Raw genomic sequence first — 57671 nt, 5'->3', positions numbered from 1 at the left:
CATTGTAGTAGCAGTACCGCTTTGTTACAATGAAAGGACAAGGACGCTACTTACAGTAAGGGGAAACCGCAGATTGAGTACGGGACTGTTTATTACAATAGAAGGCGGCGAAGGCGCCGGCAAAAGCTCACTCATTGGGCAGCTTGCGAATACAATGCAGAATAAGGGCTATCGCGTAGTCGTCACGCGGGAGCCAGGGGGCATCCCGATCGCGGAGAAGATTCGCACCGTGATTCTGGACCCCGAGCATACGACGATGGATGCAAGAACGGAGGCGCTGCTCTACGCAGCATCCCGCAGACAACATCTGGTGGAGAAGGTCATTCCGGCATTGGAAGCTGGAGAGATTGTCATCTGTGACCGCTTCGTTGACAGCAGCCTTGCTTATCAAGGCCATGCAAGGGGGCTTGGTATCGAGGAAGTATGGCAAATCAATCAATTTGCCATCAGTGGTACGATGCCTGATCTAACCATCTATATGGATGTCTCCCCGGAGGTAGGCCTGTCGCGAATCGCGAGCAATCCCCAGCGGGAGATAAATCGTCTGGATCTGGAGAGACAATCGTTCCATGAACGCGTACGCGAAGGTTATCACTTGGTGATGGAGCGATTCCCGGATCGCATACACCAGGTAGATGCGGAGGAAACACCGGATCGGGTGCTGCAGGCGGTTGTGGCTATTGTCGAACAACGCTTGAGTGGGATATAGCTTGCTTCGTTGCAGCGTCAATTGTAAGGGGTACCACAGCACGAGCACAGAGGAAGACTAAGTCATTTATTGTTTACCTACTCTAATGAAGCCAAGGGGGAATGAAGATGAAATTAGTCATTGCGGTTATTCAGGATAAGGATAGCAACAAACTGTCTAATGCGCTTGTTCGGGAAGGGTTCAGAGCAACCAAGTTGGCAAGTACGGGCGGTTTCCTTCGCGCAGGTAATACCACGTTTATGATCGGGATTGAGGATGAGCGGGTGCATGAAGTGCTCCAAGTCATCAGTTCGAATTGCAAGGTGCGCGATCAATTGGTCACGCCGGTATCGCCGATGGGCGGATCGACCGATTCCTACATTCCGTTCCCTGTAGAAGTACAGGTCGGAGGGGCTGCGGTATTCGTTATGCCGGTAGAACGTTTTGAACACTTCTGATTGGGTGTGACATAGATGAGAGTTGACCAAGGTTGGCGCCCGGTTGGGCAGAACCGGGCGAGCGCCGATGCATCCATGAAGCCGGTGCAGCCTTCAAACTTCGCTGATGTGATGGTCCAGCAGGATGCGCAGCGAACACAGGAGCAGCTGAATCAGAAGCTGCAAGATATTCATCGGCAAGGCGATCGTCTCGCCAAGAATATGACGGTAAGGGAGCTAATGCTTTACCGCCAAATGGTGAAGCTGTTCCTGGAGGATACAATCAGGCGCGGCGTCGGATTGAAGGAAGTCAGAGGCTTCGACCGCCGCGGGCGGGTGAAGCGCTACAAGCTTCTCGATGAGATCGACGCCACGCTTGTAACGATGGCGGAGGACTTGCTCGACAGCGAGGAAGGCAGAATCGAGCTGTTGAACAAGATAGGCGAGATACGGGGGATTCTGATCAATCTCATGTTCTAGCCTTGCGACGCCAGGAAAGGTAAGGAACGAGAATGATGAGTTTAGAGCATGCCGATATACAATGGAAGGCGCAGCGCATACTGAAACACGCCCTCCAAAGCGATAGAATTTCACATGCCTATCTATTCAGCGGTCCAACCGGTACGGGAAGAATGCAGATGGCGCGGCAATTTGCTAAAGCGCTGTTCTGCAGCACGGATGGCTGGGATGCTTGCGGCGAATGCCTGGAATGCCGGAAGTTCGACCATGGCAATCAGAGTGATCTCATTATGATGGCTCCGGACGGGCAAAGCATCAAGATTGACCAGATCCGTGAATTGCAACGTTCGCTGTCCTATCGCAGCACGCAGACGGGACGCGTCGTGTATATTATTGAAGCGGCGGAGAAGATGACGATTCAAGCGGCGAATAGCTTGCTTAAATTTCTGGAGGAGCCGGTATCTCCGATCGTTGCGATTTTAATTACGGATAATGGACAAGCGGTGCTGCCGACGATTCGGTCGCGCACGCAGTGGGTGCCTTTTCTTCCAATGCCGCCTGAGGCGATGCTGGAGCGCTTGACGGCCGAAGGAGCCTCGCCGCTGCTGGCCCGAGCCGCTGTCCAGCTGTCCTCCGGACTGGACGGCGCTAGACAAATTCTCCAGCAGAATGGGTTTGCAGAAATCAGAAACCTAGTGATACAATTAGGCAAGGAGAGTACGTCCCGATTCACCGCGGCGATGATCACTGCCCAGCAGCAGTTATTTAAGACAGATTTAGCGAATCATATGGATCTGCTGCTTTCATTATTGACACTATGGTTTAAAGATTTGACACAGTTCCAGGCCGGAAGGCAGGACAAGCTTGTTTTTATAGATCAGTTGGAATGGATAAGCAGCAATGCTTATAATCGCTCCTTCGCAGGTTGGGTAAGCTGTATGGAGCATGTCCTGGAAGCAGGCAAGCGCATGCGGGCGAATGTATCGCCACAACTCGCGTTTGAGCAACTATTGGTAAACTTACAGGAGGGCTAATCCTTGTATAATGTCATCGGTGTCCGCTTCAAGAAGGCGGGCAAGATCTATTACTTTGACCCGGTCGAGCACCCCGTGGATAAGGAACAGCATGTGATTGTTGAGACCGCCCGCGGAATCGAATACGGTAAAGTGGTGGTGGGACAGAAGCAAGTCGGTGAATCGGATGTTGTTCTCCCTCTCAAGAAGGTGATACGAATCGCAAGCGATGTTGATGCGCAGGTTGTGGAAGAAAACCGTGCAGCGGCTAAGAATGCATTCACAACCTGCCTTGACAAGATCAAGAGTCATCAGCTTCGTATGAAGTTGGTTGATGTCGAATTTACCTTCGACCGCAATAAAATCATTTTCTACTTTACGGCTGAAGGCCGTGTCGACTTCCGGGAGCTCGTCAAGGACCTGGCCAGTGTATTCCGGACCAGAATCGAGCTTCGCCAGATCGGCGTACGGGATGAAGCGAAGATGCTTGGTGGCATCGGGCCTTGCGGACGCGTCCTCTGCTGTTCCTCATGGCTTGGTGACTTCGAGCCGGTCTCCATCAAGATGGCCAAAGACCAGAATCTATCGCTGAATCCTACGAAAATATCGGGCCTGTGCGGACGTCTGATGTGCTGTTTGAAGTATGAGCATGACAATTATGAGAGCGTGCGCGAAGAATTGCCTGCCGTGGGCAAGATCGTCGTTACTTCGTATGGTGAGGGCAAAGTGACAGGAATCAATGCCGGATCGAAGAGCGTGTACGTACAGCTGTTCGATTTACCAGGCAAGCCAAAAGAGTTGCCGTTAGACGACGTCGTTGTGAAGTAAGCAAGCGGCAGAAGTCATTCTGATAGGTGAGGTAACGCTCACGCTTGAAGTTCTGGGGTGGGAACTTGGAGAAGAGAGATATTTTTGTTCAAATGGATGAATTGGATAATCGAATGGGAGTGTTCCATGCCGAGCTCAGCGCTCTGAAGCTTAAGGTGAAAGAGCTGCTGGAGGAGAACAAGCGTCTTAGCATCGAGAATCATCAGCTGCGGCAGGTATTCAAGCGAGAGACGATATCCGAGCGCGAAGCAGTGGGAGTCGCCGTACAGAGCGAAGTCAGTACGGCGGATGCGGAGCTGTCGCCAAATCATGAGGCTGGCCTCGAAGAGGGCAACGTTGCGGTAGGCGAGGGCCATGACAATCTCACGCGGCTATATCATGAAGGATTCCATATTTGCAACGTATATTACGGACATCTACGAACGGAGGGCGACTGTCTGTTCTGCCTCTCCTTCTTGAACAAATAAGTGGAATCCGTATCGACAGGCCGTCCTTACCGCTGAGGACGGTCTTTTTTCTAAATAAATTTAGGGTAAGAAACAGTACTTTTTGAACAACCTCTAAAAATGAAAAAAATGAACGAAGGATATAAAGGAGAGACCATGAACGTGTCTGAACAACCATCTATTCCGCTTACCGCGGGTGAAAGAATCGACGATTTGTTAACGGATACGGGGCTGATGATCATTCAAAGCCGTGAAGTGTTCAGCTTCTCGCTCGATGCGGTACTCTTGTCGCGATTTGCGAATATTCCGAAGCACGGCCGGATTGCCGATCTATGCTCAGGCAACGGTGTCATTCCGATTTTGCTCTCATCAAGGACAAAAGCTTCCATCGATGCGATCGAAATCCAGCCGAGGCTGGCCGATATGGCGCGAAGAAGTGTCGCATTGAACGGATTACAAGAACAAATTACGGTGCTGGAACAGGATTTGCGTACTTATCCTAAGATTGTGGCCAATGGCGCCTATGATGCCATTACAGTGAATCCTCCTTATATGCCGGTTACGGCTGGCGATAAGAACGAGAACGAACATTATGCCATCGCGCGGCACGAAATACATTGCACGCTTGAAGATTTGGCGCAAGCCTGCTGCAGGCTGCTGCGTCCTGGCGGCAAGCTGTCGATCGTCCATAGGCCATCCCGGCTGCTCGATATTATAGAATCGCTTAGACGCTGGAAGCTGGAGCCGAAGCGAATCCAGTTCGTCCATCCCCATGCGGGCGCAGAAGCGAATATGGTATTAATTGAAGCCATGCGTGACGGGAAGCCGGATATTAAGCTGCTGCCGCCGATTATGGTATACAACGACGAAGGAGTTCAGATCGTATGAAGAGACAGCGAAGCTATTCGGTCCAAGCTAGCGATGGCATGAATGGGGAAGCGGGAACGCTTTATCTGGTAGGGACGCCCATCGGCAACCTGGAGGATATGACGATGCGCGCCATTCGTATTCTGAAGGAAGTGGACCTGATTGCAGCGGAGGATACGAGACAATCCCGCAAGCTGCTCACCCACTTCGATATTCATACGCGTCTGGTCAGCTATCATGAGCATAATAAAGCGGCAAGCGGCCCTGAGTTAATACGGCTTCTGGCTGAGGGGCAATCCATTGCTCTCGTAAGCGATGCCGGATTGCCAGCCATATCTGACCCGGGAGCTGATCTCGTTGCGGAAGCGACAGAACAAGGGATTACGGTGGTTCCGGTGCCTGGAGCGAATGCGGCCTTGTCCGCTCTCATTATGTCAGGATTGCCGACGGATCGATTCTTGTTTGCCGGATTTCCTCCTAGAGAGAAAAAGTCGCTTGGGAAGTGGCTGAAGGATCTGTCGGGACAAGCTGCCACGCTTATAATGTACGAATCGCCCCATCGGCTAACGAAGACGCTCGATGCGATGCTTGAGCATCTTGGCGATCGAAGGGCGGCGGTGGTTCGGGAATTGACGAAGCGGCATGAAGAAGCGGTCAGAGGAACGTTGTCCGAATGCCTGGACTGGTTCCGGGACAATGGTCCGCTAGGCGAGTTCTGTATCGTCGTGGAAGGCGCGGACGCGGAAGCGGCCCAGTCGTCCAATGAAGAGATGTGGTGGTCCCAGTTGGATGTAGCTGCCCATGTCGCACACTATGAGACGACAATGGATCGGAAGGAAGCCATTAAGCAGGCGGCCATCGACCGGGGAGTCCCCAAGAGAGACGTATATAATGAAGTAAATCGATAGGCTGCGGGGGAAGGTCCGATAGAATGGTCGGAGAAAAAAAAGGACCTTCCTGGCCGGGTTCTAGCGCAGGAAGGCAACAAGGAGTATAAAAAGGTTAGAATTAACAAGTAGGTATAAATTGATTATAACCGATTTTTTTTATTTTGTCACAGGAGTAGGCATTTCTGATAAACAAATATGACAAACAATTTTTCCTTTGAAGTAGGAAACGTTCTCTGCATTGCCGCAGAAGATACAAGCAGGCTCATATTTCTTCAGCATGATGCGCTCTCCGTCTACATAAATCTCAAGCGCGTCCTTCTCGCCAATACCCAGTGTACGGCGCAATTCAATTGGAATTACCACGCGGCCAAGCTCATCGACTTTACGTACGATACCTGTTGATTTCATCATTATCTATCAAATCCTCTCACAAAATGTATTTTCGTCACCATTCGACAATGTTTGTAGATTCCATGTTACTATAATACCAACTCTTCCCAAAACAGTCAACCTAGAATCTTCTGCCAGATCGCTGTAACCACAAGCGATCTCGGGGGATCATCGGACAATTGCTATGTAATAGAATACAACAGCTTCGACATTTTGGAAACTATTTTACGACACTATTCGACAAAGGAACTGCGTTTTGTGTCGAAACTATGAACAAAGGAGATGAGAAGATGAGAGAGCCGTTAACGGAAGAAAAGGTATTCAAGGATCCGGTTCACGATTATGTATATGTCAGAGACCAGACGATATGGGAGCTTATTAATACGAAGGAATTTCAGCGGCTTCGTCGGATCAGGCAGCTTGGCACAACCTACCTGACGTTCCACGGGGCAGAGCATAGCCGATTCTCCCATTCGCTTGGTGTCTACGAAATTACGCGGCGCATCATATCGCAATTCGAGCGCAGCGGCTACCCGGATTGGCCGTCCGAAGAACGGCTGGTCTCGCTGTGTGCCGCACTGCTCCACGATGTAGGCCACGGACCCTTCTCGCATTCTTTGGAAGAAATATTTGATACAGACCATGAAGTATGGACCTGCAACATTCTGCTCGGCGACACGGACATTAATAAGGTGCTCCGGCAAGTGTCGGATGACTTCCCGGACAAGGTTGCTGCCGTAATTCAGAAGACGTATCCGAAGCCGATTGTCGTCAGCTTAATCTCAAGCCAGATGGATGCGGACCGGATGGATTATTTGCTTCGCGATGCTTATTTCACCGGAGTTAATTACGGCACATTCGATTTGGAGAGAATTCTAAGGGTGCTCAGGCCGTACCAGGGCAAAATAGTTGTGAAGGAAAGCGGTATGCATGCCGTTGAGCATTACCTCATGTCCCGATACCAAATGTACTGGCAAATTTACTTCCATCCCGTCACGCGCAGCTCGGAGATTATATTGAGGCAAATTTTCCGGCGGGCGCAGGAATTGAATGAGCAAGGCTATACGTTCCGCTGGATGGCGGGACCGCTTCAGCAGCTCTTGAACAATACGCTTTCTCTGAGCGATTACTTAAAGCTGGACGAACCTCTTGCCCAGACGGCATTCGCCGAATGGGCCGAGGAATCGGATGAACTGCTTAGCGATCTGTGCCGTCGTTTCCTGAACAGACAGTTATATAAGTATGTAACCATCGATAATCCTGATGAATCACTTCTATTAGAAGTAACGGATGCGCTGCAGTCGGTCGGTCTCCATCCGGATTATCATATGGAGATTGATTACCCGTTTGACCTTCCGTATGACGTATACAGGCCGGATCAGAACAATGGAGAAAAACGTGAAAAAGCGCCGATTTTGTTGCTGGACAGTGAGGATCGAATTAGCGAGATTTCCATGAAATCCGACATTGTTCGTTCTATTACAGGATTGCATCAAGGACAGTACCATTTATATTTTCCGGAGGAGCCGCTGCGGAAGAACAAGGAGCTTCTGTCCGAGCGGATGTTGAGATTGTTTAAGCTCGACTTATAATGAAATGAATGATTATAGGAGTGAAACGACACGATGACTTTACCGGTACTTTTTGACACGCATACCCATCTTGATTCGTACAAATTCGACGAGGACCGCGAGGCAGTGATCGAACGCGCTCGCGCGGCTGGTGTCGAGCTAATGGTCAATATTGGCTTTGACCGGGAGACCATCCCGACGACGATTGCGCTCGCAGAGAAATATGACTTCATCTACGCGGCTGTCGGCTGGCATCCGGTCGAGAGCATCCATATGAAGCCGGAGGATCTGGATTGGATCGAGGAGCTGTGTAAGCACGAGAAAGTCGTCGCCATCGGCGAAATTGGACTGGACTATCACTGGGATACGTCACCGAAGGACGTGCAGCATCGTGTATTTCGGGAGCAAATCAGGCTCGCGCGCAAGCTCGGAAAGCCGATTGTCATCCATAACCGCGATGCGCATGAGGACATTATTCGCATATTGAAGGAAGAGCAGGCAGAGGAGATTGGAGGCGTCATGCATTGCTTCTCCGGAAGCTGGGAAACCGCCAAAATTTGTCTCGATATGAACTTCTATATCTCCTTCGGAGGACCTGTCACCTACAAAAATGCAAGGGTGCCAAAAGAGGTTTTGGAAAGGGTTCCAATGGACCGTCTTTTGATCGAAACGGACTCCCCTTATCTAACTCCTCATCCAAATCGTGGGAAGAGAAATGAGACCTCTTATGTGGCACTTGTGGCGGAGGCGGCAGCCGAAATTAAGGGGAAAACGGTGGAGGAAATTGCTCAAATCACAACCGAAAACGGTAAAAAATGTTTTGGAATCGTATGAAAGTCGGTTTAAAACCGAGAAATAAAGACCTTTCGCGCAATAAAACTGATTTTTGTCGCTGAAATCACGTATATTTTTGAAGTTTTCCCGCTTTTTTCGTGAAAATCGCATTTTATCGCATCTTTACAACTGGGCTCTGATGAAGGTATCATTCAAATCAGAGCTTTTCGTTTTGTATTGGATTTCCAGTCTAGCAACCCAACATAAGCCTCATCTACACTCCTCACTCCCATCCCATCGTGAACGCTTAGGCGCCTACCACACATACCCTTCACAAGGACGACATCCATCCCAAGTTTGAATAAACGGTAAAACGTCGTCATAGGGATAAACAGGGAGGTGAGAGGGACTGCTTTACTGGAGCGCGTGCTTGCACGCCAATATATTATAGTCGCGTCAGTTGTAACATGCGTAACACTTGGCGGCGGGGCTATGAAGGAGGACCGAAGAAGTGGGATTAATCCAGTCATCTAAGGACACCCATGGGAAACGATCATCCAGCATGACTTTCGCGATGCGATGGAAGCATGGAAACTTGCGTTTGATTATGTTGAGCGCTGTAATCTCAATCGCTATGACTTTCATGTTTTTGGTGTTGTTGTACGGAACGGCTGTCAAAAGCGTCTCCGTAGTAGTGAATGGACAAGAAACCGTTGTGGAAACAAAGCAATGGGTCCTGCAACGCCTACTGGATGAACAAGCTATTACAATTGGACCTCATGATGAGGTGTCTGTCCCGCTTAATTCACCGATTAAGAATGGGGACCGGGTCGAAGTGAATCATGCGATTCCGGTCGTTGTAAAAGCTGATGGCAAGACATCAACGGTGTACACGACAGAGAAGACGGTACAGGCGGCGATAGAGGAACTCAATCTAACGCTACGCAATGAAGATACAATTAGTCCTCCTCTCCACCAACCGGTAGAGGCGGAAGAGATGATAACTATAGTTCGAGTGAATACGAAAGTGTCCGAGCTCGAGAAAACTGTGCCATTCTCTATCGTGAAGAAAGAAGACCCGACACTGGAACAAGGCAAGGAGAAGGTCGTTCAGACCGGCAAGGAAGGCGTCGTGGTTGAGCAGAAGAAAGAAAAGTACGAGGATGGCGTACTGGTATCGAATCAAGTTGTGAGCAAGGTTGTTCAGACAGCAGCGGTGAATCAGGTGGTCGCGGTAGGCACCAAGAAGCCTGAGCCGAAGGTAACCATTCTGTCGAACAACAGTCCGAGTGTGATGACCGTAACCAAAGGCGACGTGACGTTCAAGGCGAAGAAGTTGCTGAAGAATGTAACACTGACAGCCTATTCCGCTGGCGTGGCGTCTACCGGCAAGGATAAGGATCATCCGGACTATGGCATTACCGCCTCCGGTACTCGCGTGAAGGAAGGCCGCACCATTGCGGTTGACCCGAAGGTTATACCGATCGGCTGGTGGGTTTATATCGAGGGCATCGGCTTCCGCCGTGCTGAGGATAAGGGCAGCGCCATAAAGGGCAATAAGATCGATGTTTATTTTGACAGCAATAGCCATGCTACGAAGTTCGGCAAGAAGACGGGATATACCGTCTATATTCTTGGACCGAACAAACCGACAGCTAGCTAACCTGTGTCAAAGAGAAGCGGGGCTGTTCCGAGGGTCACATGACCACCGGAACAGCCCCGTTTGCCTTGCGGAATGGATGAAGTGTCTTTGCATGATTAAGGAAGGTAGGATATGCTGAAGCTAAGGGAACGAACAGGAAGGAATGGGAACGTTGATTAAGGAAGTAATCGTGGTGGAAGGCAAAAGCGATACAGCGGCGATTAAGCGGGCTGTCGATGCCGATACGATCGAAACCAACGGATCGGCCATCGGCGAAGATGTGCTGCGCCGCATTGAGCTTGCCAGCGAGAGAAGAGGCGTGATCATCTTCACCGATCCCGACCATGCCGGCGAGAGAATTCGCAAGATTGTGGCACGTCGTGCCCCTGGCTGCAAGCATGCCTTTCTCCCGCAGGAGATGGCTTATTATAAAGGCGATATCGGCATTGAGAACGCAAGTCCTGAGGCGATTGTGAAGGCCTTGTCGGAGCTCCGTACCGAGTCATCGGCGCAAGAGGGCGAGATCAAGTGGGAGGATCTGATGGAAGCGGGATTGATCATCCATGACGATGCGGCCAATCGGAGACTGATTATGGGCAAGCTGCTGGGCATCGGCTATGCCAACGGCAAGCAGTTCTATAAGCGCTGTACGAGCTTCTGCATATCGAAGGCGGAGTTCGAAGAGGCCGTGCGAGAGATGGAGAAGAAACTGGAGGAATAACGAATGAGTATAGAGAGCGGGAGCGGGCAAGCCAAGGCGCCGAAGAAATCGGGCGCTTCGGATATCGGTACGCCGAGACGAACGAAGGAAATTATCGCAAAGCACGGCTTCTCCTTCAAGAAGAGCCTTGGACAAAATTTCTTAATCGACGGCAACGTCTTGAATAATATAGTAGCTGCAGCTGAGCTGGACGAACATAAGGGCGCTCTCGAGATTGGTCCGGGTATCGGCTCTCTGACACAGAAGCTGGCGGAGACAGCGGGCAAAGTAACGGCCGTCGAGATCGACCAGCGGCTGATTCCGATACTAGCTGATGTGCTCGCTGACAACCCGGAAGTAACGGTCGTTCATGGTGATGTGCTCAAGCTGGACCTCAAGCAGCTGTTCCAGGAGCAATTCTCCGAATGCGCGGGCGTAAGCGTGGTGGCGAACTTGCCTTATTACGTCACAACCCCGATTCTGATGAAGCTGCTGGAGGAGCGTCTGCCGCTCCAGCATATTGTCGTGATGATTCAGAAGGAGGTTGCCCAGCGGATGGCAGCAAAGCCGGGCGGCAAGGAATATGGCAGCCTTAGCGTGGCTGTGCAGTATTATTGTGTGCCCCAGCTAGTCTGCACCGTCCCTCATACCGTCTTCATTCCGCAGCCGAACGTCGACTCTGCGGTTATTAAGCTGACGGTAAGGGACACGCCGGCCGTAGACGTACCGGACGAGGCCTATTTCTTCCGTGTCGTCCAGGCCAGCTTCGCACAGCGCCGCAAGACGCTGGCGAACAATCTGACGGCGTTCGTAGGCAAGGAGCGCCGTGAGGAGCTGACGGCCATGCTGAACCGTATCGGCATCGATCCAGGACGACGGGGCGAGACGCTGTCGCTTGACGAATTCGCCTTGCTGTCGACTAGCCTGCATGAAGCGGGCTGGAATCGATAGCCTACATTTTTGATCACCATTCGGAGGGTCCGCCCATAGGATAGACGAAGAGGTGATTAACCTATGAAGCATGGGGACCTGGTCGTCCGCAAATCGTATGGCGGTGACGTGTTGTTCCGTGTCGAGGATGTACGTACCCATAATGCCGTCCTGAAGGGCACGGATTACCGGCTGCTGGCGGATGCGCCAATTCCTGATCTGTCGGTCGTGCGCGATCCCGAGTCTACGCGCGCAGTACAACAGGTACGGATTAAAGTGAATGAATCGTTAAAGAAAATGCACACCGATAGAGAGCGGCAGGCGCTAGGCACAGAGGAAGCCATCAGGCTTGCTCAGCAGCAGCAGCAAAATGCCCATTACTTTGAGGTGCCCGGCAAGGTGCTTCATCTAGACGGTGACGGCAACTACTTGAAGAAGAGCATGCAGCTCTACAATACGATGCATGTGCCTGCTCACGGCCTGCATATCCACGAATCGCAGATGGCGGATGTGCTGTATCGGCTGCTGCCCCAGATCAAGCCGGATATCGTCGTCATAACCGGACATGACGGCGTGCTGAAGAACCGGGCACCGAACGAGATCTATAGCCTTACGAGCTACAAGAATTCGCAGAACTTTGTGAATGCGGTACGAGTGGCTAGAGAATATGAGAAGAATCGGGACGGCCTCGTAGTCGTGGCCGGCGCTTGCCAATCACATTTTGAGGCGCTGCTGCAGGCGGGCTCTAATTTTGCCAGCTCTCCGGGTCGCATCTTGATTCATGCGCTTGACCCGGTCTATATCGCGATCAAGGCCAGCTATACGTCCATAAGAGATGCCATCAATTTGCCTGATGTGATTCATGGTACGATCAGCGGAATAGATGGCGTAGGCGGCATCGAGACGATGGGGCGGTACAGGGTTGGCTTGCCCAAACCGAAGGTAACGTCGGCACCGTAGGACTATCGGAATGTATAATCAAGGGAATTATGCACAAACTATTGTTTAGATTTTCTCATTTTTAAAAAAATGGGTGAAATCACCGTTGACAAGAGAAATATTGGACTGATATAATATTTTGCCTCATTTGACAAACCCTCTTTTTTTGGTTATAATGGACAAGGAAAGAGGTGGTAGCTGACAATGGCAAAAAATGCGCTGTTGGATATAAAACGCAGCTTGGAAGCCCATGTGGGATCCAAGATCCGTCTTCGGGCAAACGGTGGTCGCCGAAAGACCATTGAACGGACCGGCACGTTGGAAGAAATCTACCCTTCTGTGTTCATTGTTAAGCTGGATGAGGAACAGCACGCTTTCAAACGCGTTTCCTACAGCTATGCGGACATCCTGACAGAATCTGTGGAAGTGACCGTGTGCAATGATGAGGGTCAAGTACGCATCGCTTTTCAACAATAGATCGACATAAGTTTCATAAGGCCGATAAGGCATCTGGCGCAGAGCAATCTGTGCTTTTTTTTGCGCATAATCGTCTGTAGGGGACACATACTACCTTCGTCAAGCCGTGTTTGCAGCATGAATGAGCAAATTCCAGACAGCGGAGGGATATGGATATGGGACGCAGAAGGCGCAGCGTAATGTCAGAACAGCTGAAGTACGAGCTGGCCAAAGACTTGGGATTTTACGATACCGTCCAGCAGGAAGGCTGGGGCAGCATTAAAGCGAAGGATGCCGGCAATATGGTCAAGCGCGCGATTCAGTTGGCGGAGCAAGCAGCGTCGAAGTCACAGCAGCCATAGTGAAGGTGCGTAGAAGCTAAACCTGTGCGGACTGCAAAGAAGCAGTTGCCATGGTTTAGCTTTTCTTGTATTCCTTTGTTATAATGGGGCTTAAGCTAAGCTTAGAGACGAACGGGTGAACATATCGGATGAAAATTTATGAAAAAGCACCAGCCAAAATTAATTTGCTGCTGGACGTGCTTCGCAAACGGGATGACGGTTATCACGAAGTCGAGATGATCATGACCATGGTCGATCTGGCCGACCGCCTGGAGATGGAAGAGCTTCCGCGCGACACGATTATCATATCAAGCCAAGTCGGCTATATTCCGCTGGATGAGAAGAATCTGGCTTTTCAAGCGGCAAGGCTGATCAAGGAACGCTACGACGTCAGGAAAGGCGTCTATATTCATCTGGATAAGAAAATACCTGTGGCTGCCGGTCTTGCAGGCGGAAGCAGCGATGCAGCTGCTGCGCTTCGCGGCTTGAACCGGCTGTGGGATCTGAACATATCGGAGGACGAGCTGTGCGTGCTTGGGGCGGAGCTTGGTTCTGACGTGCCGTTCTGCGTTACGGGAGGGACAGCCATCGCACGGGGCAGGGGAGAGAAGCTGGAGCATATTGATCCGCCGCCGCAATGCTGGGTCGTGCTGGCGAAACCGCCGATCAATGTGTCCACCGCCGATGTATACGGACGGCTGCGTGCGAACGAGCTGAAGCACCATCCTTCCGTTCCCGCGATGCGGGATGCTCTCGCGAAAGGTTCCTTCCAGGACATGTGCGCGGGACTTGGCAATGTACTGGAGACGGTTACGCTGGATCTCTATCCGGAAGTTCTTCAATTGAAGGAGAGCATGCTTCGTCTGGGTGCCGACGGGGTGCTCATGTCTGGCAGCGGACCTACCGTATTCGGACTTGTATCGAAGGAAGCGAAACTTCCTCGTATCTATAATGGACTTCGCGGATTTTGCAAGGAAGTATACGTGGTAAGAATGCTTACATAATCATGACGTTCTTCTTGCTTAAATCCGTATAAAAATGTTATATTGTGTTTATATTATTCGGATTTAGTGGGGGGACATGGAAATGAAGAAGTTGAAACGAAGCTCGAGATTAGTAGAAATGACGCAATACCTGTTATCTCGTCCCCACACGTTAATTTCGCTGACAGCATTTGCTGACCGCTATCAATCCGCGAAGTCTTCCATTAGTGAGGATTTGGCTATTATAAAAGAAGTGTTCGAGGAAGAGGGCATCGGCGAATTGCAGACGCTCGCAGGCGCTGCTGGCGGAGTGCGGTATATGCCGCAGATGCGGCAGACTGTTGCGCTCGATATTATGAAAGACATCTGTCTTAAGCTGGAGCAGCCGGATCGCGTGCTTCCTGGCGGCTATCTGTATATGACAGATATGCTTGGACAGCCGGAGCTTCTGGCTGATGTTGGCCGCATGTTCGCGACGGCATTCTCAGGCCGCAAGATTGACGTCATTATGACGGTGGAGACAAAGGGCATTCCGCTTGCTTATGCGACAGCAGCTTGCCTGAATATTCCGGTTGTCATTGTTCGTAGAGACAATAAGGTGACGGAAGGCTCCGCGGTAAGTATTAATTACGTGTCGGGCTCGACCAAGCGCATTCAGACGATGTCGCTTGCGCGCAGAGCCTTGAAGGAGCAGTCACACGTTCTGATTATAGACGACTTTATGAAAGCCGGCGGCACGATTCAGGGCATGATGGACTTGCTCTATGAATTCAAGGCGACGGTAGCTGGCGTCGGCGTATTTGTGGAGTCTGGCGAGGTAGAGCTGGAGGAGCGGCTGCTGGAGGACTATGTGTCGCTTGCCAAGCTGACAGCGGTAGATATGAAGACGAAGCATACCACGGTTGTTCCGGGCAATTATTTCAAAAGCTGAGAGGCGGGAATAGTCATGACAACAAATACGAAGCTGGAAGTCATCTCGACGAGTGAAGCGCCGGCCGCGATTGGTCCTTATTCGCAAGCGATTAAGCTGGGCGGATTGCTCTTTACATCCGGCCAGATTCCTCTGGATGCATCAGGCGCTCTAGTAGAGGGCGGTATCGAGGAACAGACGCATCAAGTATTCCGTAATTTGAAAGCGGTATTAGAAGAAGCGGGAGCGTCATTCCAGGACGTGGTGAAAGCGACGGTATTCATGAAAGATATGAACCAATTCGCAACGGTCAACGGCATCTATGCTTCCTATTTTGGCGACCATAAACCGGCTCGTTCCGCTGTAGAGGTGGCAAGGCTTCCGAAGGATGTCTTTGTCGAAATAGAAGTGATTGCATCGACATATGTCGAATGAAAACGAAAAAAATGCATACTAAAAAAAATATTTTAAATTGAGTATCATTTTACCAAAAAAGCAGAAGGAATTGGCACAAAAACGTGGAAGTATACACCAAGTCTCAGATAGGCAAAGGTGGTGAACACAAGTGCAAATTACTGATGTCAGACTCCGCCGTGTGAACTCGGAAGGTCGCATGAAGGCTATTGCTTCCATAACCATTGACAACGAATTCGTGGTTCACGACATTCGCGTTATCGATGGTAATAATGGTATGTTTGTAGCTATGCCTAGCAAGCGGACTCCGGATGGTGAATTCCGTGATATCGCTCATCCGATTTCTTCCACGACTCGTGAGAAGATTCAAGCTGCCGTCCTGGCAGAATATGAGCGCGCGGCTGATGAAGTTGCGATTGAAGAAGGGGCATAATAGCGGAGCTATTCAGCTTCTGCAAAAATGGTATCGTATGGAAAAGAGAGCCCAGGCTCTCTTTTCTTTTGTTTCAATATGAGCTATATTCGAGTGAGGATTGCTAGGTGATAGGGAGGGTATTCAAAAAATGAGAGTGATGGCGATTGTACTGGCTGCCGGTCAAGGCAAACGGATGAAATCGAAACTATATAAAGTGCTGCATCCCGTCAGTGGGAAGCCGATGGTAGGCCATGTACTGGATACAGTCAAGGAAGCGTCCAGCGAACGGACGGTAGTTGTGGTCGGGCATGGAGCAGATATGGTGAAGTCGTATTTGGGCGATGCTGCGGAATACGTGCTGCAAGAGCAGCAGCTTGGAACGGGCCATGCGGTTCTGCAGGCTGCGCCCCTGCTCGGCAAGGAACAAGGAACGACGATCGTGATCTGCGGCGATACGCCGCTTGTTCAATCCACTACGCTGCACGCGATGCTGAAGCTGCATGCGGATAGCGGAGCAGCTGCTACGATTCTGTCGGCTTCCTTCGAGAATCCGGCTGGATACGGCCGCATTATTCGCGGAGAGGGCGGCACGGTACAACGGATCGTTGAGCATAAGGACTGCTCGGCGGAAGAATCGGCGGTACAAGAAATTAACACAGGTACGTATTGCTTCGACAACCGCAAGCTGTTCGACGCTTTGGGCAAAGTGACCAACGAGAATACGCAGGGCGAATACTACCTGACTGATGTGATCGGCTTGCTGAAGGAAGCGGGAGAGGTCGTACAGGGCTATTGCACCGATGATACAGCGGAAGCTATCGGCGTCAATGACCGTGTCGCGCTGGCGGAAGCGGAGCGCTATATGCGCGAGCGTATCAACCGCAAGCATCTGCTGAACGGCGTGACGATTATCGATCCGGCCAATACATATATTGAGGCCAGCGTGCAGATCGGCTCAGACACGGTCGTCTACCCGGGTACCGTTCTCCGCGGATCTACCGTAATTGGCGAAGATTGTGTCATCGGTCCGGCTGCGGAAGTGGTGGATACCGTGATTCATAATGGCGCTTCGATTAAATACTCAACGTCTTGCGAATCGGTCATTGGCGAAGAAAGCGCAGTCGGCCCGTACGCTAATCTGCGCCCGGACTCGAAGCTTGGCCGGGGGTGCAAGGTAGGCGATTTTGTCGAGCTGAAAAACGCATCACTGGATGACGGCAGCAAAGTGTCGCATCTGAGCTATATTGGCGACGCTGTTGTAGGCAAGGACGTCAATATTGGCTGCGGCGCCATCACGGTCAATTACGATGGCTTCAACAAAGCGGTAACCGAAATTGGTGACGGCGCCTTTATCGGCAGCAACGTGAATCTGATCGCCCCGGTAAAGGTGGGTAACGGGTCATATGTCGTTGCGGGAACGACCATTACGCAGGATGTGCCGGACGGGGATCTGGCGATTGCCCGTGAACGTCAGGTCAACAAGCCGGGGTATGCGGACAAGATTCGCGCCCGGGCGAAGGCGAAGAAAGAACGCACAGATTAGCTATTGTCGGCTCGACACGGCCTTATATGTGATTAATTTCTGATAGATGTGGGTAAAGTGATATGGACATCCAATTCTTCGAGGAGGGTTCCATATGGCAATTGCAATACAAGCGGAACAACGGACCGGGGCTACCAAAGGCGATTTGCGCCAGCTGCGCATTAGCGGCCAGGTACCTGGCGTCGTATATGGCAGGCAACTGCAGTCTTCGGCTGTAATCAGCGTAAGCGAGAAGGAATTGTCTACCTTGCTGCGTTCTCATCCCAACGCGGTGCTGGAGCTGAATGTACCCGAATCTGGTGTGCATTCCGTCATGGTGGCGGATGTTCAGCGCGACGCGCTGAATCATAAGCTGCTTCACGTAGATTTCCGCCAGATCAATATGAACGAGAATGTACGGGCGAGCGTCCGTATTGACGCGACAGGAGACTCTACCGGCGTACGTGAAGGCGGCATTCTATCAGTAATCCTTCATGAGCTGGAGGTTCAGTGTCTGCCAGGTGATATTCCAGAAGCCATCGAGGTCGATGTATCCGAGCTTGGCATCGGCGACAGCATTCTCGTCTCCGATCTTAAGCTGCCTGGGGGCGTAGAGGCCAAATCCGATTCCCAGCTTGTGATCGTCACGGTGCTGGCGCCGCAGAAAGAGCTGAGTGAGGAAGAGAAGGAAGCGCAGGATGTGGAAGCGCAAGAAGCGGAATCGCGTTCCGACAATGCGGTTCACGAGGAAATCTCAACAAGCACTTAGAAGGCCATATCAATATGCCTGGCAAGCTGTCCTCCCTGGAGGGCAGCTTGCTTGCGTTCGGGGACAACTCTTCGCAAATTAACGCTAATTGTGCTACATTTAAGGAGGGAATGTGGTTGCCGAAAGATGCTAGTTGCACCATAGCTACGATGGGTGCGCACAAGCTTTTTTGCTCAAGAATCAGGTTTTCCAAACCTGAGCTTACGCTTAGGTTAAAGCTGAAGACCAAGCTTATGCTTACGAAGTAGGTTTTCCTCAATCTAAGCTTACACTTAGGTGAAAGCAGAAAACCAAGCTTATGCTTACGAAGTAGGTTTTCTCCAACCTAAGCTTTCGCTTAGGTTAAGCAGAAAACCTTAGTAGATGCTTACGAAGTAGGTTTTCCCTAACCTAAGCTTTCGCTTAGGTTAGGGTCGAAAACCTTAGTAGATGCTTACGAAGTAGGTTTTCCTAACCTAAGCTTTCGCTTAGGTTAAGCAGAAAACCTTTTAGGAGGATATCATATGAAATGGATTGTTGGGCTCGGTAATCCGGGTGCTCAATATAAGGATACACGGCATAATGTCGGATTTATGGTCGTGGATGAGCTGGCGAAGCGATGGGGCTTCACGCTGACTCCTCAAGGCAAGCATAGAGCGGTGATCGGCGAGGGCAATGTCGGCGGTCAGAAGGTGGCGCTGATTAAGCCCATGACGTATATGAACCTGTCGGGAGAAGCTGTACGCTCGTTCCTTGACTACTACAAGGCTGATCTGGCCGATGGCATTATCGTCTACGATGATCTGGATACCGAAATCGGAAGGCTAAGGCTTCGCTATCAAGGCAGCGCAGGCGGGCATAACGGCATCAAGTCGCTTATCCAGCACCTGAATACACAGAGCTTCAACCGAATTCGAATGGGGATTTCGCGTCCACAGCCAGGCATCGTCATCTCCGATTACGTTCTGGCGAACTTTCCGAAGGCGGAGCGCGACAAGCTGGCGCACATGATTGAGCAGGCCTGTGATGCCGCTGAATTCGGATTAAAGGCGCCATTTGAAGAAACGATGGCAAAGTTTAATCGGTAACCGTTAATTTGTGGCGTTACGGGGCATACTGAAGGGTATAACTACTCTTCAGGAGGCATACATATGGCTGTAAACTATATATGCAGACATTGCAAGACAGCGATGGGCTCCATCGACAGATCGTCAGTGACAGAGCAGCAGCTCGGTTTCCATTTCTTGACCCCCGAAGAGCGCAGCGATATAATAGCGTATGACTCAAACGGTGATGTTACGGTCAAGGTTGTTTGCGATTATTGCAACGAAGCGCTGACTACGAATCCTGACCTATTGTTGGTCAGCAATCCTCTTCAATAAACCGATAGAAACTTGCGAGAACAAGCTATGCCGCCTTGTGGCCGGATGTAGCTGTTTTTGCGTGGGCAGATCAATCCGGGCTGAAGCTTCCAAGCTGACCGACTGGTATGAGCCGATCGGCGGGGGAATGCTGCAAGTCCCTAATCTATGACAAACAAAAATTTTCACCCGAACATGGTTGTGTATAGAAAAGAGGTGCCGCAAACGTTGAAAGCGCTAATTCAAGCTTTTGCCGCAGATTCGGACGTCCAGTCAATCTTGTCCGGTATCCGCAAAGGGATGCGTGAGCAGATGGTATCCGGGCTCGCCGGCTCTTCCCGCCAAGTGTTGATCGCAGCGCTGGAAGAAGCGGTAGAGCGTCCGATGCTGGTTGTGACGCATAATATGTTCTCCGCTCAGAAGATTGCGGAGGATCTGCAAGAATGTCTATCACCTGATAAAGTGATGTTATATCCTGCCAATGAGCTTATGGCTGCGGAAGCGGCGATCTCGAGTCCCGAGACGCTGGCGCAGCGCATGGACGTGCTGATCAAGCTGTCCAAGGGCTATCGCGGGATTATTGTCGTGCCGTTCTCTGGCGTGAGGCGCTACCTTCCGATTAGCAGCGTTATGGCTGACGCTCAGATCAAGATCGCAGTCGGCGATTCGCTGCCGATGGACGGCTTTCTGCTCCAAATGACGGCGCTCGGCTATGTGAGGGCAGACCGCGTGGAATCGCGCGGAGAGATGAGCGTACGGGGAGGCATCGTTGACTTCTATCCGCTTACGGCATCGCAAGCGTACCGGATCGAGTGGTTCGGCGACGAGATTGATTCCATTCGTGCCTTTGATCCCGCAGAGCAGCGTTCGTCGGACCGTATGGACTCCTACGTGATTCCGCCTTGCCAAGAGATTATTGCAGACGCTACTCGAATGTCAGTTGCGGCCAGGCATGCTGCGGATCTGTTGGAGAAGCAGCTCGATAAAATGACGGACCGTACGGCGAAGGACCGGCTGCGTTCTGAAATTGGCAGCGAGCTGGAGAAGCTGAGAGAGCAAGTCTACTTTCCTGAAATCTATAAATATATTGCACTGCTTTATCCGGAACGGCAGACGATTCTGGATTATATGCCAAGTGATACGCTTCTTGTGCTGGATGAGCCGACGCGTCTCATCGAGACGGCGAAGCAGCTGGAGCGGGACGAGAGCGAGTGGGCGCTGCATCTGCTGCAGAGCGGCAAGTCACTCCCTGGGCTGGTGCTTGCACGCGATACGGATGAGATTCTTCACCACCGTCCGTTCCCGACGTTGTTCTTATCCCTGTTCTTAAGACAGATTCCGCATAGCCAGCCGCAGAACATCCTCAATATGACCAGCCGTTCCATGCAAAATTTCCACGGCCAGATGAACGTGCTGAAGTCGGAGATGGATCGCTGGAAGAAGATTGGCGCGAACGTTATTATGCTTGCAGGCAATGCGGAGCGTATGGATCGCATGCGCCGCGTGCTGGATGATTACGGCATAGAGCCGCCTAATCTGCTGGAGGGCAATCTTCAGCAGGGCTTTGAGCTGCCTTCTTCGCATCTGGTCGTCATTACGGAAGGCGAGATGTTCTCACAGAAGCAGCGCAAGCAGCGGCGCATCGACAAGAAGATGGACAACGCCGAGCGCATCAAGAGCTATACCGAACTGAAGGTCGGCGATTACGTCGTTCACCACAATCATGGCATCGGCAAATATGTCGGCATCGGCACGCTGGAGATCGGCGGCATTCATCGCGATTACTTGCATATTCTGTATTCCGGCGGCGACAAGCTGTCGGTGCCGATCGACCAGGTCGACATGATTCAGAAGTATGTCGGCTCCGAGGAAAAAGAGCCGAAGGTCAGCAAGCTGGGCGGCGCCGAGTGGACCAAGGCGAAGAGCAAAGCGAGAGCTTCCGTACAGGATATCGCCGACGACTTGATCAAGCTGTACGCGCAGCGTCAGTCAACGCCAGGCTTTGCCTTTGGAGAGGACACGTCCTATCAGCAGGAATTCGAAGCGATGTTCCCTTACGATGAGACGAGGGACCAGCTTCGTGCGATAGAAGAGATTAAGAGAGATATGGAGAAGGGCCAGCCGATGGACCGCCTGCTATGCGGCGACGTTGGCTATGGCAAGACGGAAGTCGCGGTGCGCGCGGCATTCAAGGCGGCGATGGAGAGCAAGCAGGTCGCCGTTCTGGTGCCGACGACGATTCTGGCGCAGCAGCATTATGAGACCTTCCGCGAGCGGTTCTCCGGCTATCCGATCAATGTGCAGGTACTAAGCCGATTCCGCTCCCGCAAGGAGCAGAACGAGACGATTAAGGGACTGAAGAACGGAACAGTGGATGTGGTGATCGGCACTCATAGACTGTTGTCTCAGGATATTATTTTTAAGTCGATTGGCCTGCTGATCGTGGATGAGGAGCAGCGGTTCGGCGTATCGCATAAGGAGAAGCTGAAGAAGCTGAAAAACAACGTGGATGTGCTTACGTTGACGGCAACTCCGATTCCGCGCACGCTGCATATGTCCATGCTGGGTGTACGCGATTTGTCCGTCATTGAGACGCCGCCGGAGAACCGCTTCCCGGTTCAGACGTATGTCGTGGAATACAGCCCGGCCCTTGTGCGTGAAGCGATCGAGCGCGAGCTTGCCAGAGGCGGGCAAGTCTATTACCTGTATAATAGGGTTCAAGGCATCTACCAGATGGCCGAAGCGATCAACGCGCTTGTGCCGGATGCGAAGGTGACCGTCGGGCATGGTCAGATGTCCGAGCAGGAGCTGGAGAAGACGATTCTGGACTTCCTGGACGGCGAGTCCGATGTACTCGTCAGCACGAGCATTATCGAGACGGGCGTCGACATCCCGAATGTGAACACGCTTATCGTGCATGACGCGGACAAAATGGGCTTGTCCCAGCTCTACCAGCTTAGAGGGCGCGTCGGACGATCCAATCGAATCGCTTATGCCTACTTCACATATCAGCGGGATAAGGTGCTGACTGAGGTGGCGGAGAAGCGTCTGCAGTCTATCAAGGAATTTACGGAGCTGGGCTCCGGGTTCAAGATTGCTATGCGTGACTTGTCTATACGCGGTGCCGGGAATCTGCTTGGAGCGGAGCAGCATGGTTTCATTGCGTCTGTCGGCTTCGATATGTATTCGCAGATGCTGGCTGAGGAGATTGCGAAGCGCAAAGCGGAGATGACTGGCGAAGAAGTGGTGGAAGAGAAGACGGTCAGCACGGTCATCGACATCAGCGTGGATGCGTACCTGCCTTCTGACTACATCTATGACAGCATTCAGAAAATCGAAATTTATAAAAAAGTGGCGACTGTCCGTACCTTCGAGGAGTGCGACGATTTGATCGACGAGCTGATTGACAGATTCGGCGACCTGCCTCAGGCGGTCAGCAATTTGATGTCAGTGGCCCGGCTTAAAATCTATGGCAGCCTATACGGAATCGAGATGATCACCCAGAAGGGAGACGATCTCATATTCCGCATGTCCGAGACCCAGAGGGGCCGCGTTGCCCGGAAAAAAGTGGACCAGCTCTGCCTGAAGCTGGAGAACCGCTTCAAGCAAAGTGCGGAGCAAGAGTCGCCGCCGACCGTTCTCCTTCGCGGGAAAGGACTGAATATGGAGCAGAAGCTTCATTTGTCAGAGAAGTTCATGGAGGGCTACAGCGAAGCCCTGCCTAAAAAGGAAGAGCTGCAGAACGCGACGTCGTAGGACAGATTCGCTTTTCGGGTTCCTTTTCTGATACAATAAAAACAGTTTATGTTCAAAGTCGGTTGGCATCATGTCATGCTTCGTGATCAGGAGTGACTATTGAACAGCCTCTAATATAGTGCGTGTTCTAAAAGTCGGATTTTCAGCACCGAGAAGGTTGCGAGAACCTGAAGAAGGAGGAGCGGAGTGTAGGCAAACCTATATGAGCACCGGACTTCGAAGGTGAACGCAAGATTCGATGTCGAATACGCTTCTTGGCTGACTTCGTGATCAAAAGACGATTTTTTGAACAACCTCTAATAGCTTATAATCTGAAAGGGGATTCTACATGTTTCACAGTACACGCAAATCGACATGGCGCAGAAGCGCACTGCTCGTCCTTGCAGCGGTGCTCGTCATGACGATGCTGGCGGCATGCGGCGGCGGCAAAGGGAAGGGCGAACATTCCTTGCAGTTCAAGAACGTAGACAAGGGCGAGGTTGTCGCGACATTCAAGGATGGCAAAGTTACGCAAGATGAGCTTAAAAAGTATCTGGACGTCTATGTTCTGGCTCAGCCGGCTTACGAGTCGGTCGTGGAGATCCCGCAATTCCAGGAGATGCTGCTAGAGCAATACGTAAGCTTCAAGCTGCTTAGCGCTCAAGCATCCGAAGCGTCTATGAAGGAAGCACGCAAGCAAGTGGACGAGCAACTGACAGGATTCAAGGAGCTGAAAGGATCGGACAAGACCTTTGCAGATGAATTGAAGACGAAAAAAATCTCGGATGCGGACATCGCGACTTTCCTGCTGCTGAATTCCGCAGCTGTCGTGCATATGAATTCCCTGGTAACAGATGAAGATATGGCGAAAGCCTTTGAAACGATGAAAGCTGATTTTGCGGTATCCGACGTGCGCCATATCCTGGTTCAAACGACTGAGACCGATCCGAATACGCAAGAAACGAAAGAGCTCCGTACCGACGAAGAAGCGCTGGCTCGCGCCAAGGAAGTAAAGGCGAAGCTGGATGCAGGCGGCGACTGGAACGAGCTGGCTAAGACGTATTCCGATGATGGCGGCTCCAAAGACAAAGGCGGCTTGTATGAAGCAAGCCCAGGCAGCAAATGGGTAGAGCCTTTCAAAATCGCGACTTACGAGCAGGAAATCGGCGTGATCGGCGAGCCTGTCAAATCCGATTTTGGCTACCATGTCATCAAAGTTGAGAAGCGTGAAGACAAAAAGCTGGATCAACTGACTGAAGAAGAGAAGAACCAAGTAAAAGGTGCAGCGGCTTACACGTACATGGAGAAATTCATGACGGAAGAAATGCCGAAGCAAGAGCTGAAGATTACGCTGCCTAAAGCTGAAGAAGGCGCAGGCGAAGGCGAAGCACCAGCAGATGGCGAAGCTCCAACAGCGACGCCAGCCGATGGTGATGCTGCAAAAGGCGACGAGAAAGCCGCAGAATAAATTCAGCTATATCGCATAGAACGACTAAGACCGTTTGACCGGGCATCATGCCGGACAGACGGTCTTTTTTGTATGGGGACTTTGGATAGATTTTCCCTGAATTGAAAACACTAAAACGGATACGGTACAGGACGGACTGCGACTATCGATGAAGGGCGGTGACAGCATGAGGCTAATCAAGGGATATAGGCGTACGAAGCAACCGAAGAAGCTTCCTACCAACCATACGTTGTCTGAATACAAAGACATGAGACTGAGCGGCTCGCTAAAGCAGCTGGAAGATATTATAGACCATACGCTGGGTACAAGCGCCGATCTAGCCGTGCGGAAGTTTCAAGTATTCGGCCGCTTCCCCGCCGTCATGTTCAGCTTCTCTCATATGGTTCAGCAGGCAGTGGTCAATGAAGATATTATCAGACCGTTCATGCATGTCCCTAGACATCTGCAAGACCGCAACATCGAGCTGGCGCAATTGCCGGACATCCTCTTGTACGAGACGCTGTATCACGGGGAAGCTGAATTGCAAGGGGAAATCGATCTCTTGATTCGGGGGGTGCTGGGCGGGGATACGGTTGTGGCCATTGAAGGCATGTCAGAGGCTTTCCTGATCGGTACGCGCAGTATCGACAAGAGAGGCATCGAGCAACCGGCTACGGAGCAGGTCATCCGCGGACCGCGTGAAGGCTTCATCGAGTCCTTGGGCACGAATTTGGCCCTCATCCGTTATCGGCTGCAATCGACTGAGCTGCGTGTTGAATCTAGAGAGATCGGAACCCGGACAAAGTCCAAGGTAGCCATATGCTATATGGATGGCATTACCGACCCTGAGCTGTTGAAGGAACTGGATCGCAGGCTGTCGGAAGTGAAGATTGACGGTGTGCTGGATTCTGGGTATCTGGAGCAATTTATCGAGGACAATAAGTGGTCGCCTTTCCCTCAGGTACAGTATACGGAGCGGCCGGATAAGGTCGTGGCCAATTTGCTGGAGGGCAGGGTCGCGATTCTTGTTGATGGCTCACCATTGGCTCTGGTTATTCCTACTGTATTCGGGCAGTTCTATCAGACGGTAGAAGATTATACGGAGCGATTCCTGCTCATGAGCGCCATTCGAATGGCGCGTCTGGTTGCCCTGATCTTCTCGCTTGTCTTTCCGTCCTTGTACGTCGCCATCATTTCGTTCAATCCTGAGCTTATCCCGACGGAATTCGCAGTGGCTGTAGCAGGCGGAAGAGCGGGCGTGCCGTTCCCGGCTGTCATTGAGGTGCTGATTATGGAGGTCTCCATGGAAGTGCTCCGGGAAGCGACGATCCGGTTGCCTCAGCAGGTCGGCGGCGCTCTGTCGATTGTCGGCGTGCTTGTCATCGGACAAGCAGCTGTAGCGGCAGGCTTCGCCAGCCCGATTACCGTCGTGATTATCGCGCTGACTACAATCGGTTCATTCGCAACGCCGGCCTACAATGCCGCGCTCGCGCTTCGGCTGCTGCGTTTCCCGCTCATTATTATGGCTGGTATATTCGGCTTGTACGGCATTATGGTCGGTCTTATTGTGATCGCGAATCATGTGCTGTCGCTGAAATCATTCGGCGTGCCTTATCTGAGTCCGCTCGTGCCGGGGGATAAAGAGGGGATAAAGGATCTGCTCATACGGGCACCGATCAAATGGATGAAGACCAGACCGGCATTTCTCCATCCTCAAGATAATATAAAGCTGCAAGTGGAAGATCAGGCTTCACCCCCGAGCACTGATGAAACAAGTCCGGAAAAAAGATAGGCGGAAGGAGCACCATCGACATGGCCAACACGCAGACCAGACAAATTACGGTTCTTCAGACAGCGGCTATACTCGTCAGTACGATTATCGGCGTAGGTGTGCTGTCGCTGCCTCTGTTTGCGGCCAGGGCGGCCGATTCGGCTGCTCCGATTGTGACTCTCTTTGGCATTATCGTCGCTTTCATCGGACTGGCGCTCATTACATGGCTGGGCATACGATTCCCGGACCATACGATCATCGAATACAGCGAGCAAATCCTCGGCAAGTGGATTGGGCGTCTTGGCAGTGTATGCATCATTGTGTTCTTCGCGGTGTTGACGTCGCTGACCGCCAGGGAGTTCGGCGAGGTGGTGGTTACCGCAGTGTTGAAAACAACGCCGGTCGAAGTAACCGTCATCGTGATGCTCATGCTGGCCGCGGTATCGGCGCGGAAGTCGCTGACAACTTTCGCGTATATTCACAATTTCTATTTCCCTTTGCTGCTGGTGCCTTGCTTGTTAATCGCCATTCTGTCGCTCAGTAATGCAGAGATAATCAACTTGCAGCCGATGATATGGTCCAAGCCTAATCATGTTCTTCTAGGAACGATTACGATTGCCGCGCTATTCCAGGGCTCATTCATCCTGACTTTAATTATCCCGTCGATGAGACAGCCCAAGAAGGCCATGAAGGCAAGCGTTTATGGCATTTTGATTGCTGGAGGACTCTATTTGGTTATCGTATCGGCAGCTGTTAGCGTCTTCGGCGCTGAAGAGATTAAGAAGCTGCTATGGCCCACGCTGGAGCTGGCTAAGGGCACTAACTTGCCGGCTAATATATTGGAGCGGCTCGATGCGGCGTTTCTCGCCGTATGGGTGACAGCGGTATTCACGACGCTGCTGTCCAGCTACTTCCTGACAGCCTATGCGATGAAGCAGCTATTCCGTTTGCGCGAGCATCGGGTGTTCTCGTTTATTTTGTTTCCTTTTATATTTTTTATGGCGATGATTCCTCAGAATGTGACTCAGCTATATGGCATCATCGAGCATGTCGGTCGATTCGGCCTGATCATCACGATTGCTTATCCGGCGGTTTTGCTGCTTCTAGCCATGATGCGCAAGAAGAGGGGGCAGGTACAGTGAAAACCAAGGAGACGCGCCGCTCCTTTCGATTCATCTGCGCAGTTCTTCTGCTGACCCCCTTGTTAAGCGGCTGCTGGGACCGGCTGGAGATCGATGACCGGGCTGTTGTACTGGGCGTATCGATCGATGAGGTGGGCAGCGAGGAAGCGGCGAAGCGCGAGGAGAACGAGGTAACCCATGTGAGGGGCTCTCTCCCTCCTCCGAAGGAGGGGATGGTCAGGGTAGGCGTGCAGATTGCGCTTCCTGGTCAGATTCCGCTTGGTCCCGGCGAAGCGGGCGGCGCGGGAGGCGGCAGTCCGAACCGGACTGTGTGGGTGATTCATGTGGTCGGCCACTCTATTAACGATGCCTTTATGAATTTGCAGCAACAGGTATCGAGCCGGCTGTTCTTCGGTCATCTGCGGATTATCGTCATCTCGGAAGCAGTCGCGAAAAAGGATATGAGCAATATTAATGATTACTTCCGCCGCAACCCGGAAATACGCAGAATGGCCTGGATGATGGTGTCCAAAGGAAGGGCATTCGAGCTGATGAATGCGGCCCCCAAGCTGGAGCGGATACCGACGCTATACTTGTTGTCCACACTCGACAATGCGATTAAGATGGGCAAATTTCCGAAGGATTATATTGGACAGTATTGGAGCAATTCCTCGAAGAAAGGTCAGGAAGGTTTCTTGCCCTACGTGGAGATCAAGGAGCAGGATAATGTCGAGATTCAGGGGCTGGCCTATTTCCGCGGAGAGAAGCTGGTCGGCATCACGAAGCCTCTGGAGATATCCGGGTTCCTTGGTCTGCGCGGCATTAATCCGGCTGGTTATCGCGCGGTCGTTCTGCTGGATTCGGAGGATATGTCTACCGCCGTTATGACGAACGTGACGCATAGGCATTCCAAGATTGATCTAAGTGTGAAGGATGGCAAGCCGCATTTTCGGATTAAAGTAGAACTGGAGGCAAACCTGGCAGAGAAGATGAGCAGCAGCATATCACTGGATGATCCTGCAACGATCGCCAAGATCGAGCGAAAGCAAGAGGAAGGCTCGGTCCAGTTCTATAACAATATTATTGAGAAGACACAAAGCAAAGGCTCTGATATATTCGGCTTTGGCGAGATGGTCCGGGCCAAAAAACCGGGGTACTGGCATCAATATATCGGGACGAAGGAAAAGTGGCAGGAGATGTACAAGGAGACGACCTTCGATATTGATGTAGCGGTACGGATTCGCCGTATTGGCATGAAGGCTACGTAACGCATCGATTTTTTGGCCTATGCGATGGAGCAAGAATAGGGCTGCAATAGGAGGAGATGGAAAAAATGATGTTAAGCGTGGTCACGATTGGCCTGTCAGGTTACCTTTTTTTCATCTGTGTCTTATGCGGCTTTTTCCTGCTGTTCATTGATGCCAAAGAAACCCATGTAACCAAAAGAGAATACCGATTGTCTAACATCTTCGGCTGGATTCACCTGATTCTGGGCGTTTCTATTCTGTTGATCCTTTGGCTAGCATAAAATATCAGTTGCTTATATTTGTAAAAAGTGATATCATTAACATATCATAATGATATGGGAGTGAATCTCATGAGAGAGAAAAAAGCATTATATGTCAGCGGATATCTGGCACTTCTGATTGCGATTGTTGCAGCTGTAGGCGGTGCGGCGCTGATCATCCTTCAGCTGTCCTCGACGTCTGTATCGGCATTCAGCATTCTACTGGGAGTTGTGCTTCTCCTTGTGGCCTTTCTGATTACGACGTCATTAGTTATTGTTCAGCCGAATGAAGCGAAGGTTATTACCTTCTTCGGCACGTATATTGGTACGATTATCGAGAGCGGCCTATGGATGGCTCTGCCGCTTACGACAAAGGCGACGATATCGCTTAAGGTGCGCAACTTCAACAGCCAGAAGCTGAAGGTGAATGATGCGGAGGGCAATCCTGTGGAGATTGGCGCGGTTGTGGTCTTCAAGGTCGTGGATACGGCCAAGGCTACCTTCGACGTCGATCATTACGAGCGGTTCGTCGAGATTCAGAGCGAGACGGCGATCCGTCATATTGCAGCACAATATCCGTACGACATCTTCGATGACGAGAATGGTGTATCGCTTCGCGGCAATGCGGATGAAGTGGCAGCCGAGCTGCAGCGCGATCTTCAGAAGAGGCTGGAGGTTGCAGGCGTGCAACTGGTCGAGACGCGGATTACGCACCTCGCTTATGCGCCGGAGATCGCAAGTGCAATGCTGCAGCGTCAGCAAGCAATTGCGATTGTAGCGGCGCGTCAGAAGATCGTCGAAGGGGCAGTCGGCATGGTAGATGCCGCGCTGCGGAAGCTGGAGGAGAACGGAATCGAACTGGATAGCGAGCGGCGGGCCGCGATGATCAACAATTTGATGGTTTCGATCGTATCCGACAGGGCGGCGCAGCCTGTCATCAATACGGGCTCTCTGTACAGCTAAGGAACGCTGAATTATGGGGAAAGAGAAGAAGGCGTTCCCGCTGCGCCTCGATCCCGACATCCATCGTGCGCTTGAGCAATGGGCCGCTGACGAATTCCGCAGCGTGAACGGTCATATCGAATTTCTGCTGCGCGAAGCGCTTAGCAAGGCAGGACGGCTTGGAAAGCCCCGCAAAGAAGAGGAATAATCGGGACGGCATATGCAGACTGGCTGCGTATGCCGTCTTTGTCGTAGATGGACAACTCTGGATACATACGGCTAGAGAGGGCATCATAAGGCTCTGGGCCGTGAGGGGCAGCTCGCATTTGGCGGTTCTTCAAGGGAACAGCGGGTCGTATTGGAGACGTGCATAAGAAATTGGGAGCGGATGAATACTATGGTCAGATTCAAATTCTCCATTGAAGAATCTTAACACTTCAGGTACCGGAGCAGCACCAAGACCCTACGATAACAACGGCCTGCTGCGAATGTTCTGGTATGGGATATGATCTGCCAAGCTGCCGGCTTGGCGCTACCCGGAAGAAATTCGAGGACGCCGAAAGTCCTCGTGGAGCTCTCAGTGATGTTTTTTATAAAAAAGTGATGCATGAATCCAGTCGATTCAAAATCCTCTAGGGAAAGCGGGGCAACAAGAAATGAAAGCAACTGGAATTGTACGTCGTATCGACGATCTCGGGCGTGTGGTGATTCCGAAGGAGATTCGCCGTACGTTGCGTATACGCGAGGGCGACCCACTGGAAATATTCGTTGACCGTGACGGTGAAGTCATCTTGAAGAAATATTCTCCGATCGGCGAGCTGGGCGACTTCGCCAAGGAATATGCGGAATCGCTGTACGAGAGTACCGGGCATATTACGCTGATTGCCGACCGTGATACCATTATTACGGTAGCAGGGGCTTCCAAGAAAGAACTGTTGGACAAGCCTGTCGGCAATACGCTGGAGTCATGCATGGAGAATCGCAAGACGCTTGCGGAAACGAATGGCGGCGCTTATGAAATTGTGAAGGACGTACAGGATCAATACAGCTCGTTCGTCGTGGCCCCTATTATTGCTGGCGGAGACCCCATCGGTGCGGTTGTACTGCTGAGCAAGGATGATTCCGTCAAGATGGCACAGCTTGAGACGAAGATGGCCGAGACGGCTGCAGGCTTCCTCGCGAAGCAGATGGAGCAATAAGCGATACCTTATTGGCGCCTACACATAAGAACATGAAGACACGGCTTCTCCGCACAGCTTTCGTGTTGCGGAGAAGCTTTTATTTTTGTATCTGCTCCCGTTTACGGTATAATCATTAATCATAACCATTCATAGGGAGCAGGGGACTAACATATGGGCCGGACGGCATCGAGACTTCGCGGAGGCGGAATCTGGCGGAACGGCGTAATCCTGATGGCAGGGGCTGCGCTCGTCTCCAAGCTGGTAGGCGCTTTGCAGAAGATCCCGCTGCAGAATTTGGCAGGAGACCGCGTATTCGGCATCTATAATGCCGTCTATCCGTTCTATCAGCTGATTGCGGTCTTGGCTACAGCGGGTCTGCCTACGGCAGTATCTATTATTATTGCGCGCAAGCTTAAGGAAGATGAACCTCTGGAGGGGACAAGGAGTACGGTTATCGCCGCATCGATTCTTCTGGGAGCGACAGGCGTCTTCGCGTTTCTGGGAATGTGGCTTTCCGCCGACCTGGCGGCATCATGGATTGGCGATGATTCGGCGGCACTGGCCATCCGTGTATTGTCGGCTGCGCTGCTATTCGCGCCGTTCGCTGCTGTGCTTCGCGGCTATCAGCAAGGGAAGAGACGGATGGGCTTGTCTGCCGCATCCCAAGTCACCGAGCAATGCGCACGCGTTGCGATTATGATTCTAGCGCTGCAAATTGGCTTGAACGCGGGCTGGAGCGATTCCGCCTTGGCTGCGGGCGTGATGAGCGGAGCGGGCGCGGGTGCGCTCGTCGCGCTTGTGCTTCTGTCGATAGGAGGCTGGCGCGAGCGGACGGCAAGACGGCAAACCGCTCGAACCCCGTTGGGAACCCGCCGTATTCTGCGGGAGATGAAGGAATTGGCTGTCTTGGCCGCTCCGGCTGCGCTGGCCTCTATCGTCGTGCCGGTTGTAGGGGTGGTCGATGCCTTTATGGTGCCGCGGCTGCTGGGAGACAGCGGCATGGCTGAATCGACGGCGATGAGCCTCTTCGGCGTATATAGCCGCGGCGGTCCGCTGGTGCAGCTTGTTACGATGGTCGCGGCTGCCGCAGCAGCGGCCATGGTGCCGGGTCTCGTGACCGCTAAGGCCGGAGGCCAGTTGGACGAGCTGCAGACCCGTCTGTCGTTGCAGCTGAGGATGGCCTGGATGATGGGCGGAGCGGCGGCCATCGGCCTCTTGCTGCTGGCAGAGCCGCTCAACATCATGCTCTACAAGGATGCGAAGGGCACGCTTGCCTTCGCGCTTGTCGGCTGCACCGCGCTGGCCGGCTGTGTGAACGCGATTGTCGCGCCCGCGCTGCAAGCGCTCGGCTCGGCGCGGGTGCCTGTGGCGCTGCTCTTGCTCGCAGCGCTGCTGAAGGGCGCGCTGAACGCCGCGCTGGTGCCCTCCCTCGGTATCGAGGGAGCAGCGCTCTCCGGCGTGATCGCGCTAAGCGCCGCCGCTTTACTGGGCGCGGCGGCGCTGCGCCGTGCGGCTGCGGGGCTCCGCCTGCCGCACGAGCGGGTGAAGCGGCGGGCGAGCATTAGCCCCGCCGCCGCAGGCTTGGTCGCGCTGGCGGCTATGGCCAGCGCGGTACTGCTAGCCCAGCGCGTGCTTGGCGCCGCGCTTGGGTACGGGCTGCCGCAGCGAAGCTTGGCGGCAGCCCTGTCGCTGGCGGGCGCAGCCGTCGGCGTGATCGTCTTCGCCGTCGCCGCTCTGCGCGCAGGCGCGATAGACGCGCGCGAATGGCGCGCGATTCCGGGCGGCGATCGGCTGGCCGCCCGGCTGCGGCGGCTTCGGCTGATCCCGCCGCTGGACGAGCGGTAGCTCGTCCCCTTACATAAGGAGGAGGATTCAAGGTGACATATTCGCCAATTGTGATTGTTGGACTTGGCTCCGGCGACCCCGATCAACTTACGCTGGGCATCTGGCGGCGGCTGCAGGCGGCGAAGCGCGTCTTCGTCCGTACCGAGCACCATCCCGTGATGGCTCTGCTCCAAGAACATAACATTCCGTATACCTCATTCGACAGCTTGTATGAGCAGCATGATTCCTTCCCGGAGGTGTATGAAGCCATCGCTGCAAGACTGCTGCAGGAAGCGCTGCAAGGCGGGAGCGAGCCTGTGGCTTCGGCACCTGCCGATGCTATTCTCTATGCTGTCCCCGGCCATCCGATGGTGGCGGAGCGCACGGTACAGCTGCTTCGCGAGCGTTGTGTGGAAGAGGGCGTAGAGCTGACCGTACTGGGTGGCGAGAGCTTTCTGGACGCAGCCTTCGCCTCTCTGGGCCTTGATCCGATTGAGGGCTTCTCCCTGCTGGATGCGGCGGAGCTGAAGGCTTCTCTTCTGCAACCGGAGTTGCATACAGTCATCGGTCAGGTGTATGATGCTTTTACCGCTTCTGACGTCAAGCTGGCGCTGATGGAGCGATACCCGGAGGATTACGAGGTCGTTATCGGCCATGCACTGGGTGTACAGGGACAGGAGCGGATCATCTCCGTTCCGATCTATGAGCTCGACCGCAATCAGGAATACGGCAATCTCTCGATCATTTATGTGCCGCGCTCCGAGGATCCGGCCTTGCGCAACCGGACGTTCGAACGGCTGCATGAGATCGTGGCCATCCTGCGCAGTCCTGAAGGCTGCCCGTGGGACCGCGAGCAGACGCATCAATCGATTCGTAAGAACTTCATTGAAGAGCTCTATGAGGCTTTGGAAGCCATTGATAACGACGATCCTGACGGCATGCAGGAGGAATTTGGAGATGTCATTCTGCAAGTGATGCTGCATAGCCAGATGGAAGAGGAAGTTGGCGCATTCTCGGTCTATGACGTCATAGAGACGCTGAACGAGAAGCTGATCTTCCGTCATCCTCACGTGTTCGGCGAGACCGGCGCACAGAATGCGGACGAAGCGCTGGCGAACTGGGAAGGCATGAAAGCGGAGGAGAAGCGGAGGAAAGGAACAGACGCGGCAAGGGTGTCGCAGCTGGACGGCATTCCGCCGGATCTGCCTGCGCTTATGAAGGCTTACAAGCTGCAGAAGAAAGCGGCGAAGGTCGGCTTCGACTGGGATGAGCTGGGACCTGTCCTATCGAAGATCGAAGAAGAGCTGCTAGAGCTGCGAGAAGCGATCTCTTCCGGAGACGGAGAGAAGCAAGCGGGTGAGCTGGGCGACCTGCTGTTCGCCGTTGTGAATGCGTCGCGGTTCATCCACGCTGATCCCGAGGAAGCTCTCTCTCGGACGAATCGAAAGTTTAAGAGCCGATTTCAATATATTGAAGAGCAGCTTCGTATAAACGGCAAAACTTTTGACCAAACTGATTTACTAGAGATGGATCGATGGTGGGAAGAGGCTAAGAGACTTTAGCTTTTATGACTTTCGCCACAATTCGCCTAAATTCCGCACTATTCCCAAAAAAAATTGCAGTACGCGGCAGGATTTTGTTCTCTCAAGCAGAATAAGTATTCTTCGTAAGAGCAGATTTTGCTAATGGGTGAGCCGCCTCGACGCGGCAGCCACAAATAACCGTTATTTATTAGGAGGATATTCACATGAACAAAACAGACCTGATCAACAACATTGCAGAGAAGAGCGGACTAACGAAACGCGACGTTGAAGCTGTCCTGAACGGCTTTCTTGGCGAAGTAACTGACGCGCTTGCAAGCGGCGACAAAGTACAATTGATCGGCTTCGGTACTTTCGAAACTCGCAAACGTTCCGGCCGCGTGGGCCGCAACCCGCAAACGGGTAAAGAAATCACGATTCCAGAATCCAAAGTTCCTGCATTCAAAGCAGGCAACAAGCTGAAAGAAGCGATCAAGTAATACATGCGCTTAGATAAATTTCTCAAGGTGTCCCGCCTGATCAAACGCCGTACCGTTGCGAAGGATGTATCCGAGCAAGGGCGCGTGTGGATTAACGGCCGCGAAGCCAAAGCGAGCAGTGCCGTCAAGGTTGGGGACGAGCTCCAGATCCAGTACGGTCAGAAGATCGTGACGGTCCGCGTGGAGCGTCTCACCGAGACGACCCGCAAGGATGAAGCCAGTGAGCTCTATACCTTGGTGAAAGAAGAACAGCGCCCGCGCGAGAATGATCTCGATTGGGAGAAGCAATAATAGAAGGGCTGTCCGGCTTAGGCCGGGCGGCCCTTTTCTGCTGCAATTAGGTATCGTGGATAGTTGGCTGTGCACAAAGCCTTCGCATTCAGGGGACGCTTGTCCTAACGAAGCTTTGTCCCCGTCTATTCCAGATTCGACGCTTTCGCGACCGCAAAACACTTAAGGCATTTCATTTTGGAATTGTCTCTCTGCTTAAGATTCGCAGGTTCTAAACCTTGTCCTTCTCCCATACAGTAATAGAGAAATTAACGAAGCGGGGGACGAGTCTATGGCGGAAGCGGGCAAGGGGCAGAAGAATCAGGATGTAAAGCTGATTAATCGGAAGCTGCTGGAGCTTACCGGGGTCGTGAATGTGGAGAGCTTCGACAGCGAGGAATTTCTGCTGGAGACGGAGCTGGGCTTTCTGACGGTTACCGGACAAAATTTGCATATTAAGCATTTGAGCCTGGAGCAGGGCTTAGTTGCTATTGAAGGATTGGTCCATTCTCTCGCCTATCTGGACGGAGCGGCAGCCAGCAAGTCCAAGGGGCTGTTCGGAAAGCTGTTTAAGTGACGTTAAGCGTACAATGGATGACGGTAGCCGTCATGCTGCTATCCGGGCTTAGCATGGGTGTCGTCTTTGACGGATACCGCGTTGTGTCGAATGAGCTGCGATTTCCGCGATGGTGGCTGCCGGTGCTTGATATCATCTATTGGATGGCGGCTGCGGTCGTCGTGTTCCGAATGCTGTATGCCAGCAACAATGGCGAGGTGCGGGCATACGTGTTTCTAGGACTGGCTATCGGGGTAATCCTCTATTATTGGCTGTTAAGCAAGCCAGTGATCGGCCTGGTGAAATGGATAATCGGCGCTATACGAGCTCTTATCTCATTCATTTTTAAGGTATTCGACATTATGATCATCAAGCCGATTCTGTTGCTTTACAAAACCGTGATGGTCATTTTAGGATTTGGGTCTGCGCTCACTATTTTCCTTCTAAAAATTGTGGTACAATTGGTTCGTCCAATTTGGCTATTGCTGTTATGGATGATAAAGCCTGTGACTCGCCCGCTGGGGCGCTGGCTGAAGCCGCATTGGGAGCGATGGAGGGTAGAGGAGCGTCTCGCGAAGGGACTAGCTGCCATTACCAGGCGTTGGAATCAATGGTTTAGGAGGGGTCAGCGTTAATGTCGAAAGCAGCTGCAAAAAAATCAGTAAGCGGATCTGCCGCGAGACGCCGGTACAGGATCTGGATGATGTTCATTGTCCTGTTCATGGGCTGGGCGGGTTATACCTTATTCGGTCAAATGCAGCAGCAAAAGGCGACGTTCGAGAAGCTGACGACGATCGAGAGCGGGATTGAGGAAACCAGATCTCAGACAGAAGCGCTCAAGCGCGAAGTGGAGCGCCTGAACGATCCAGAATATATCTCTCAGCTGGCTACCAAGGAGCAAGGAATGGTAAAAGAGGGAGAACAGCAAATATTTAGCGAATAATGGGGCGCCTTATCGGGTGAACGTCTGTTGACCTTGCTTCGGCGATTCGGTTATAATCACGATAGATACAAGACTTTATATGGCGGGGCTAGAGGATGTTTCAAATACGGAAATCGTGTTTAATATCGATTGAACCCGGCTTAATGACGAAATAAGTTTTGTTCGAATCAAGCTCGATATGTCGGGCAATGAATTATCACAAAACTTTGAGAGAGGAACATTTTATTTTATGGCAATTGAAGTGGGCGCCAAGTTAGAAGGAAAAGTGACGGGCATCACGCATTTTGGGGCATTTGTCGATTTATCGGGAGGTGTCACGGGTCTAGTTCACATTTCAGAGATTGCCGATAACTACGTCAAGGACGTGAAGGATCATCTGAAGATCGACGACGTCGTGAAGGTCAAAGTGATCAACGTTGATAAAGACGGAAAGATCGGACTCTCCATTAAGCAAGCCATTGACCGGCCAGAAGGCCATCAGCCACCACCGCAACGTGAGCGTGCCAGCTCAGGCGGACCTGGAGGCGGAGAACGATTCAACCGCGGAGGCCAAGACCGAGGCGGACGTCCCTTCAACAAGCAATCGTCTGGCAGACCGTCCTACGGCAAACCGTCATTCGAGGATAAAATGTCTCGCTTCTTGAAAGATAGTGAGGAGCGTATCTCTTCCCTGAAGAAGAATACGGAAGGCAAACGCGGCGGACGCGGTGCCAAGCGAGTATAAACCATTACGTTACTTACTACCCTATAGATCAAGCAGGACCTACGTGGTCCTGCTTTTTTTATTGCGCGGGGACGGGCTGCCCTCGGTTGGCATCTATACTCAATCATGGCACGATCCGCGCGGATCGTATGAATTGAAGGAGTAGAGCGAGTTGATTAAGTCGTTGTAATCGACTAAAAGCCGAACTGGGGGTATTAAGAGCGAGATAGATCGGTCGGGCCGACTTAAAAGTCACGCTAGCGGTGCTCGGAGTGAAATAAGTCGGCGAGACCGACCTAACAGCCGAGCTGATGGTACTTTGAGTGAAATAAGTCGGTACAACCGACTTAAATTCACAAACGCAGCCTTCGCACGACTAACTGTAGCCGACAAACTCGCCCTTCTAGTCCATTTGTTCCTCTTCGTACCCCAGATGCTGTCAGCAAGGGGCACAGAGCAAGGCAATTGCTCATTACCTGTCGAGTACGGCAGCACGGAAGTCGGTTTGAGCGATATTCCTATTTGAAACAAATACTTTTCTTCCATCCTCCGCTATTCCCGACAGGTTATCGCGTCCATTCGCCATCAAATTGGAAGCGCTATCTGTCTTTTTTGTTGACAGTGAACACGCTAGCGAACAGTACGTATCTCGGTCAAAGCCAGTAGGGGCGTGCGATTGACCCTGACGTGACAATGACTGCAAGTCCATGCAATTTTGTCGGAAAAAACTTTTGGGCGTATTACGATAAGTGACAAACTTCATAAGGACAGGCTCCTATAATTGGAAATACAATAAAACCGGATTGGTGGTGTCAAGTAGTGAAGAAGGAAAGCGTGATGGGAATCCCGGCGCTGAAGCGAGCGGGATGGTTTCAAACAACCGTACAGAGAGGGAAGGATATGCGTGCCGTCAAGGGGGCGGTGAGCATGCTTCTCGCCAAGAAGTGGACCATACTGCTTGTTGCTATCGGATTTTTGCTTGGACGAGCCGTCATCTTAGAGTCGTTAATGCCTTTTGCTGTCGCTTACTTTGCCGTCCTTTATTTTATGAGAAGGGATATTTATGGTTGGGTAGCCGTCTCGCTGGTAGCGGGAAGCTGGTTCGCGGTTGATCCTGCTCCGTTATGGATCGCGATGGAGATTGCCGTGCTGTTCCTGCTTATGAAGGGGCTGGAGGCGTACGAGAAGGCGGAGCTGTCTACCGCCCCTATTCTGGTCTTTTCCGCTACGCTTCTTGTACAGATGTTCAGCGTCTTCATAGGAGATACGCTCAGCTGGTACAGCTTTATGCTTGTGGTGGTGGAGGCGGCACTGGCGTTCGTGCTGACGCTGGTATTCATTCATGCGATACCAGTTCTCACAATGACCAAGAAATCCGCGGCACTCAAGCACGAAGAGATTATCTGTGTCATGATACTGCTTGCATCCGTCATGACGGGAGCCGTGGGATGGATCGTATACGGAATGTCGGCTGAGCATGTGATGTCGCGTTATTTGATTCTTCTCTTTGCAATGGCCGGTGGGGCGCCGCTTGGAGCTTCTGTTGGCGTCATTGGAGGATTGATTCTGAGCCTGGCGGATTTCAGCGCTCTAATTCAGATGAGTATGCTGGCTTTTGCGGGATTATTGGCGGGGCTGCTAAGAGATGGAGGCAAGATGGCAGCTGCGTTCGGCCTGCTGCTAGGCACATCCATTCTTTCTATATATATTGGCACGGGGGCGGATGTCATGAGTTCAACATGGGAGTCCGTTGCAGCCGCTACGCTGCTGTTATTGACCCCAAGGGGCGTCATTCGTACAATTGCCCGTTATGTGCCGGGAACGAACGAGCATGTGAAGTCGCAGCATGAGTATGCAAAGCGAGTACGGGAAGTAACGGCGGAGCGGGTATCCCAATTCTCCGATGTATTCCGTCAGTTGTCCCGCAGCTTTGGCCAATTGAATCAAAATGTAGCGGAGGTGAAGCGCGAGGAGGAGATCGGACATTTCATGAATGCGGTAGCGGAGCGCAGCTGCGCGAGCTGCCATCGGCAAAAGGCTTGCTGGGAGGACAAGTTCTTCCACACCTACAAAATGATGACCGATATGATGACGACCGTAGAGGAGAACCAGGTTCCGGGGACAAAGGAACAGCCGCGCACGTGGACATCCCATTGTGTGAAGTCATCTCAGGTGCTGACGGTTATGAAGCATCAATATGAGCTACATCAGAACAATAAGCATTGGAAGAAGCAGATTCTGGATTCCCGTCAATTGGTCGCAGACCAATTACTAGGTGTATCGCAGGTCATGGAGGACCTATCGAGAGAAATTAAGAGGGAGGGCCAGACGCTTCATTTGCAGGAAGAACAAATTAGAGAGGCGGTTGAGGGACTGGGGCTGTCCATACAAGGCGTAGATATTGTGAATTTAGAGGAGGGGAACGTCGAGATTGAGGTGTATCATTCGTTCGAAAGAGGCTTCGACGAATGCCGCAAAATTATCGCGCCGCTGCTCAGTGATATCCTTGGTGAGCATATCGCAGTGAAGATGGAAGTGCCGCCGGCCAAGCATGGCGAGCCGACGATGGTCACATTCGGTTCAGCGAAGCAATATGAGCTGGAGACAGGCGTGGCTGGAGCAGCCAAAGGCGGGGATCTGCTGTCGGGAGACAGCTTTAGCCTGGTGGAGCTTGGCAACGGGAAGTTTGCGGTTGCGATTAGCGACGGGATGGGCAATGGAGAGCGAGCACGCCAGGAGAGCAGCGCGGCTCTCTCGATCCTGCAGCAGCTGCTGCAATCCGGCATGGACGAGAAGCTGGCGGTGAAGTCGGTCAACTCGGTGCTGCTGCTCCGGTCTTCGGAGGAGATGTATGCTACGGTCGATTTGGCGATCATTGATCTCTATACAGCTCATACGACCTTTATGAAGATCGGTTCTACGCCTAGCTTTATCAAGCGCGGCAAAGAGGTCATTCCAGTAACCGCTAACAATTTGCCGATCGGCATTATTCAGGATATTGATGTCGATTTCGTCTCCATGCAGCTGCAGCCCGGCGATACGCTCGTCATGATGAGCGACGGCATCTATGATGCGCCCGGCCATGCGGTGAACAAGGAGATGTGGATGAAGCGCATCATTAGCGAGATGCAGACGGAGGACCCGCAGGAGATTGCGGATACGCTGCTGGAGACGGTCGTGCGTTACCACGAAGGCGACATAGTAGACGACATGACCGTGCTCGTAGCCCGTGTGGACAAGCATCTGCCGGAATGGGCGTCGTTCAGATGGCCGGGAGTAACGAGGATGGAGCGTCCTAGGACGGTGAGTTGATGGAGCCGAATGATAATTAGATGTGTATAGACTTAAATATAAGAAAGCCCGGCACATTTGCTGGGCTTTCTTGACGTAGAAGAGAACAAACCCAGGAAGTCAGATCCCTAATAATGAAGGATAAGCTCTTGCATATTGGCATCTTTCCCAGGCCAAGTCTTTCTGGAGTTTCTTATTGATTCAAGATGATTGTCCACGTTGCTAGGTGTGATTAGCACACCGAATCCATCTGGTACATAATCTGTTTTCAGATTGAGCATCCGATACAACATTAAATCTCCTGTATGTTTGGAGAAATGAGACAAGTCATCATAATACTCCTTCTGATACAGAGAGCTCATTGAGATGTCATGATATCCGGAAAAGTCCCATACGGGTGCAATCTCAACCAATCGGCGTTTCCATTCTTCATAAGCGGGCCAATGATCGAGCTGCCAATAGGTTTCCAGGAAAATCGCATGAACCGGACTAATATAAAGGATTAACTGAATACCATTTTGGTCACAAATGTTTTTCATTTGATTAACATACTCTAAACTATCCAAAGACAGTGTGTAATCAATAGTTATGGCATCCAGATAGGTGATGTTGCTTTCATAAGGAATGATATAGCTTTCATCAACGCTTCCATCATCCTTAAAGCGGCTTTTCGTATAGATGTCAGTCTGGTTTAAATTATCTCTCATGACATAGAAGCTGTCTTTAATGGCTTTCTCGGTTAGCAGGGTATTGAAATAATCTGGCACATATAGCGGTGAAAACAATCTCTTCTCATCAAAACTGGCATGTGTCTTAAAGGATTGATTGAAGGTCTCAAAATCAAGTCCAAGATAAACCGACTCTAATTGAGAGTCAGTTTTGATCGCATATTCGAGATAACGCAGCAGAATATAAGGGCTCCCGGATGATAAGCCCAAATTATAGGCAGTCTTTCCCGTCAACGACTCAATACGCGGTGGATTTAACCGCATAGCGCGTGAAGTACCTAGTACAAGAGCATCAGGCTGGGCTCTTTTGAAGTGGTTGGATTTGAACAGATAAGGATCCTTATTGCCTAATTTCTGATTGTTATAGCTTTTCAATGGGGTATGGTATATGCCGTATGGATCAACCAGAACATTGAACGAAGCTATAGCAATGAGAATGCATAGAATGCTAATTATGGAGGCCAAAGCCCACTGTTTATATGTTTTCATCGAGGGTCACCTTAGAAATTAAAGTATAGGAATTCGGATATGCGATTTAAATTCATAATAGTATAAATGAATATAAGGATAATATATAATGCGTTGATCAAGCTTGGCTTGAAGACAGCCGCCTTCTCCGAGGTGTTCTTGAAACATAGAATGAGTACAAAACCGATGATGATGTAAAATAGCGCTATTGCTTTATGTTCTAGCGGTGTTGCCTCAAACCGAATCTCCAGTTGTGTGAATGGCTGTAGAAGAGAGTCGAATTGAACGGGTAAGATGGCACCACTCAGGCCTAGCATCGCTTTAATCATAGTTAGAGCGTCGCTGATTGCAGAGATCTTGAAGAATACGAGAATGAAATTCACATATAGAAAAGTAATCCCCCAAGCGATTGCCTTAGGCAGCTTGATAGAGGTTTTTCTCCATAAGCGATAAATAATAATTCCTGCCCCAATCAACAAGCCCCAAATAATAAAATTCCAGCCTGCTCCATGCCAAATACCGCTGATTAAAAACAACAGAACCAACGACAGGCTCGTTATCCATTCTGTTTTGAGCCTTAGAGTTTTTGTCATAAATGCGCTTCTGGATAGTTTGCGGTTCACAGGCACATATACGTATTCATATAAGAAACGAGTTAACGTAATATGCCACCTAGACATCATTTCTTGAATATTGGTTGCTTTATAAGGAGAATTGAAGTTAATAGGAATCCTAATGTTAAATAACAGGCCTAAGCCTACGGCCATGTCCGAATAGCCGCTAAAGTCAAAGTACAACTGAAAGGTATAGGACAATGCCACAATCCAAGCATCGAAGAATGTAATGGTGTCCAAGACGCCCATGCCGCTTGCGACAGTCGTGGAAAATTGATCGGCAAGAATGACCTTCTTAAATAACCCGATTGAAAAAATGTATATGCCTAATGAGATGTTCTCATAGTTGATTCGATGGTTGGCTGGCTGCAGGAATTGAGGCATCATTTGGCGATGATGAACAATGGGTCCGGCAACAAGCTGGGGGAAAAATGTCACAAACAACGAGTAATTGATTAAACTTTGCTCCTTGACCTTGCCGTTGTAGCAGTCGATGATATAGCTGATTTGTTGAAAGGTATAGAAACTGATTGCCAGTGGTAGAGCTATATTCAAAAGAGTAAGATTGGCTGAAAATAGACTGTTTACATTAGATAAGATGAAATCAAGGTATTTGAAATACCCAAGCAAGCCTAAATTAAAGACAATGCCAGCAATTAATGCGGGTTTGGACTTATGAGAGTTCAGATATCTTCCGACCCTATAGTTGGCTACAATGGATATGAGTATTAGTGGCAGATACGCTGGGTTCCACCAACCGTAAAAAAACAACGAGCAAGTCACTAACCAGAGTTTGGAGAAGCGCTGTGTGGCTGACCAGGCATTGAGCACAAAGTAGCTTACGAATACAAAGGGCAGATATAGAAAGATGAAGTGGGGCGAGTTAAACAACATGTCCTTATGCTCCTGTAGGTAGATGCCCGGCAGTCCAGTAAACGAGTGACGTGATCTATCTGATTAATTGATGAACATAGCTATTATACGAAGCCAGATGATGTTTGATCAAGAAATTTATGTTAGAGTTTGTCGAACTATACGTTAAAACTCAGTCTCCGTTCTTATAGCCGGGGCTTTTTTTGTGGGGAAATTAGGACTTAAGAAATAGTTATATACGGACAGACGTTCTGTGAATATAATTAATCTTGTTGTCCAGAGATAGTGAAATTTTAAGAATGGAGGAATGATTTTTAAATCGTTTTGTCATATCAAGGAATACATAAAAAAATCATATGTTTATAACTAGGAGGAAAACGAGATGAATAGGCTCAAAAGTAGTTTTGTATTTATTCTCTGCTTCTGTCTAATCCTTGGAATTGGTGTTCCGGCATCAATCTCTGCAGAAGAAAAAGAGATCATTCAAGATCAAACGGAAATGGTTCAAGATACAGAGGAAGTTATCGATAATAATAGCCCCGTCTTGGAGGCAGCCCCCCCAGATGTTATAGAAAGCGCCAGCGAGTATGGGGAGACGGTTCTAGGAGAAGTTGTTGATCTAAGGACTTCTAACAGCAAGCATTACTTATTATCTGATAATACGTATATGGCAAGGGTAACATTTACTGATCAGCATTACTTGGACGAGAGCGGCACTTGGAGAAATATCGACACTAGCTTAACGGATGAAGCGGAAATTGACGTAAGTGATCCGCTCATTTCGTTGGAGACAGCCCAGACGTTAAAGTCGTCGTTTTCGGTAAACTCCCGGAAAAAAGCTGATACGTCTGAGTCGGATATGAGAGCACTGAAAGTTCCTTTTGATGTAAAGCTCCCTAAGCGTATCTCCAAGGGCTACACCATTGGAAAAGGCTCTGAATCACTAACCTTTATTCCGCTTGAGGCTTCAAATACAAAGGGAGAAGCTCTTGGCAACAAAATGCTATACAGCGATGTATGGATAAGCTCCGATGTAGAGCTAGAAGTTATTGAGAATGGTATTAAAGAGACGATTTACTTGAAGGATGAGCAAGCACCTACAACATTCCGTTTTCAGGTAGAGGGTGATCTTGCAAACTCTAAAACTTTTGAGCTGCAGCCTGCTTGGCTGGTTGATGCCAATGGCACGACTCGTGATGTGGAGCAGGTCATAAGCGAAGAGAATGGACAAACCTTTGTAGATTTGACGGCGGATGTATCGGAGTTGGTGTATCCGATTGCGATTGATCCGACTGTAAATATAGTTTCCAATCAAGTGACGTTCCAGAGTACAGTGGTAGATTCTCAACAAACACAAGATAACAGCAGTACTCAATTTCTAAAAGCAGGAAGGGATTTAAACGGTAAGGAGACAAGGTTTTTATTAAAATTCGACATTGAGTATCCTGGCATCATTCGTGAAGCCTTTCTAAATATGTATCAGGGTGGACGAAATGAAACCTTTCTTAATTTGGACTTCTTTAAAATAACTTCACTGTGGACAGCATCGGCTGTGACCAATTTTGCTAGTTTACCTTCAATAGCTGGTACTAGATTCTTTGATCGCCAAATTCCAACCGGCAGTTCCAATCAGTGGTATAGATTTGATATTTCCAGTGTAGTGAAAGACTGGTCAACAGGCGCAAGTCCAAACTATGGGTTTATGGGTAAACAGATGGGGACAGTTTCCAAGACCGAAACCGTATTTCATAATTTTAACTCACCTGATGTAGCACTTCGCGCTTTTCTGGATATTGTTTATACACAGCCGCCTAGTGCTCCTGAGGTATTATCGCCAAATGGCGGAGAAATATGGACTGGTCAACAGAATATTACCTGGAAGCCATCTACAGATGTCTATGACTTTATCGGTTTACCAAACAAGACCTATTATGCGGGAAATTCTCCTGCTACACAAATTGGTCAGACTTTTACAACAGGTACATTGGGAAGTGAGAAGCTGACAAAAGTAACTTTTAACATGTTATTTAATCAATCATCCAATAGAGAGTTGCCTGTTAGTCTATATCTAGTTAGCGGGGGTGTGCCAACAGGAACAGCCCTTTCAACAAAGAATGTAACGATAAATAACAAGGGGCAGTATACCGCTAGTTTTGATTATACACTGGCTTCTAATACTACTTATGCCATTATCTTTGGTTCACCAACAATGACACAATTTAATGTCGGTATGCAGACTACAACGAGTAATTACGCTGGAACCGCTGGATCGTTTGTCACTAGAAATGGAAGTGGGAGTTTCACAGAGAATTTGACAGAGGACTTAATGATTCAAATCGAAACAACCAAATCCAACCTCCGCTATCAAATTCAAGTTTCAACAGATGCTGGGGGAACTTGGACTGATGTAGTGGCGCTTACGGCTCCTGGGGTGACGTCGTACCAATATAATTTTACACCGATCAAGCAAACCTTTAATGCCAAAGTGCGTATTCGCTCGTACAACGGGCAGCTATATGGGGCATGGGATGAAAGTGACAATGTGTTCATTATTCACCAGCTTCCGAATCAGCCGACAGGATTGACACCGGGCAGTACAAATTCAGCTACGCCTATGCTGACTGCAAGCACGACCCCTGTTCTGAGCTGGACCTTCTCCGCTCCGAATACAGGAAGCTTCCAGTCCCAGTATCAGGTTCGTTTGTTCAGTGGTGCAACGGTTGTTCATGATAGCGGCTGGGTTCAATCCTCCAACACATCCTATACCGTTCCTTCAGGTCTGCTGACCAGAAAAAATACGTATAGCTGGCAAGTGAGGATTAAGGATAATGTCGGAACGGAATCCGTCTATTCGGCTCAGAGCTATATCAAGATTAACGGTCTGCCTGTTGTTAATGTGACTTCCTATACAAATGGAGCAACGCTGACAACCAATACGCCGCAATTTACATGGATCTATACGGATAGTGAAGGACAAGCCCAAACGGAATACCGCATCATGGGTTCCCAAGATAATTGGCAGACAGTTGGATATGACTCTGGTCCACTTACAGGCAATACGACGACTTTTACAACAACGCCGCTTGCGAACGGGGCCTGGAGCTTTAGAATACTAGCTAAAGACGGTATGGAATGGTCGGACCCGGGGGTTAGAAATCTGATTCTGCCGGCATCCTTCGAGCCTAATAATACATCTGCGCAGGCATTCGCGATTAACTATAACCAAAGCTATTCGACGGTAATAGATACAAGCGCGGACATTGATTTCTTCAAGTATGTCGCTGCTTCCAACGGAGTAGATACCTTTACGCTGAACGTGCCAGCTGGTAAAAACTACGATGTGCATGTATATGACAGCGGTATGAATCTGATTGCAGCAGGCATTCAGGGCGTTGGAGCTGTCGAGAATGTGCTCTATCAAGTAACCAAAGGAAACACCTATTACATTAAGGTATTTGGCGTGGATGGACATTTCAGCGCCACAGCAACGTATTCTTTCATTCTGAAGAAGCTGAATCTTCAATATGAGACGGTATATCAGTACGATGCGAACGGGAATATCGTGGGCAAAACAACTACCCAAAAGAATTAAGGAGGAAGCTTCTTGAAGATATCGGCCAAGCGGACGCTCATTATTCTGTTGCTTAGCGTCCTTCTATTCCCAGATCTATCAAATACCATTCAATATACGATTACTGCCGCGCAGGGAGTGGACTATCGTCATGTCAACACTAAGCCTGACGAGGCACCCTTCCGGGTGGAGTTGGGCAATGAGACAATCTCTACTCTATCCGGCAGCATTTCTTTGGGAGCCAGCGATCTGAGTCTGCCCGGGCGTAATGGTCTGGGTTTCACACTAAGTCGTGTATACGATAGCGGAAGCTCTCAGTTGTATCAGATGACGCGAGCAAGTACGACTAACGGAACGGATCAGTCTCAAGAGGAGAAAATGTTCCCGATTGGCACAGGCTGGAGCTGGGATATTTCCTACCTGGAAATTAACGAGGGCGGCAAATATCTTCACTTAGCGGGTGCAGGTGTATTCAAGATTAACAAAGATAATGAGTTTATGGGCTATCCGTGGAAGGACTATACCTTCGAAGAGAATAAGACAGTAACGGTGGGGGCTCTTACCTCTGCCTATGCAGTAAAGTCGGTTCATAAGATTAACCAATACTTCGATTCGCAGGGCAAGCTGATTCAAATTTCCGATTCCTACAACAATACCATTAAGTTTGAGTACTCGGGATGGAAGCTTATCTCCATTACTGATGCGATTGGTAATAAGATTAATATTACCTATGGCGAGGGTACTGTTGTATTAAGCACGGGCACCAAGACGGTTACCTATACGTTGGTTAAAACTAACGGCAAAGATCTGTTACAGAAGGTAACGGACCCAATCGGGCGTGAGATAGGATACGAATATAGCGTAAAGGAAGCAAAATTCAGCCTTGTTCATACGACGCCATCAGTATCCAATCCATATGCATTGCTAACGGGAATTACGTATCCGACTGGTGCAAAAAGTGTCATTGAATATGAAAGCACCCCAACAACTCGGTATATTGGCAAGACGATGGTTAACCAAGTGTATCGGGCAAAGTCGAGAGAGGATCAATTCGTTCAGCAGGGCGGGGCTATCTTCAAGGCGAATCGTAAAGATGTCACATACCCGCTCAGCGACATGGGATCGTCGTATGATACCGACTATAATTTCTCGGTAGCGATTAATGATGGTCTGTCAGTTACAACATACACGAATGAGAAGGACTACATTAACGAGGATTACTCACCGGTTTATTATAATAACAATCGTGCGAGCACTTCGGTACATAATGGAGTCACTTATACTTCACGTGTAGATTATGAATACGACCGAATTAGAAGATGGCCGGTGCCAATTAAGATTACCGAGACGACTTCCAATTCAGCAGTATCCGCTACTAAAGTAAGCAAGAACAGCATGCTGTACGACTCCTATGGCAATGTCGTGTCCTCCGTTGATCCTAACGGAAGAATCACCATTAATACGTATGATGAGAATTCACACTTGCTGGTGGGGGTTCAATCTCAAATTGATCCATCCCGCTATGTATATAATGAGATCGACAGAGACAGCGTTCATGGGCATATTTTGACCCAACGGGTTAGAGAAGGAAGCCCGACAGGAACTATACTGCAAGAAACCGTGAACAGTCAGTATGATTCATTCGGTAATGTTACTCAGCAGAAGCTGCTTCAAAGCTCAGGTGGCTACATTACGGTCAACACAGAGTTCAAAGCTACTGCACCATATAACGGAGCTTTCCCAACTAAAATAACGACTTCTGGTTATGATGTGGATCGCAAAGCGATAACGGTATCGGAGATACTGAATTTCCAGACGGTTGACGGGATACTAACCAGCTATACGGACGGGAAGGGCAATACGACATCCTATCAATACGATAATCTCAATCGGGCAACCAAGGTCATTAATCCCGACTCAAGTGCTCGTACAATTAACTATCGAGATAAACAGAACGAGATCGAAATGACGGATGAAATGGGTATCAAGATGTTGACAAGATGGAATCCGTTCGGATGGAAGATCGAGACGGGCATCATCGAGTACCATGTATTTAAGCCAAAAGCGAAGTTTCGTTATGATGCATTCGGCCGTGTGACACAAACGGAGGATGCAATAGGTAACCTGACAAGCTACACCTATGACCAGTGGAGCCGTCAGAATAAAATTGTAATGCCCGACAATACATCCACCAGAGTTGTGTATGATGATATTGGAAGCACCAAGACCACTATTGACAGTGTGGGCAATCAGTTGAAGGAATACTACGATATTGCGGGCAATGTGCTGAAGAAAGAAGAGGTCACAAGTACGGGCACCGCAACTATCCTAGGAACCTACACTTATGATTTGGCCGGAAATGTCTTGCTAGCGAAGGATAGTGCACAGAACACGTCGAAATATTCGTATGATGCACTAAGTAGACTAATGAGTGTTACCAACGCCTTAAATGAGATAACAGCCTATAAGTACAATATGCAAGGTAATATGATTCAATTAGTGTATCCAGACGGGAATAGCCTGCGCAAGGAATATGATGAATGGGGCCGACTCATTAAGTCCATCGATGCCAAGAATCAGATCGAAACGTTCTACTACGATGCCAGTAATAATATGATTGGCTCAGTGGATCGGAAAGGCAATCGATTTAAGTATTCCTTCAACAACCGCAACATGATGCTTTCATCCGAACTGGTTAATGCCCAAGGCAATCCGCTTCCGGTGAATGAGAAGGTTTCCTATCAGTATGACCTGGCAGGCAAACGTAAGCAGATGAGCGATGTAACCGGAACAACATCCTATACGTACAATCCGAACACAAGTCAACTAGTGGAAGTACAGTTCCCTGATGCCAAGACGATAAACTATGATTATGATGCCAATGGCAGCCGGATTGCAATGAAGGATCCTTTTGGGTTCAATACGTATTATCGCTACAATGCGAATAATCAGCTAGAGATGGTATCTTCTTCTCTGAATTTTACTCGCGATTATGTAGCCAAGTATCAGTACTACTCGAATGGTTTGTTAAAGCAAACTACGCAAGGCAACGGAGTCGTCGCAGAAGCAGCTTATAATGGACTCCGTATGCAGGGATTGCAGCAGAAGAAGAGCGATGGAAGCGTCATTAATGCGTATTCCTATAGGCATGATACGAATGGCAATATTAATTCACGTACAACGAACGGTAGTACAGATGTATTCCAATACGATTCGTTGAACCGGATATCAACCTCTTCCCAGTTTAATGAGAGCTACCAGTATGACAGTCGGGGCAACCGTAGCAATATGTCCTCCAACAATCCATTTGATAGCGCGGCGTCTGATCTGTCCTATGATACCCGCAATCGCCTCACTCAGGTGACGACTACAGATGGCAAGACCGTTTCTTATACGTATAATGGTGACGGTCAGTTGTGGGAGCGAAACGAGGGAGGCAAGACGACCCGTTATTATTGGGATGGTGACCAGATTATAGCGGAGGCTATGGTCACTGGTGGCACAGTTAAGTTCCACGCTCGTTACATCAGAGGTAAAGGGCTGGAAGCTAGGGAAGATGCTCAAGGTAAAGCCTATTACCTAAAGAATGGTCATGGTGATGTTGTAGAGTTAAGAGATTCGTCAGGTAACCTGAGACTGAATCAGTATGACTATGATATCTTCGGCAATATGACGGTTCAGAAAGAGCTCATTCCCCAGCCTTTTAAATATTCGGGTGAAATGACAGACTCAACAACTGAGTTGCAATATCTCCGGGCTAGATGGTATGACCCGTCTATAGGAAGGTTTGTTGGGGAGGATACGTATGAGGGGGATATTCTCAATCCATTGACGTTGAATCTCTATACGTATGTAATTAATAATCCTTTGAGTTATGTTGATCCGAGTGGAAATTATTGTGTGTCAGCTGACGGTAATTGGGCGCATGGAAATCCTTGTGAATCAACAACTAGTATCGAAATGGGTGATAATGATAAATATTATGGATCGCCTATTATCAAAAATGGTATTATTACAGGATATTTAGGTAAGAGTGGACCCTATGCACAAAAGGAATTTAATTATTGGGAGGAATTTGGTAAAGGGGTTATTACAGGATCGGCAGATGCTATTCTGGGTAAATATGTTTACACTCAATTAATGAGTACTAAGCATGAAGTGGTTAGTATATCAACCTTAGGTCTAGCCAATCAAATAGATCGGTATGTGTTTCCAAGTTCGTTTAATAAAACCATTGCAAATCTCTCTAAAACTGCAGGGTTAGTCTCTATAGGTATTACTGGTTTTGAGATTTATAATGATTTTCAAAATTACACTGGTAACGATAGGTATTGGGCAGCTACGTTAACAGTCGCTGGTACAGGTGCATCAATTGGCGGTACGGTATTGGTTACAGTAGGGTTAACTGCTGTAACTGGTGGGGGTTATCTAGTTGCTATTGCTGCGTTTGGGGCTGGAGTTGCAATTGGAGCTGGGATTAGTGCTGGAGTTGATTATTTGAAGAAAGAATTTTTGAAATAAAGGAGATACCATGAGTATTATTTATAATAATCTTCCCCTGCCCTTGTATTTAGTACTAACAACTATACTTCCTACATTTGGTTATTTTGTTTACTTGAAGAGCAAAAAACAAAGAAAATCTCTGTTCTTCAGTATGGGTTTTATGTGTATTTGTTTAATTGGATATTTGAGTGCATATATCCGAATTGTAGAGCATTATAATTGGCAAACAGACTTCTCAAACCATCTTCCTCCTGTGCTTATACTAATTATAGGACTCATGTTTTTATTTATTTCAATTGGTACTTATCAATTAAGTAAGAATAATAAGGAAATAAGACGGATAGTTGTAATTTGTATTACCACTCTGTTTATAATCTTAATATTTTTTATATCGTTCTTTATGCTAAAAGTAAGGTAGAGAAAGCCACATGTGAGTGCATTGAACTGTGATCCTCTGAGGGTCACAGTTCACAAACTCCGTGTGGTCTTTTTATTGTCTAACTTGGTTTTTTCATTCCCCACCAATATTTTCATAAGAGCAAACTTTCTCCGAACTTGCCGGGTAATACTTATAGAACAGCAAGAAAGAGGTGAATGAGGTGGAGCTTGATACGATCAGCCGGATCGTTCAGGGTGACAGGGAGGCGTTCCGCGGTCTGTATGACGAGTACTTCGACTATGCGATGCGGACGGCCGCGCTGGTGGCCAAGAATCAGGAGTGGGCGAAAGATGCGGTGCAGGAGACTTTCCTCCGTGTATACCGGAACATCTGGCAATATGATAAAGCCAAGCCGTTCAAGCCGTGGTTCTACAGCATTTTGCTTCGCGAGTGCTACCGGGTGATGGAGCGGGAGAAGAAGATTGTGCCGATGGGTGAGCAGTTGGAGCGAGTGGCTGTGGAAGCAAACATGCCGGATGGGAAGGTCGATCTGTACGATGCCCTGCAATCTCTCCATGATATGTACCGGATACCGCTTATCTTGAAATACCTTCATAACTACAGCGAGCGGGAAATCGCCGACATTATGGAGCTGAACGTCAATACACTGAAGTCGCGCCTCCTTAAGGGGCGGGAGCAAATGAGAGACCGATTGGGAGGGGAGCCATATGGATCAAAAGCTTAAGCAGCGTCTGGAAGAAGAAACGAATTATCCTTCCAATCTGAAGGAAGAAATGTGGGCGCAGATTGAGTCGCAACTGGAGAACGGCTCTCCGTTGCCGGCAGATTCAATAGAGAGTCAATTGGACAACAAAGAACAGCCACAGGGGAAAAGGAGAAAGTGGACGATGACTATTATCAAAGCAACTACAGGACTTGCAGCAGCCGTCATTGCTGTTACAGCATTTTTGGCTTTGCCGCCAGGAGAGGCATTCATGAAAAGCGTGCAGAACTGGTTTGCGCCGGAGAAAAAAATCGAGGTTGAGGTCGAGGGGAACAAGGAAGAAACGAACGGGCAGGCCCATGTAAATGAAGAAAGCCGCTACGCCATCTATTATGATAAGGAGCGCTATAAGCTCATTCAGCAGGACGGCAAAGACGTCATTACGACCATTGAGCCGCTGCCGGAGCCGTACCCGCAAGTATCGCTGACAATAGAGCAGAAAATAGATGCATTGCCGGAGAGGCTGGCTGCGGAGATAGCGGGCAAGCTAGCCGACCAATTTGCAGAGGTGCGCGATATTGAGAAGGTTAGTGAGCCTGTAGAAGGCTACCGTATTCATGCGATTAACGGTCATGATCGTCTGAGTAAAATCATCTCGGTATACGTCACAAGCAATGAGCAGCAAGGCAGCTTCATTCTGACCATGAACTATTTCCTGGAGGCGGCTGAAGGCCATGGAGCGAGATTTACGCAGACACTGGAGCAGTTCAAGGTGCTGGCAGAAGAGTAATACCTATGCATCGCTTATGGAATAAGGGGAGGCGCATTCGCCTGTCAGGAGCTGACATAGTTTCTTTTTAAAAAAAATAGACTTGAAAACGATACGGTTTATGAAGACAGCAGATTATGCTGTCTTTTTCTTTATATTTAATAGGTTTTTGTTAAAATGAGTGACCATTGGTCTAGCTATTACCAAACCTTCGGTCCCATAGTCCTATGGATTGAAATAATTCCCAGTCGATATATAGGGATAATGACATCCTTTTGGATTAGAAATGGAGAGGACTTAATTGAAGGTCAATAAGTTTTGGGCAAAAGGGATTAACTGGACGCTGATTATCGCTTTGATATGGTCGATTGCACCTGGTTCCATCGTAACGGCACAAGGCGGGCTGCAAGCTTCGGGGAATCCAAAGTTTATTCAACTGCTCCCATCTGTGTTCAACCCATCGGCTGGCGAGAGCACGACCATTCGCTGGAATTGGGAGATTGACCATATAACTGCCATTGAGATTAGGGATGGAGAGCGGCTAATCGAGACGCTGACAACGCAAAAGTATGCTGGCGGTTATGTTGTTCATAACTACCAATGGAATGGAAAAGACAAAAGCGGTAAGGTGCTTCCTGCAGGCACATACACGATTGTCGTACGCCCGACGGAACCGAAATACGAGAAATGGGCGCATGCGGCGTCGATCACCATTGTAGACGGCGATGCTGACAAAGTTTATGTCGCGCCGAATGATGACAAGAGAAGCAATCAATTTGTAGTATATGGACTGAATGGCAGCAATAACGGCGTAAAGAACGTTCAATTGACTGTAACGAACATAGAGAGCGGTCAAGCGACATCGCTTGAAGCTACGCTGCAGGCGAATCAGTGGTTTGCAAACGTAACTCTGCCGCCGTACAAGCAAATGAAGCTGGAGGCTGTATTTACTGGGGGGACGATCGACAAGGCGCATACCGTTATTGTGAATCATCGATTCCGGTTATTCGATGACATGCGCCTGTTGGCTTTGCAGTATTTCAATGATGACAATTTAGTAGAAAAGATCAGGAAGGACAACAAACTGCCGGAAGGTGAGCTTAATCCAAGTGGGTTATTCGGAAGAAGCATTCTGGTCTATGAGCCGTTGGAGATTGTTCCGATAGCTCAGGAGATCGATCCGCTTTCTAATACACATGGTGTCTTGGACGGATACGAGGGGCTTACTTTGCTGTCTCCTGCCAATATGTCGACGGGCAATCATGTTGGACTAGCCGTAGATGTGCTTATTGATGGTGCAGCACCGCTGTTCTTCAATCGATTCTATAATTCCAGAAGTGATACGATTAGTGAGTTTGGCATTCACTGGAATCATACCTACTCCTATCGCTTGCGCGATCTGGGCGAGCAAGTCGTCATTATGTTCGAGGACGGACATACGGAGAACTTCACCGCAACGGGCGGCGGAAGCTATACGAAAGCCGAAGGCCGAAACCATGTTTTAACGAAGCAATCTGACGGAACGTATCAATTGTCGATTGATGGAATGACATTCCTTTATTTTAACGGGCAGGGCCTTTTAACGAGAGTTGCGGATCTGAACCATGTTCAGACTGTGCTGCATTATGACGGAACCAAGCTCAGCCGAGTCGAGAAGAACGGCAAGTCGATTCAGTTCCATTACAATGACAAAGGGCAACTAATGAGCGTCACGGCCCCTGGTCAGAATGCCGCCCAATACAGCTATCAATCCCAACAATTGAATAAGGTTGCATTGGATGAACAGGATTGGCTCTACAACTATGACGCTGGCAAGCGGCTGTCCTCGATCATCAAGCCTTCCGGGGAGACGCTGCGAGCCTTTGTTTATGACAGTCAAGGCAGGCTAATCAAGGAAACGAACGGCAATGGTCATTCCAGCACGTTAAGTTATGATGACTACGAACGTAAGATCATTCTGAGCAATCCGAAGAACGAACAAACCACCTATTATTACGACAAAGATTATCGCCTGGTGAAGATGCAGGACAAGACAGGGACAAAAACCTATCAGCATACGAATGCTTCTGCTGTAAGCAGCGTCGCTTTTTTGGCTTCCACTAGTGATAATGTGGCGCAAGGCGCTAGTGCGCAGATCAGCAAGAAGCAAGAAGTAAGGACGCTAGGCGTTTCTACTTCCGCTTCAAGTGGCGTGTTGAAGGTACAGATGTATAACGTCAGCGATCTAGGCAAGCAAGATCCGACGAATACGATTCACCCAATGATGCGCATCTACAATACATCGCAGGGAACCATCGATCTGAGAGATGTAACCGTACGTTATTATTTTACGAATGATGGCATTACTGAGCAGGTCTACTGGTGCGATTGGTCGGATATCGACTGCTCAAAGGTGAAGGGCTCGTTCTTGAGTGTTGTCAATAAAGGCGATACTGCACTGGAGGTCGCCTTCACAAGTGATGCCGGCGAGTTGAAGCCAGGCGAATATGTGGAAGTGCATAATCGCTTCAACAGTAAGGATTGGAGCGATTATGATCCGACCAATGATTACTCTTATAACGCTGTAGATAATTCCTTTGTAGATTGGAACAAGGTTGATGCGTTCTATCGCGGCGTGCTCGTATGGGGGGATGGCAGTGAAGGCGGAACGCCGGAACCAACTCTGCCACCGGGCCCAACGCCTGATCCAGGGTCTCCAAGTCCGACGCCTGATCCGGGCGCATTTCCAAGTCCAACACCGATACCTACTCCGGTACCAACACCTGAACCGGAGCCTGATCCGGAGAAAGTGGCGTACATCGAAGCATCGGATAACGGAACGCGTAGTATACGCGCTGAGATGTTCAACTTTAATCGAAGCGCCAACTACAACACGATCTATCCATGGTATCGCCTTGTGAACGAATCGGATGAAGCAATCTCGCTGAAGGATATTCGCATTCGCTATTTTCTAACGGCGGATACTACGGAGGAGCTCATCTTCTGGTGTGACTGGGCAAGCATTAGCTCAGGATCGAAGGTTAAAGGCACCTTCATGAAAGTATCGAATGGGGATGGTGTCGTCGATACCATACTAGAGATGTCGTTCACCGATCAGAATGCGGTACTGAAGCCTGGGCAATCTATAGAGCTTCATACGCGAATCGGCAAAAAAACGTGGCCTGACTTCAAGCAGACCAATGATTTTTCGTTTAATCCTAAGTCCACTCAGTATGAACCATGGAAGCGGATAGCTGTGTTCGTCAACGGTAGATTCGTATGGGGGCAGGTGCCGGTAGGTGCCGCTGATATTGCTCCGCCGGAAGAAGAGCCGCTGTATGTGCCGAATGATTTTTCCAAAAGTAAGGCGATTCTCATTACCGATCAGCTAGGCAATAAAATCTCGTATGTATACGATGTTAATGGGAATTTGACGGAAATGACGGATGCGCTGGGCCAGACATTGGTATGGACTTACAACGGCAGATCGCAGGTCATCAGCCACACTGACCCGGAAGGCCGTCAGATGTCTTATACCTATGACGGTCGTGGAAATCTGACCAGTGTAACCGATGGGGAAGGTCATGTCACTTCTTATCAATACAATGCGCTAGGATTGCCAACCTCCGTGATTTTGCCAGATGGCTCTAAGATTCAAGTGTTGTATGATGGCAGCGGCAATCCGATCGAATTTATGGATGCTGACGGAAGCATCTATAAGCAGACATTCGACGAGAGCAACAAGCTTCTTAAACGGATAGATCCGCTAGGTCAGGAAATCAAGCTGCGATATAACACACAAGGACAAGTTGATTGCGTCGAGCATACGGACGGAACTTCTGTTTCCTATCAATATAATAAAGATGGAGAAATGGTAGCATTCGTTGATCGCAACGGTGGCATTACGCGCTCCGAATACGATGCAGCAGGTCTCAATACGGCTATTGTGGATGCGCTAGGCCAAAGAACAAGCTATATCTATGACGAGCTCGGGCTTTTGGTCGAGACTGTAGATCCGCTTGGTAACA

At 49.8% G+C, this 57671-nt stretch carries 50 protein-coding genes (1 of these 50 only partly in view); 47 read left to right on the top strand and 3 right to left on the bottom strand.

The annotated features are described in order from the left end of the window. Positions 1-73 precede the first annotated feature (73 nt). The 8 genes from tmk to rsmI all read left to right on the top strand — a co-directional run bounded on the left by tmk (position 74) and on the right by rsmI (position 5646). On the top strand, positions 74-709 hold the full coding sequence (tmk, locus tag ACFVSO_RS27785; RefSeq protein ID WP_387479979.1) for a dTMP kinase: 636 nt from the start codon (positions 74-76) through the stop codon (positions 707-709). Between the two features lie 107 nt (positions 710-816). Further along, complete coding sequence (locus ACFVSO_RS27780; protein ID WP_119803331.1) at positions 817-1146, top strand: cyclic-di-AMP receptor; 330 nt, start codon at positions 817-819, stop codon at positions 1144-1146. 15 nt (positions 1147-1161) lie between these two features. Further along, positions 1162-1605, top strand: coding sequence for a YaaR family protein (locus tag ACFVSO_RS27775; protein WP_387479978.1), 444 nt, complete (start codon positions 1162-1164; stop codon positions 1603-1605). A 35-nt stretch (positions 1606-1640) separates the two neighbouring features. After that, positions 1641-2618, top strand: coding sequence for a DNA polymerase III subunit delta' (gene holB / locus ACFVSO_RS27770; protein ID WP_387479985.1), 978 nt, complete (start codon positions 1641-1643; stop codon positions 2616-2618). Between the two features lie 3 nt (positions 2619-2621). Beyond that, a complete protein-coding gene (locus tag ACFVSO_RS27765) occupies positions 2622-3425 on the top strand; it encodes a PSP1 domain-containing protein (protein ID WP_387479977.1) in 804 nt (267 codons plus the stop codon). Positions 3426-3490: 65 nt separating this feature from the next. Next, positions 3491-3892: an initiation-control protein YabA gene (locus ACFVSO_RS27760; RefSeq protein ID WP_387479976.1), complete on the top strand. Its 402-nt coding sequence runs from the start codon at positions 3491-3493 to the stop codon at positions 3890-3892. 135 nt (positions 3893-4027) lie between these two features. Continuing rightward, entirely contained in the window at positions 4028-4759 is a 732-nt protein-coding gene (locus ACFVSO_RS27755) for a tRNA1(Val) (adenine(37)-N6)-methyltransferase (RefSeq protein WP_387479975.1), read from the top strand. Beyond that, the gene (gene rsmI, locus ACFVSO_RS27750; RefSeq protein WP_387479974.1) at positions 4756-5646 is read left to right on the top strand and encodes a 16S rRNA (cytidine(1402)-2'-O)-methyltransferase; all 891 of its coding nucleotides are present in this window, start codon (positions 4756-4758) and stop codon (positions 5644-5646) included. The genes ACFVSO_RS27755 and rsmI overlap by 4 nt, the downstream gene beginning before the upstream one ends. A gap of 138 nt (positions 5647-5784) precedes the next feature. Here rsmI and ACFVSO_RS27745 read toward each other — a convergent pair whose 3' ends face one another. Continuing rightward, positions 5785-6039 (bottom strand): AbrB/MazE/SpoVT family DNA-binding domain-containing protein, encoded by a 255-nt coding sequence (locus ACFVSO_RS27745; RefSeq protein WP_028609554.1) that lies wholly within the window; start codon positions 6037-6039, stop codon positions 5785-5787. Positions 6040-6308: 269 nt separating this feature from the next. Between ACFVSO_RS27745 and ACFVSO_RS27740 the strand changes: the two genes are divergently transcribed. The 34 genes from ACFVSO_RS27740 (at position 6309) to spoIIE (ending at position 41056) form a co-directional block, all read left to right on the top strand. Next, positions 6309-7610 carry an HD domain-containing protein gene (locus tag ACFVSO_RS27740; protein ID WP_387479973.1) on the top strand — a complete coding sequence of 434 codons (1302 nt, stop codon included), beginning with the start codon at positions 6309-6311 and terminating at the stop codon, positions 7608-7610. Between the two features lie 33 nt (positions 7611-7643). Continuing rightward, entirely contained in the window at positions 7644-8423 is a 780-nt protein-coding gene (locus tag ACFVSO_RS27735; protein ID WP_387479972.1) for a TatD family hydrolase, read from the top strand. A gap of 451 nt (positions 8424-8874) precedes the next feature. After that, positions 8875-10026: a resuscitation-promoting factor gene (locus tag ACFVSO_RS27730; RefSeq protein WP_387479971.1), complete on the top strand. Its 1152-nt coding sequence runs from the start codon at positions 8875-8877 to the stop codon at positions 10024-10026. 151 nt (positions 10027-10177) lie between these two features. Further along, on the top strand, positions 10178-10726 hold the full coding sequence (gene rnmV, locus ACFVSO_RS27725; protein WP_387479970.1) for a ribonuclease M5: 549 nt from the start codon (positions 10178-10180) through the stop codon (positions 10724-10726). A gap of 3 nt (positions 10727-10729) precedes the next feature. Then, positions 10730-11656 (top strand): 16S rRNA (adenine(1518)-N(6)/adenine(1519)-N(6))-dimethyltransferase RsmA, encoded by a 927-nt coding sequence (gene rsmA / locus ACFVSO_RS27720; RefSeq protein WP_387479969.1) that lies wholly within the window; start codon positions 10730-10732, stop codon positions 11654-11656. A 63-nt stretch (positions 11657-11719) separates the two neighbouring features. Beyond that, positions 11720-12595 (top strand): sporulation peptidase YabG, encoded by an 876-nt coding sequence (gene yabG, locus ACFVSO_RS27715; protein ID WP_387479968.1) that lies wholly within the window; start codon positions 11720-11722, stop codon positions 12593-12595. 183 nt (positions 12596-12778) lie between these two features. Beyond that, positions 12779-13051 carry a biofilm formation stimulator Veg gene (gene veg / locus ACFVSO_RS27710; protein WP_116050072.1) on the top strand — a complete coding sequence of 91 codons (273 nt, stop codon included), beginning with the start codon at positions 12779-12781 and terminating at the stop codon, positions 13049-13051. Positions 13052-13206: 155 nt separating this feature from the next. Next, positions 13207-13392 (top strand): small, acid-soluble spore protein, alpha/beta type, encoded by a 186-nt coding sequence (locus ACFVSO_RS27705; RefSeq protein ID WP_387479967.1) that lies wholly within the window; start codon positions 13207-13209, stop codon positions 13390-13392. A 128-nt stretch (positions 13393-13520) separates the two neighbouring features. Next, entirely contained in the window at positions 13521-14375 is an 855-nt protein-coding gene (ispE, locus tag ACFVSO_RS27700) for a 4-(cytidine 5'-diphospho)-2-C-methyl-D-erythritol kinase (RefSeq protein ID WP_387479966.1), read from the top strand. Positions 14376-14457: 82 nt separating this feature from the next. Then, on the top strand, positions 14458-15285 hold the full coding sequence (purR, locus tag ACFVSO_RS27695) for a pur operon repressor (protein ID WP_387479965.1): 828 nt from the start codon (positions 14458-14460) through the stop codon (positions 15283-15285). A 15-nt stretch (positions 15286-15300) separates the two neighbouring features. Further along, positions 15301-15699, top strand: coding sequence for a RidA family protein (locus ACFVSO_RS27690; RefSeq protein WP_387479964.1), 399 nt, complete (start codon positions 15301-15303; stop codon positions 15697-15699). 130 nt (positions 15700-15829) lie between these two features. After that, on the top strand, positions 15830-16111 hold the full coding sequence (gene spoVG, locus ACFVSO_RS27685) for a septation regulator SpoVG (protein ID WP_087571183.1): 282 nt from the start codon (positions 15830-15832) through the stop codon (positions 16109-16111). Positions 16112-16241: 130 nt separating this feature from the next. Further along, on the top strand, positions 16242-17636 hold the full coding sequence (gene glmU, locus ACFVSO_RS27680) for a bifunctional UDP-N-acetylglucosamine diphosphorylase/glucosamine-1-phosphate N-acetyltransferase GlmU (RefSeq protein WP_387479963.1): 1395 nt from the start codon (positions 16242-16244) through the stop codon (positions 17634-17636). Between the two features lie 94 nt (positions 17637-17730). Next, entirely contained in the window at positions 17731-18384 is a 654-nt protein-coding gene (locus ACFVSO_RS27675) for a 50S ribosomal protein L25/general stress protein Ctc (RefSeq protein ID WP_387479962.1), read from the top strand. 503 nt (positions 18385-18887) lie between these two features. Next, positions 18888-19451, top strand: coding sequence for an aminoacyl-tRNA hydrolase (gene pth / locus ACFVSO_RS27670; RefSeq protein WP_387479961.1), 564 nt, complete (start codon positions 18888-18890; stop codon positions 19449-19451). Positions 19452-19514: 63 nt separating this feature from the next. After that, complete coding sequence (gene fin, locus ACFVSO_RS27665) at positions 19515-19745, top strand: anti-sigma-F factor Fin (protein ID WP_387479960.1); 231 nt, start codon at positions 19515-19517, stop codon at positions 19743-19745. Between the two features lie 174 nt (positions 19746-19919). Further along, a complete protein-coding gene (gene mfd, locus ACFVSO_RS27660; RefSeq protein WP_387479984.1) occupies positions 19920-23480 on the top strand; it encodes a transcription-repair coupling factor in 3561 nt (1186 codons plus the stop codon). A gap of 328 nt (positions 23481-23808) precedes the next feature. After that, the gene (locus ACFVSO_RS27655; protein WP_387479959.1) at positions 23809-24927 is read left to right on the top strand and encodes a peptidylprolyl isomerase; all 1119 of its coding nucleotides are present in this window, start codon (positions 23809-23811) and stop codon (positions 24925-24927) included. Between the two features lie 166 nt (positions 24928-25093). Further along, positions 25094-26698, top strand: coding sequence for a spore germination protein (locus tag ACFVSO_RS27650; protein ID WP_387479958.1), 1605 nt, complete (start codon positions 25094-25096; stop codon positions 26696-26698). 20 nt (positions 26699-26718) lie between these two features. Then, complete coding sequence (locus ACFVSO_RS27645) at positions 26719-27819, top strand: GerAB/ArcD/ProY family transporter (protein ID WP_387479957.1); 1101 nt, start codon at positions 26719-26721, stop codon at positions 27817-27819. Further along, on the top strand, positions 27816-29066 hold the full coding sequence (locus ACFVSO_RS27640) for a Ger(x)C family spore germination protein (RefSeq protein ID WP_387479956.1): 1251 nt from the start codon (positions 27816-27818) through the stop codon (positions 29064-29066). The genes ACFVSO_RS27645 and ACFVSO_RS27640 overlap by 4 nt, the downstream gene beginning before the upstream one ends. A gap of 65 nt (positions 29067-29131) precedes the next feature. Beyond that, entirely contained in the window at positions 29132-29326 is a 195-nt protein-coding gene (locus ACFVSO_RS27635) for a CLC_0170 family protein (protein WP_387479955.1), read from the top strand. A gap of 69 nt (positions 29327-29395) precedes the next feature. Beyond that, entirely contained in the window at positions 29396-30268 is an 873-nt protein-coding gene (locus ACFVSO_RS27630) for an SPFH domain-containing protein (protein ID WP_387479954.1), read from the top strand. Between the two features lie 13 nt (positions 30269-30281). Continuing rightward, positions 30282-30455 (top strand): type II toxin-antitoxin system antitoxin, encoded by a 174-nt coding sequence (locus ACFVSO_RS27625; RefSeq protein WP_182914504.1) that lies wholly within the window; start codon positions 30282-30284, stop codon positions 30453-30455. A gap of 448 nt (positions 30456-30903) precedes the next feature. Beyond that, complete coding sequence (spoVT, locus tag ACFVSO_RS27620; RefSeq protein WP_387479953.1) at positions 30904-31446, top strand: stage V sporulation protein T; 543 nt, start codon at positions 30904-30906, stop codon at positions 31444-31446. A gap of 153 nt (positions 31447-31599) precedes the next feature. Beyond that, positions 31600-33273 (top strand): oligosaccharide flippase family protein, encoded by a 1674-nt coding sequence (locus ACFVSO_RS27615; protein ID WP_387479952.1) that lies wholly within the window; start codon positions 31600-31602, stop codon positions 33271-33273. A gap of 32 nt (positions 33274-33305) precedes the next feature. Next, the gene (gene yabN / locus ACFVSO_RS27610) at positions 33306-34814 is read left to right on the top strand and encodes a bifunctional methyltransferase/pyrophosphohydrolase YabN (RefSeq protein WP_387479951.1); all 1509 of its coding nucleotides are present in this window, start codon (positions 33306-33308) and stop codon (positions 34812-34814) included. A 185-nt stretch (positions 34815-34999) separates the two neighbouring features. Continuing rightward, positions 35000-35272: an HU family DNA-binding protein gene (locus ACFVSO_RS27605; protein ID WP_116050095.1), complete on the top strand. Its 273-nt coding sequence runs from the start codon at positions 35000-35002 to the stop codon at positions 35270-35272. Between the two features lie 3 nt (positions 35273-35275). After that, positions 35276-35563, top strand: a complete 288-nt coding sequence (locus ACFVSO_RS27600) for an RNA-binding S4 domain-containing protein (protein WP_387479950.1) — start codon at positions 35276-35278, stop codon at positions 35561-35563. Positions 35564-35834: 271 nt separating this feature from the next. Continuing rightward, positions 35835-36119, top strand: a complete 285-nt coding sequence (gene yabP, locus ACFVSO_RS27595) for a sporulation protein YabP (protein WP_387479949.1) — start codon at positions 35835-35837, stop codon at positions 36117-36119. Then, positions 36116-36733, top strand: coding sequence for a spore cortex biosynthesis protein YabQ (gene yabQ, locus ACFVSO_RS27590; protein ID WP_387479948.1), 618 nt, complete (start codon positions 36116-36118; stop codon positions 36731-36733). The genes yabP and yabQ overlap by 4 nt, the downstream gene beginning before the upstream one ends. Further along, on the top strand, positions 36733-37041 hold the full coding sequence (locus ACFVSO_RS27585; RefSeq protein ID WP_387479947.1) for an FtsB family cell division protein: 309 nt from the start codon (positions 36733-36735) through the stop codon (positions 37039-37041). Before yabQ ends, ACFVSO_RS27585 begins: the two co-directional genes overlap by 1 nt. A 229-nt stretch (positions 37042-37270) precedes the next feature. Then, the gene (locus ACFVSO_RS27580) at positions 37271-37765 is read left to right on the top strand and encodes a S1 domain-containing RNA-binding protein (RefSeq protein WP_387479946.1); all 495 of its coding nucleotides are present in this window, start codon (positions 37271-37273) and stop codon (positions 37763-37765) included. A gap of 816 nt (positions 37766-38581) precedes the next feature. Continuing rightward, on the top strand, positions 38582-41056 hold the full coding sequence (gene spoIIE, locus ACFVSO_RS27575; protein WP_387479983.1) for a stage II sporulation protein E: 2475 nt from the start codon (positions 38582-38584) through the stop codon (positions 41054-41056). A 107-nt stretch (positions 41057-41163) separates the two neighbouring features. Here spoIIE and ACFVSO_RS27570 read toward each other — a convergent pair whose 3' ends face one another. Both ACFVSO_RS27570 and ACFVSO_RS27565 read right to left on the bottom strand, forming a co-directional pair. Continuing rightward, complete coding sequence (locus ACFVSO_RS27570; RefSeq protein ID WP_387479945.1) at positions 41164-42252, bottom strand: hypothetical protein; 1089 nt, start codon at positions 42250-42252, stop codon at positions 41164-41166. 11 nt (positions 42253-42263) lie between these two features. Next, positions 42264-43739, bottom strand: coding sequence for an MBOAT family O-acyltransferase (locus ACFVSO_RS27565; RefSeq protein WP_387479944.1), 1476 nt, complete (start codon positions 43737-43739; stop codon positions 42264-42266). A gap of 361 nt (positions 43740-44100) precedes the next feature. On the opposite strand from ACFVSO_RS27565, the gene ACFVSO_RS27560 reads away from it, so the two are divergent. From ACFVSO_RS27560 to ACFVSO_RS27540, 5 genes are all read left to right on the top strand, one after another. Further along, on the top strand, positions 44101-47310 hold the full coding sequence (locus ACFVSO_RS27560) for a glycoside hydrolase family 78 protein (RefSeq protein ID WP_387479943.1): 3210 nt from the start codon (positions 44101-44103) through the stop codon (positions 47308-47310). A 12-nt stretch (positions 47311-47322) separates the two neighbouring features. Continuing rightward, positions 47323-51810 (top strand): RHS repeat-associated core domain-containing protein, encoded by a 4488-nt coding sequence (locus tag ACFVSO_RS27555; protein ID WP_387479942.1) that lies wholly within the window; start codon positions 47323-47325, stop codon positions 51808-51810. 581 nt (positions 51811-52391) lie between these two features. After that, positions 52392-52916, top strand: a complete 525-nt coding sequence (locus ACFVSO_RS27550; RefSeq protein ID WP_387479941.1) for an RNA polymerase sigma factor — start codon at positions 52392-52394, stop codon at positions 52914-52916. Further along, the gene (locus ACFVSO_RS27545) at positions 52900-53685 is read left to right on the top strand and encodes a hypothetical protein (protein WP_387479940.1); all 786 of its coding nucleotides are present in this window, start codon (positions 52900-52902) and stop codon (positions 53683-53685) included. The genes ACFVSO_RS27550 and ACFVSO_RS27545 overlap by 17 nt, the downstream gene beginning before the upstream one ends. Before the next feature lie 280 nt (positions 53686-53965). Further along, positions 53966-57671 carry the 5' portion of a cellulose binding domain-containing protein gene (locus tag ACFVSO_RS27540; protein WP_387479939.1) on the top strand. 2858 nt of this gene lie beyond the right edge of the window, so the window shows 3706 of its 6564 coding nt (coding positions 1-3706); the start codon lies at positions 53966-53968; its stop codon lies beyond the right edge, outside the window.

The sequence above is a fragment of the Paenibacillus sp. NPDC057967 genome, from assembly GCF_042887015.1.
Lineage (GTDB): Bacteria > Bacillota > Bacilli > Paenibacillales > Paenibacillaceae > Pristimantibacillus.
This window is presented reverse-complemented; position numbering and strand designations above follow the sequence as displayed.

Bases quoted from the DNA above. Each gene is read 5' to 3' on its own strand.
- ACFVSO_RS27780 (WP_119803331.1), top strand. From the start codon at position 817: ATGAAATTAGTCATTGCGGTTATTCAGGATAAGGATAGCAACAAACTG.
- ACFVSO_RS27775 (WP_387479978.1), top strand. From the start codon at position 1,162: ATGAGAGTTGACCAAGGTTGGCGCCCGGTTGGGCAGAACCGGGCGAGC.
- holB (WP_387479985.1), top strand. From the start codon at position 1,641: ATGAGTTTAGAGCATGCCGATATACAATGGAAGGCGCAGCGCATACTG.
- ACFVSO_RS27755 (WP_387479975.1), top strand. From the start codon at position 4,028: ATGAACGTGTCTGAACAACCATCTATTCCGCTTACCGCGGGTGAAAGA.
- rsmI (WP_387479974.1), top strand. From the start codon at position 4,756: ATGAAGAGACAGCGAAGCTATTCGGTCCAAGCTAGCGATGGCATGAAT.
- ACFVSO_RS27745 (WP_028609554.1), bottom strand. From the start codon at position 6,039: ATGATGAAATCAACAGGTATCGTACGTAAAGTCGATGAGCTTGGCCGC.
- ACFVSO_RS27740 (WP_387479973.1), top strand. From the start codon at position 6,309: ATGAGAGAGCCGTTAACGGAAGAAAAGGTATTCAAGGATCCGGTTCAC.
- ACFVSO_RS27735 (WP_387479972.1), top strand. From the start codon at position 7,644: ATGACTTTACCGGTACTTTTTGACACGCATACCCATCTTGATTCGTAC.
- rsmA (WP_387479969.1), top strand. From the start codon at position 10,730: ATGAGTATAGAGAGCGGGAGCGGGCAAGCCAAGGCGCCGAAGAAATCG.
- yabG (WP_387479968.1), top strand. From the start codon at position 11,720: ATGAAGCATGGGGACCTGGTCGTCCGCAAATCGTATGGCGGTGACGTG.
- veg (WP_116050072.1), top strand. From the start codon at position 12,779: ATGGCAAAAAATGCGCTGTTGGATATAAAACGCAGCTTGGAAGCCCAT.
- ACFVSO_RS27705 (WP_387479967.1), top strand. From the start codon at position 13,207: ATGGGACGCAGAAGGCGCAGCGTAATGTCAGAACAGCTGAAGTACGAG.
- ispE (WP_387479966.1), top strand. From the start codon at position 13,521: ATGAAAATTTATGAAAAAGCACCAGCCAAAATTAATTTGCTGCTGGAC.
- purR (WP_387479965.1), top strand. From the start codon at position 14,458: ATGAAGAAGTTGAAACGAAGCTCGAGATTAGTAGAAATGACGCAATAC.
- ACFVSO_RS27690 (WP_387479964.1), top strand. From the start codon at position 15,301: ATGACAACAAATACGAAGCTGGAAGTCATCTCGACGAGTGAAGCGCCG.
- glmU (WP_387479963.1), top strand. From the start codon at position 16,242: ATGAGAGTGATGGCGATTGTACTGGCTGCCGGTCAAGGCAAACGGATG.
- ACFVSO_RS27675 (WP_387479962.1), top strand. From the start codon at position 17,731: ATGGCAATTGCAATACAAGCGGAACAACGGACCGGGGCTACCAAAGGC.
- pth (WP_387479961.1), top strand. From the start codon at position 18,888: ATGAAATGGATTGTTGGGCTCGGTAATCCGGGTGCTCAATATAAGGAT.
- fin (WP_387479960.1), top strand. From the start codon at position 19,515: ATGGCTGTAAACTATATATGCAGACATTGCAAGACAGCGATGGGCTCC.
- mfd (WP_387479984.1), top strand. From the start codon at position 19,920: ATGGTTGTGTATAGAAAAGAGGTGCCGCAAACGTTGAAAGCGCTAATT.
- ACFVSO_RS27655 (WP_387479959.1), top strand. From the start codon at position 23,809: ATGTTTCACAGTACACGCAAATCGACATGGCGCAGAAGCGCACTGCTC.
- ACFVSO_RS27650 (WP_387479958.1), top strand. From the start codon at position 25,094: ATGAGGCTAATCAAGGGATATAGGCGTACGAAGCAACCGAAGAAGCTT.
- ACFVSO_RS27645 (WP_387479957.1), top strand. From the start codon at position 26,719: ATGGCCAACACGCAGACCAGACAAATTACGGTTCTTCAGACAGCGGCT.
- ACFVSO_RS27635 (WP_387479955.1), top strand. From the start codon at position 29,132: ATGATGTTAAGCGTGGTCACGATTGGCCTGTCAGGTTACCTTTTTTTC.
- ACFVSO_RS27630 (WP_387479954.1), top strand. From the start codon at position 29,396: ATGAGAGAGAAAAAAGCATTATATGTCAGCGGATATCTGGCACTTCTG.
- ACFVSO_RS27625 (WP_182914504.1), top strand. From the start codon at position 30,282: ATGGGGAAAGAGAAGAAGGCGTTCCCGCTGCGCCTCGATCCCGACATC.
- spoVT (WP_387479953.1), top strand. From the start codon at position 30,904: ATGAAAGCAACTGGAATTGTACGTCGTATCGACGATCTCGGGCGTGTG.
- ACFVSO_RS27615 (WP_387479952.1), top strand. From the start codon at position 31,600: ATGGGCCGGACGGCATCGAGACTTCGCGGAGGCGGAATCTGGCGGAAC.
- ACFVSO_RS27605 (WP_116050095.1), top strand. From the start codon at position 35,000: ATGAACAAAACAGACCTGATCAACAACATTGCAGAGAAGAGCGGACTA.
- ACFVSO_RS27600 (WP_387479950.1), top strand. From the start codon at position 35,276: ATGCGCTTAGATAAATTTCTCAAGGTGTCCCGCCTGATCAAACGCCGT.
- yabP (WP_387479949.1), top strand. From the start codon at position 35,835: ATGGCGGAAGCGGGCAAGGGGCAGAAGAATCAGGATGTAAAGCTGATT.
- ACFVSO_RS27585 (WP_387479947.1), top strand. From the start codon at position 36,733: ATGTCGAAAGCAGCTGCAAAAAAATCAGTAAGCGGATCTGCCGCGAGA.
- ACFVSO_RS27580 (WP_387479946.1), top strand. From the start codon at position 37,271: ATGGCAATTGAAGTGGGCGCCAAGTTAGAAGGAAAAGTGACGGGCATC.
- spoIIE (WP_387479983.1), top strand. From the start codon at position 38,582: ATGGGAATCCCGGCGCTGAAGCGAGCGGGATGGTTTCAAACAACCGTA.
- ACFVSO_RS27570 (WP_387479945.1), bottom strand. From the start codon at position 42,252: ATGAAAACATATAAACAGTGGGCTTTGGCCTCCATAATTAGCATTCTA.
- ACFVSO_RS27565 (WP_387479944.1), bottom strand. From the start codon at position 43,739: ATGTTGTTTAACTCGCCCCACTTCATCTTTCTATATCTGCCCTTTGTA.
- ACFVSO_RS27560 (WP_387479943.1), top strand. From the start codon at position 44,101: ATGAATAGGCTCAAAAGTAGTTTTGTATTTATTCTCTGCTTCTGTCTA.
- ACFVSO_RS27545 (WP_387479940.1), top strand. From the start codon at position 52,900: ATGGATCAAAAGCTTAAGCAGCGTCTGGAAGAAGAAACGAATTATCCT.